The sequence below is a fragment of the Acinetobacter sp. Ver3 genome (genome assembly GCF_000632455.1).
Lineage (GTDB): Bacteria > Pseudomonadota > Gammaproteobacteria > Pseudomonadales > Moraxellaceae > Acinetobacter.
This window is the reverse complement of the sequence record NZ_JFYL01000002.1, coordinates 57,672-115,342: the sequence shown is the minus strand read 5'-3', so window position 1 is coordinate 115,342 and position 57,671 is coordinate 57,672. Positions and strand designations below refer to the sequence as shown.

The 57,671-nt window shown below is 40.2% G+C and carries 41 protein-coding genes and 2 pseudogenes (1 of these 43 only partly in view); 18 read left to right on the top strand and 25 right to left on the bottom strand.

Annotated features, from left to right (window positions below; translation table 11 throughout):
* Positions 1 to 364 precede the first annotated feature (364 nt).
* From recD to CL42_RS01240, 3 genes are all read right to left on the bottom strand, one after another.
* Positions 365 to 2,134, bottom strand: coding sequence for an exodeoxyribonuclease V subunit alpha (gene recD, locus CL42_RS01250; RefSeq protein WP_180028179.1), 1,770 nt, complete (start codon positions 2,132 to 2,134; stop codon positions 365 to 367).
* An 87-nt stretch (positions 2,135 to 2,221) separates the two neighbouring features.
* Complete coding sequence (locus CL42_RS01245) at positions 2,222 to 5,941, bottom strand: UvrD-helicase domain-containing protein (RefSeq protein WP_035264042.1); 3,720 nt, start codon at positions 5,939 to 5,941, stop codon at positions 2,222 to 2,224.
* Positions 5,938 to 9,606 carry an exodeoxyribonuclease V subunit gamma gene (locus CL42_RS01240; protein WP_035264039.1) on the bottom strand — a complete coding sequence of 1,223 codons (3,669 nt, stop codon included), beginning with the start codon at positions 9,604 to 9,606 and terminating at the stop codon, positions 5,938 to 5,940. The genes CL42_RS01245 and CL42_RS01240 overlap by 4 nt, the downstream gene beginning before the upstream one ends.
* A 187-nt stretch (positions 9,607 to 9,793) precedes the next feature.
* Between CL42_RS01240 and CL42_RS01235 the strand changes: the two genes are divergently transcribed.
* A complete protein-coding gene (locus CL42_RS01235; RefSeq protein ID WP_035264037.1) occupies positions 9,794 to 10,306 on the top strand; it encodes a hypothetical protein in 513 nt (170 codons plus the stop codon).
* A gap of 64 nt (positions 10,307 to 10,370) precedes the next feature.
* Here CL42_RS01235 and CL42_RS01230 read toward each other — a convergent pair whose 3' ends face one another.
* Positions 10,371 to 11,825, bottom strand: a complete 1,455-nt coding sequence (locus CL42_RS01230; protein ID WP_051586494.1) for a phosphate--AMP phosphotransferase — start codon at positions 11,823 to 11,825, stop codon at positions 10,371 to 10,373.
* Between the two features lie 195 nt (positions 11,826 to 12,020).
* Here CL42_RS01230 and CL42_RS01225 point away from each other — a divergent pair, with 195 nt between their 5' ends.
* The 14 genes from CL42_RS01225 to CL42_RS01160 all read left to right on the top strand — a co-directional run bounded on the left by CL42_RS01225 (position 12,021) and on the right by CL42_RS01160 (position 27,816).
* On the top strand, positions 12,021 to 12,731 hold the full coding sequence (locus CL42_RS01225) for an FFLEELY motif protein (RefSeq protein WP_035264035.1): 711 nt from the start codon (positions 12,021 to 12,023) through the stop codon (positions 12,729 to 12,731).
* Positions 12,732 to 12,955: 224 nt separating this feature from the next.
* Entirely contained in the window at positions 12,956 to 13,900 is a 945-nt protein-coding gene (gene ubiE / locus CL42_RS01220) for a bifunctional demethylmenaquinone methyltransferase/2-methoxy-6-polyprenyl-1,4-benzoquinol methylase UbiE (RefSeq protein WP_035264034.1), read from the top strand.
* Between the two features lie 19 nt (positions 13,901 to 13,919).
* Entirely contained in the window at positions 13,920 to 14,576 is a 657-nt protein-coding gene (locus CL42_RS01215; protein ID WP_035264026.1) for a ubiquinone biosynthesis accessory factor UbiJ, read from the top strand.
* Positions 14,577 to 14,595: 19 nt separating this feature from the next.
* Positions 14,596 to 16,215: an ABC1 kinase family protein gene (locus CL42_RS01210; protein WP_035264024.1), complete on the top strand. Its 1,620-nt coding sequence runs from the start codon at positions 14,596 to 14,598 to the stop codon at positions 16,213 to 16,215.
* A 58-nt stretch (positions 16,216 to 16,273) separates the two neighbouring features.
* Complete coding sequence (locus CL42_RS01205; RefSeq protein ID WP_035264022.1) at positions 16,274 to 17,359, top strand: patatin-like phospholipase family protein; 1,086 nt, start codon at positions 16,274 to 16,276, stop codon at positions 17,357 to 17,359.
* 91 nt (positions 17,360 to 17,450) lie between these two features.
* On the top strand, positions 17,451 to 18,233 hold the full coding sequence (gene hisIE / locus CL42_RS01200) for a bifunctional phosphoribosyl-AMP cyclohydrolase/phosphoribosyl-ATP diphosphatase HisIE (protein ID WP_035264019.1): 783 nt from the start codon (positions 17,451 to 17,453) through the stop codon (positions 18,231 to 18,233).
* A gap of 163 nt (positions 18,234 to 18,396) precedes the next feature.
* The gene (locus CL42_RS01195) at positions 18,397 to 19,890 is read left to right on the top strand and encodes a UvrD-helicase domain-containing protein (RefSeq protein WP_035264016.1); all 1,494 of its coding nucleotides are present in this window, start codon (positions 18,397 to 18,399) and stop codon (positions 19,888 to 19,890) included.
* A gap of 27 nt (positions 19,891 to 19,917) precedes the next feature.
* Complete coding sequence (locus tag CL42_RS01190; RefSeq protein WP_035264013.1) at positions 19,918 to 21,285, top strand: AAA family ATPase; 1,368 nt, start codon at positions 19,918 to 19,920, stop codon at positions 21,283 to 21,285.
* Between the two features lie 314 nt (positions 21,286 to 21,599).
* Positions 21,600 to 24,437 carry a monovalent cation/H+ antiporter subunit A gene (locus CL42_RS01185; RefSeq protein ID WP_035264010.1) on the top strand — a complete coding sequence of 946 codons (2,838 nt, stop codon included), beginning with the start codon at positions 21,600 to 21,602 and terminating at the stop codon, positions 24,435 to 24,437.
* Positions 24,438 to 24,440: 3 nt separating this feature from the next.
* Positions 24,441 to 24,806: a Na+/H+ antiporter subunit C gene (locus CL42_RS01180; protein ID WP_035264007.1), complete on the top strand. Its 366-nt coding sequence runs from the start codon at positions 24,441 to 24,443 to the stop codon at positions 24,804 to 24,806.
* The gene (locus CL42_RS01175; protein ID WP_035264005.1) at positions 24,806 to 26,617 is read left to right on the top strand and encodes a monovalent cation/H+ antiporter subunit D; all 1,812 of its coding nucleotides are present in this window, start codon (positions 24,806 to 24,808) and stop codon (positions 26,615 to 26,617) included. Before CL42_RS01180 ends, CL42_RS01175 begins: the two co-directional genes overlap by 1 nt.
* Positions 26,618 to 27,142 (top strand): Na+/H+ antiporter subunit E, encoded by a 525-nt coding sequence (locus CL42_RS01170; protein WP_035264002.1) that lies wholly within the window; start codon positions 26,618 to 26,620, stop codon positions 27,140 to 27,142. It abuts the gene before it with no gap.
* Positions 27,139 to 27,414 carry a monovalent cation/H+ antiporter subunit F gene (locus CL42_RS01165; RefSeq protein ID WP_035263999.1) on the top strand — a complete coding sequence of 92 codons (276 nt, stop codon included), beginning with the start codon at positions 27,139 to 27,141 and terminating at the stop codon, positions 27,412 to 27,414. The genes CL42_RS01170 and CL42_RS01165 overlap by 4 nt, the downstream gene beginning before the upstream one ends.
* A gap of 9 nt (positions 27,415 to 27,423) precedes the next feature.
* Positions 27,424 to 27,816, top strand: coding sequence for a Na+/H+ antiporter subunit G (locus CL42_RS01160; RefSeq protein ID WP_035263996.1), 393 nt, complete (start codon positions 27,424 to 27,426; stop codon positions 27,814 to 27,816).
* 32 nt (positions 27,817 to 27,848) lie between these two features.
* Here the strand turns inward: CL42_RS01160 and CL42_RS01155 are convergent, their stop codons facing one another.
* The 12 genes and pseudogenes from CL42_RS01155 to CL42_RS01105 all read right to left on the bottom strand — a co-directional run bounded on the left by CL42_RS01155 (position 27,849) and on the right by CL42_RS01105 (position 43,393).
* Positions 27,849 to 28,739, bottom strand: a complete 891-nt coding sequence (locus tag CL42_RS01155; RefSeq protein WP_035263995.1) for a metal-dependent hydrolase — start codon at positions 28,737 to 28,739, stop codon at positions 27,849 to 27,851.
* A gap of 281 nt (positions 28,740 to 29,020) precedes the next feature.
* The gene (locus tag CL42_RS01150; protein ID WP_035263992.1) at positions 29,021 to 30,442 is read right to left on the bottom strand and encodes an FAD-dependent oxidoreductase; all 1,422 of its coding nucleotides are present in this window, start codon (positions 30,440 to 30,442) and stop codon (positions 29,021 to 29,023) included.
* A 72-nt stretch (positions 30,443 to 30,514) separates the two neighbouring features.
* Positions 30,515 to 34,990: a glutamate synthase large subunit gene (gene gltB, locus CL42_RS01145; RefSeq protein WP_171076729.1), complete on the bottom strand. Its 4,476-nt coding sequence runs from the start codon at positions 34,988 to 34,990 to the stop codon at positions 30,515 to 30,517.
* A gap of 413 nt (positions 34,991 to 35,403) precedes the next feature.
* The gene (locus tag CL42_RS01140) at positions 35,404 to 36,249 is read right to left on the bottom strand and encodes a hypothetical protein (protein ID WP_035263987.1); all 846 of its coding nucleotides are present in this window, start codon (positions 36,247 to 36,249) and stop codon (positions 35,404 to 35,406) included.
* A gap of 14 nt (positions 36,250 to 36,263) precedes the next feature.
* Positions 36,264 to 37,343 (bottom strand): 3-dehydroquinate synthase, encoded by a 1,080-nt coding sequence (gene aroB / locus CL42_RS01135; RefSeq protein ID WP_035263978.1) that lies wholly within the window; start codon positions 37,341 to 37,343, stop codon positions 36,264 to 36,266.
* Between the two features lie 25 nt (positions 37,344 to 37,368).
* Complete coding sequence (gene aroK, locus CL42_RS01130; RefSeq protein ID WP_035263975.1) at positions 37,369 to 37,911, bottom strand: shikimate kinase AroK; 543 nt, start codon at positions 37,909 to 37,911, stop codon at positions 37,369 to 37,371.
* Positions 37,912 to 37,947: 36 nt separating this feature from the next.
* Positions 37,948 to 39,678, bottom strand: a pseudogene (locus CL42_RS01125) (type IV pilus secretin PilQ); the annotation flags it as partial.
* Between the two features lie 360 nt (positions 39,679 to 40,038).
* A pseudogene (locus CL42_RS17705) lies at positions 40,039 to 40,314 on the bottom strand (AMIN domain-containing protein); the annotation flags it as partial.
* 142 nt (positions 40,315 to 40,456) lie between these two features.
* The gene (locus tag CL42_RS01120; RefSeq protein WP_035263973.1) at positions 40,457 to 40,984 is read right to left on the bottom strand and encodes a pilus assembly protein PilP; all 528 of its coding nucleotides are present in this window, start codon (positions 40,982 to 40,984) and stop codon (positions 40,457 to 40,459) included.
* A complete protein-coding gene (locus CL42_RS01115) occupies positions 40,984 to 41,712 on the bottom strand; it encodes a type 4a pilus biogenesis protein PilO (protein ID WP_035263971.1) in 729 nt (242 codons plus the stop codon). The genes CL42_RS01120 and CL42_RS01115 overlap by 1 nt, the downstream gene beginning before the upstream one ends.
* Entirely contained in the window at positions 41,709 to 42,335 is a 627-nt protein-coding gene (locus CL42_RS01110) for a PilN domain-containing protein (protein WP_035263969.1), read from the bottom strand. The genes CL42_RS01115 and CL42_RS01110 overlap by 4 nt, the downstream gene beginning before the upstream one ends.
* Complete coding sequence (locus CL42_RS01105; protein WP_035263966.1) at positions 42,335 to 43,393, bottom strand: pilus assembly protein PilM; 1,059 nt, start codon at positions 43,391 to 43,393, stop codon at positions 42,335 to 42,337. The genes CL42_RS01110 and CL42_RS01105 overlap by 1 nt, the downstream gene beginning before the upstream one ends.
* Before the next feature lie 168 nt (positions 43,394 to 43,561).
* On the opposite strand from CL42_RS01105, the gene ponA reads away from it, so the two are divergent.
* A complete protein-coding gene (gene ponA / locus CL42_RS01100; protein WP_035263964.1) occupies positions 43,562 to 46,087 on the top strand; it encodes a penicillin-binding protein PBP1a in 2,526 nt (841 codons plus the stop codon).
* A gap of 32 nt (positions 46,088 to 46,119) precedes the next feature.
* Here ponA and CL42_RS01095 read toward each other — a convergent pair whose 3' ends face one another.
* The 9 genes from CL42_RS01095 to CL42_RS01055 all read right to left on the bottom strand — a co-directional run bounded on the left by CL42_RS01095 (position 46,120) and on the right by CL42_RS01055 (position 56,554).
* A complete protein-coding gene (locus CL42_RS01095) occupies positions 46,120 to 46,926 on the bottom strand; it encodes a methyltransferase (RefSeq protein ID WP_035263961.1) in 807 nt (268 codons plus the stop codon).
* A gap of 70 nt (positions 46,927 to 46,996) precedes the next feature.
* Positions 46,997 to 48,115 (bottom strand): phospho-N-acetylmuramoyl-pentapeptide-transferase, encoded by a 1,119-nt coding sequence (mraY, locus tag CL42_RS01090; RefSeq protein WP_035263959.1) that lies wholly within the window; start codon positions 48,113 to 48,115, stop codon positions 46,997 to 46,999.
* On the bottom strand, positions 48,116 to 49,519 hold the full coding sequence (locus tag CL42_RS01085) for a UDP-N-acetylmuramoyl-tripeptide--D-alanyl-D-alanine ligase (protein ID WP_035263958.1): 1,404 nt from the start codon (positions 49,517 to 49,519) through the stop codon (positions 48,116 to 48,118). It abuts the gene before it with no gap.
* A 9-nt stretch (positions 49,520 to 49,528) separates the two neighbouring features.
* Positions 49,529 to 51,025, bottom strand: a complete 1,497-nt coding sequence (locus CL42_RS01080; protein ID WP_035263957.1) for a UDP-N-acetylmuramoyl-L-alanyl-D-glutamate--2,6-diaminopimelate ligase — start codon at positions 51,023 to 51,025, stop codon at positions 49,529 to 49,531.
* A 7-nt stretch (positions 51,026 to 51,032) separates the two neighbouring features.
* The gene (gene ftsI, locus CL42_RS01075; protein WP_035263956.1) at positions 51,033 to 52,862 is read right to left on the bottom strand and encodes a penicillin-binding protein PBP3; all 1,830 of its coding nucleotides are present in this window, start codon (positions 52,860 to 52,862) and stop codon (positions 51,033 to 51,035) included.
* A gap of 9 nt (positions 52,863 to 52,871) precedes the next feature.
* Positions 52,872 to 53,216 (bottom strand): cell division protein FtsL, encoded by a 345-nt coding sequence (gene ftsL / locus CL42_RS01070; RefSeq protein WP_035263955.1) that lies wholly within the window; start codon positions 53,214 to 53,216, stop codon positions 52,872 to 52,874.
* Positions 53,216 to 54,139, bottom strand: a complete 924-nt coding sequence (gene rsmH / locus CL42_RS01065; protein ID WP_035263954.1) for a 16S rRNA (cytosine(1402)-N(4))-methyltransferase RsmH — start codon at positions 54,137 to 54,139, stop codon at positions 53,216 to 53,218. Before rsmH ends, ftsL begins: the two co-directional genes overlap by 1 nt.
* A gap of 184 nt (positions 54,140 to 54,323) precedes the next feature.
* On the bottom strand, positions 54,324 to 55,340 hold the full coding sequence (locus tag CL42_RS01060) for a sulfate ABC transporter substrate-binding protein (RefSeq protein ID WP_035263952.1): 1,017 nt from the start codon (positions 55,338 to 55,340) through the stop codon (positions 54,324 to 54,326).
* Positions 55,341 to 55,579: 239 nt separating this feature from the next.
* Positions 55,580 to 56,554: a sulfate ABC transporter substrate-binding protein gene (locus CL42_RS01055; RefSeq protein WP_155756936.1), complete on the bottom strand. Its 975-nt coding sequence runs from the start codon at positions 56,552 to 56,554 to the stop codon at positions 55,580 to 55,582.
* A 405-nt stretch (positions 56,555 to 56,959) separates the two neighbouring features.
* Here CL42_RS01055 and CL42_RS01050 point away from each other — a divergent pair, with 405 nt between their 5' ends.
* Together CL42_RS01050 and gltX are read left to right on the top strand one after the other, a co-directional pair.
* Positions 56,960 to 57,274, top strand: a complete 315-nt coding sequence (locus CL42_RS01050) for a hypothetical protein (RefSeq protein WP_035263950.1) — start codon at positions 56,960 to 56,962, stop codon at positions 57,272 to 57,274.
* A gap of 127 nt (positions 57,275 to 57,401) precedes the next feature.
* Positions 57,402 to 57,671, top strand: the 5' end (the start) of a protein-coding gene (gene gltX / locus CL42_RS01045; RefSeq protein ID WP_035263948.1) for a glutamate--tRNA ligase. It continues 1,239 nt past the right edge of the window; 270 of the gene's 1,509 nt are visible here — the first part of the coding sequence; the start codon lies at positions 57,402 to 57,404; its stop codon lies beyond the right edge, outside the window.

The following is a 57,671-nucleotide window of genomic DNA, read 5'->3' as shown; positions in this document are numbered from 1 at the left end:
TTCCTTATATGACTATTTTGCCAGATTCATTATGCAACACAAGTCGCAGTTTTCTGATCTTTATGTAAGAAATTGCGTACATTATGTAATCAATTTAATCTTATATGTATATAAAAAAGCCCTGTAGTCTCTCCCAAAACTACAAGGCTTAGCGGCTGTAAGTTTCCTCTTTTATCACTTACATCATTGTAAGTTCGCAGTCTCTCGACTATAAATTATTGTAATTATGCGATATTGCTCAACTTTCCGTGTTGAACCTTTTATGCAAGCAATCATCGCAAAAAATTGTACGAAGCTCTATGCGCCAATTTCTCGAATCCTTGTAAGATATTTCCTACAAAGGTTTTCTATTTTCAACCAATCGTTAAATATTAGATATAAATAAAGTGTTTAATTTATTCAATAAACCTGTTTTTCTTATTGTTTTAATGTTTATTGCCTCAAATAAAGCATCAGTATCCACCAATAAACTGACTGCTTTTTTTGCCCTCGTAATCGCGGTATACAATAATTCTTGGCTCAATAGACGTGACGCAAACTCATCTAATACAACTGCAGTGTGTTTAAATTCAGAACCTTGCGACTTATGAATGCTCAGCGCATAACAGGTTTGCATTGACTTTGGTAAACGTGATGCTGGAAACCATTGGTCAAGACTTGGAAAATATACTTCAAATTGATCAGCAAACTGGCGATGTCTGAGACATATCCCAATATCACCATTAGAAAGCCCGAGTTGATAATCGTTATATGTCATCATGACAGGGCGACCAATATACCAAAGGTCGTGTCGTGATATCCGCATGTGCTGAAATAGCTCCCTTTCAATTTCATCATTTAAACGATTCAATCCCAAATGTCCATGTCTCACTGCAGCTAAGATCCTATAATCATCAAATTTTTGGATAATTTCAGCCACATCCTGCTGCTGATATCCATTTCTGACATAAAGGTTGAGTGCTTTAAAGTAATCCGTAAACCCCGAGCTTAATTTAAGGTAATAGGCTTTTAAATCTTGATCTGAATATTCTTTATTCAAATACTCTAGTTGAACAAGATCCTCTTGAAGCTCAGCTAAATTAATCTGTTGGATTTCAGATGCTCTACAAATCTCCTTCTCAAATTTAGCCAATACCTCAACTTTCGAGCTTTGTAGTGAGCATTGATGTGACTGGATGAACCTTGCCAAATCACCGATTTTTGCACCTGCTTTGAATCTTCGACTGGTCACTAAATTGACGTGATGGTCATTAAGCGCTTTTACTTGTTGTAAATCCGCCAATACCATCCCCACATCAACCGAGGCCAACTGCTGTGCATCCCCTATCAAGATCAAACGACATTGGTCTGGAATTGCTTCAAAAAGCATCGTCGCGAGATTGAGATCGAGCATTGAGGCTTCATCAATCACCACCACATCATAGGGTAATGGCTTTTTCAGACTGTATTTAGGTTGAGCGCTATGCCCTAAACCCAGAAGACGGTGAATCGTTAACGTATTTTGCTGCTTTAAGTGGGCAATATCCAAACCCATATTGAGCATTGCATCGTCATTTAATGAGTTTTGCAATGCTTCTTTCATTCGCTGTGCAGCTTTCCCTGTCGGTGCAGCCATTGCGATTCTTAACTGATGATTCGACTCATTTAATACGGCAATAATACGCGCTAGAGTATACGTTTTCCCTGTACCCGGACCACCTGTAATCATACTCAGCGCTTGCCTTGATACTATTTCTAAGGCTTGCTTTTGAAATGGATCGATTAATAATTTTTCATATTTTGTGCAATCTACAGGCACTATCGTTTGCTGCTTTAAACGATAAACTTGTTGAGCTAAACGCTGCTCTAATTGCCAATAGCGATATAAATACAAATAGTTCTGATCATAAACAAAAGGCGCGACCTGTTGTTCTGCAAGCTCTGCGCTCACGAGCAACTTACTCAGATCTTGGATAACCTCCCCTTTCAAATCAATACAACTATCGCCGACAGTAGATGCCATCAGAACTTGTTCAATGGTGTTAATGGATTGTTCATTTAAATCATCTGATGAAAGATACTGATTTAGGATATATTCAGCCCAAGTTGTTACCCATTGAGGAACATCAACTTTTTCATTCTGATTAATTTCCACACAGTTATCCTCATAGTTATCTACACATTTATCATCAATATTATCCACAAGATAAATTAATGATTAATAATAAATTCATTTAAATATTCATGCTATTTTGCTGTTTTTATCCTCAGCAAAATAGCCCAATATTGCATCTAATCTTAGAATAAATTCTGAACTAGGACGCCAATAATTAAATCCATATTGGTCAGTGCCATTCATCCCACGTAAATATAAATAACTGGCACCACCAAGATCTCGATCGATGTTGTAATCATCAATATGAATACTTAAATAGCGATGTAATGCCACCAAATATAGGGCTGCTTGTAGCCAATAACTTGCATGCGTCATGCTCAGCTGAATAGCTTGAGCTGAATAGTCTTCCACATGATTTCCGAGATAATTACTCTTATAGTCGGCAATGTGATAGCGCTCTCCATCATAATAAACCAAGTCAATTGAACCATTGAGGTAACGTGCTGAATTTGCAGCATTGAATTCGGGCATATTAAGCCCAAACTCTAAAAATAATTGCTGAATACGCTGAATACCAAATATTCGGTCTGCTAAAGCCAAATAGAATGGAAATTCAGCCAAATGTGCTTCAGGTACTAATTGTTTGAGTCGAAATTCAGGTTGAATAGGTGTCTCTAAAACCTCTGCTAACCATTCAGCCATCATTTCTAACAGATGTTGCTCGGCATCATGATGTTGATGAAAATCTGATTGAAATTTAGCGAATAATTGCTCCCATAAACTCGAATAGGCATTTTTAAAACGGCGGCGAATTTCTAATGTCCAATCTCGGCGATCTTGAAAATCGATATGTTCAAAAATTTCATGTAGGAAATTTCCAGCTAATGTTCCCATCGGAAAATGAGCACGAATCCAACTCAAAGGTTGTTGATGATCCAAATCCTCAAATTGATATGGAGTCACGAGCGTCACAGCATTGACCTCATCACTCGCATGATGTTCAATCATATCTTGAGCCGCCATACGATCTTTAATTTGTTGATGACTCAAATGTTGTGCGAGATAACTAAAACTGGTTTTGGCTCTAGGATAAAAATGAACTTGAGGATATTTCTGCGCAATCATTTGAACATTATGATGTTCTTTTTTTGCGATTACTTTCTCAGGGCATTGCTCTAAACATGGCTCATCTAAACTGAAAGCATGCTGAAATTGGTTCGCACCATGACCACGCCAAAACGCCAAGCCATAAATAGATTGCCCTTTTTGATCACTCATCATTGAATAAACGCGGTGTTGTGCTCGAGTTAAGGCCACATACCATAATCGTCGATGCTCTGCCAAAGCACGTTGGTCATGTTGCTCAACCTCTAATGGTTCCAATAATTCTTCACGCTTTAACGCCACGACACGTTGTGCGACGGACTTTCCAGTTCCATGATCCTGCACTTCACGAATTGAAAAGTTAAGTTCGCTTCGATCTGACAGTTTACGATCTGCGCCAAGCAAGAATACAATCTTAAACTCCAATCCTTTAGATTGGTGAATAGTTAAAAGGTGAACGCCCGCTTGATTACTCAACTGTCTTTCAATTTCCCACTCTCTTTCCATCGGATTTGAAAGCTGCCGCATATACCAATGATAAAGGGTATGCATACCTCTTAACTCATCACTGTTTTGGCTCAACAACTCTGAAATGTGTCGTAGATTGACCACTTCGCGTTCATTGTCATAGCTGAATTGCTCAACCAAGTTTGTCCAAACTTTGAATTCTGTGAGGAAACTTTGCCATGCTGTTAAAAAGCCTTGGCCCATCCACATTTCACGAATTTCTTCAAATTTCGTGATAAATAAACTTAAGCCATCTGCTTGAATTTGAAGTTGCAAAAAACGATGTAAATTAAAACCCATCAATCGTGTAAGTAAAGCTCTCTTTAATTTAGCTTCATCAAATGGATTCATGATGGCTGTCAAAATTGCACCAACATCTCGAGCAATTCCACTTTTGAAGACACTTTTTCGTGAAGGTCGATTTACAGGAATGCCTAACATCAATAAGTGATGATGAACTTTATCTAAATCAGGATTGTTACGAGACAAAACAGCGATATCATCTGCCTGAAGCTCAATACGTTGCCCCTGCTTTTCGAAATATAGCTGACTTTGGGCAGCCTGATTGAGCAAATCCCGTATCTTCCAAGCAACCTGCTCTAACTCGTGTTCCTTATCATTTACTTGAACCCAACGAAGCGGAGCATAATTTTCTAAACCGGATTGGATCAATACTGGATGCGGTCGAGTACCTGCTGTAACAGGCGTATATTCAACTTGCTCACCAAAATCCATTTGTTGTTGAAACAAAGCATCGACGACTTCGACCAATGGTTTCACTGAGCGATGATTATGCACAAGTTGGTAAAAACGCCCTGCTTTAGTTCCAACATCTTGATATGCTTTTAGGAACGTGAGCATGTCTCCACCGCGGAAACCGTAGATCGCTTGCTTACGGTCTCCCACCATAATCATACAACCCTGCTTCACACGACTTGGATGTCTCCAAATCTGCGCCAACATATCATCTTGATCTTGGTTGGTATCCTGAAACTCATCCACTAAAATAAGTGGGTAACGCGCGTGAACGTACTTTGCAAACTCCTGACCTTGCGCTCCCTGCAGTGCTTCGGCCAAAGTTCGAATTTGCTGTGAAAATGTGGTTTCTGATTTTTGCTGTAACAACTCTGGCAAACGTTGTTTTACTTGTTGTGCTAAATAATATTGTAAATAACTCTCCAAATGCTCGAGTTGTTGGTTGAGCTTGTCAAACTGTTTAAAAAACTCAGCAAGTTCAACAATAATAGGATGTTGCTCAAATGCCGCCAAAACATCGACGGGACATTTATTGAGAACTTTTTTTCTTAATTCATTCAACTGACTAAGATGAGTGCTGAGATGCGACGCAAAAATGACTTCAATGCCTTGGGATTTAACTTGATCAAGGAATTCAGGCAACAACTGCGTGAGTGTAATTTTTAATTTATCTTGATCGCGCCACTTCTTTGCGACTACAGCATAATACTGCCCTTCAGGATCATAAAAGTCTGTTAATGAATCTAGCGTTTCAAGCTCGATCTGTATGAAGCGCTCTGCATGAGTTCTGAAAGCGTCTACATCTATGGTCGGCGCTGGCACTGCTTTGAAATAAGCAGAGGAAAAATTCAAACTCGTTTCAATTAAATCGATATAAGCATCTTGTGACTTAATTTTTTTCTTAAGCAGCAAATAATCTACAGTTGATTGAGGCTGCTGTTGAATCCATGCCCGTAATTCATCATGAATTAACTGAACCGTATATTGTTTTGCATCATTGGTGATTTGCATTCGTTCAATTTTACCGCTCTCAAATGCAAATTCACGAAGAAGCTTTTGGCTAAAGCTATCCAAGGTCCCAACAAAGAGTTCTTCAAGCTGATCTATCACCAATTTTAAACGTGCACATGCATGTGCAATCAAGCCAGAAAATTGATTTAAAATCACTTGATATAAAATATCTGATTCTAATTTTGCACGCGCCTGAACTTGATCTTGAGTTAGCTCACGACATGACTCTAAAAGTCCAAGTACCTCGATTAAACGTGCACGAATTCGACTTTTCAATTCAGCCGCTGCTTTGCGTGTAAATGTCGTCGCAATAATCTGCTTTGGTAAATATTCTTCTAATAAAATTCTGACCATGAGGCTGGAGAGCGTATACGTTTTTCCAGTCCCCGCAGAAGCCTCAATCCAATGCAATCCAGTGAAATGCATATCCACAATTGGCTGATATGAGACTATAGGCTTTTGACTCATATTTCAGCCTCCGATTGATACATATATATCGGCTGATATAAGACATAAGCAAACTGATCACACGCTTGTTTTAATAGGTGCTCAGCATCTAAATCTTGTAAAATATACTGCCAATCTCGGTGCAAATGACTTTCTTCGCTGTCATTTAAACTATAACTCAGAAAGGCATCGCTTTTATTCCACTCATTTAATAGCTTATCGAAGTTGTTTAACTGCTGATGACCCTCTTCATCAGTGACCCATTCTAATGCTTTTCCATCTACCGCAAGTTTCATCAGCAATGCTGCAGGTAAAACGAGAGGCTCTATCTGAGCTTGTTTATATGCATGAATCCATTGGGAAAGCATATCCTTAGCTTGTTTCGTCGTCACGCCAGTACACATGATGGTTTTATCGCTAAAGATTTGGATGCGCTGCATTTCAGTTGCAAGGTGATCTGGTAAGTCTCGATAACTTAACCAAAATAAGTATTCTAACCACACATGTGCTCGTCGTTGTGCGCGTGCACTGGATGTTGAAACACTCACCCAACTCGTCTCATCCCCTTGAGGAACGGTCACTTGAAGATGTATATCATCTATTGCTATGACGCGCTGAGTGATTTTGGTCGGCTCATCAATATAGTACTTTTGCCTTTTTAATAACTGCTGATGTTCTAACAGACTCATTTTCAAACTGACTTCTTGTAATTTACCGACAGGAAGCTGGTCACTGAGTAATTCAGTCTGAAGCTTCGAAACATTAGGCTGCTGTTGTAAAAAGTCACGAATAGAGTATCGCGCCAATCCATCTAATAACAACGGCTCATTCACCTCAGGTAAATCCTGATCCTTTAAATTAGATACGCCTACGGTTTTTAAATAAAGACGCGCAGGAAAACAAATATCTTTGATCCATTGTTCAGCATCCAAGACCATGATGTCCTGATTCAATTCAAGCGTGGTATTAATCCAAGCCTCTCTATGACCACGTTGATCCTGACGATTGAGGTTAGAAGCCACGGCATACCATTCATCTTCATAGCGCTGATGCTGTTGCTGAAAACCATCAGGATCAAAGGGTTGCAAAGGATGTACCGTGTAGAGTGTGCTCAAATTCTGATGAACTTGAATGCCATCAATATCAATGAGAGGATTCGAGGAAGATTGATCTGATGTTTTTATGATCCACGCGAGATGTTGGAGTAATTCCTGAACACTACTCGATGGATCTCGTACTTCACCATCGGCTACATCAAAACCATTATAGAATAGCCAGAGATTATCTTTGGCCAATAACAAAGCGTCTAAAAAAGCACCTTGATCATCGTCCAAACGTGATCGATCACCAATCATTGGCTTGAGTAAATCCATTAAATCAAAAGGTAAATGACTCTCCCGATTTGGAAACTTCCCCCCATCTAAATTCATCATGACGATTAACTTATACGGTATTGGCCGAATCAAACCAATTTGACTAAATGTAATTTGTCCAGTTGGCAATGCATAATCAAGTTGCGATTCAAGGGTGCTTTGGATTTCAGTCAGAATATAGCTCAAAGGCAAACGTATGTTTTTAAGAATGGCTTGATCATGTTCTTCATAGAAATTTGCCAGCGTTAGCATTCTTATTTGCTTTTGAATAATCTCTTTAATCATCTCTAACGAGCTTACACCAGCGCTTTCAAACTCATTAACTTCTAAAATTAAACGATTGAGCCAAAATTCAACATGCTCTGACGTCTCTTGATCATTTTCGATTTCAATCATCGTGAGCCAATCTCGACGCTCTACAAAGTGCTTATATATTTCAATGAGCGTGGCAATTAAGTGAAAATCACCCGAGTCCACTACATGAGAACTTAAGGTCTCCTGAAACATCGCATGAACTGGAACAGCCACACCCAGCGCCAAACGATCTAAGGCATACTTAAAACTGAACCGATAGTCTTGATCATACTCCGCCAATGTTTTTTGCAGATGTTGCTCATCCAAACCTCGTCGAAATCCCGCTTGTCTCAACAACGATAAGATGCGCTCAGTCCCGTTAATGTCTAAGCAATATCTCACCTGGGTCGCTGCTAAGTTCAACCAATCAGCAAAATCATCAATGGTAAATCGACTTTGTATCAGTTCAATTCGCCCTAACACTGAACGCCATGCCAATACTGTATCTAACTGCGTGATACCAGCTAGCTTTACTGGCAGATAAACACCTGTTGCAGTATTTTTTTGCGGAAACACACTCCGTATCAAAGGCTCAATTTGTTTCAGATCAGGCGCAAGAACTAAAATATCACTCGGACGGCGTGGTGCTTCTGCTGTTGACTGAGCAAGCCATCGGGTCAATTGATCTTTTAAGACTTCAAGCTGTCGTACAGCGGAATGACAAACATGAATGTGGATTGAATCGTCTGCTGGATCTAATACATAACTTTGAGCTTGAGGTTCAACCAAATGTAAAATATCTGATTGCAATTGGCTCAGTAAATGCTGCGGTGCTTCATCCACAAAAGCATCTATCCATTGCCCCTCATCACCCGAGGAAAGGTTAGACAACAGAGAAAAGTGATCACGTGCCTGCTTTCCCATTCGTGTTAATAAGGGATGTCTGGACTCACGTGCCAGCCCATTAAAGCTCAGACTAAAATTCTCAAAAAACTGCTCAACTTCATTATCAGCTGGTTTTCTTTGATGCTTTTGCTGAAACTTTTCGATATATCGCTCTTTGAGCTTTAAGTCATATTTTTTTTTCCAATTCGGATCGACACTATCCGCCCAATATTCTTGTGAGGGATTGTAATGCAAAATCAACACATCAATGTACTGACCCAAACGGCGCAAAAACTGTAATTGACTTGGTGGTAAATCCAAGAGTGTAAAAACGATCAGTTGCTGTGGTAGTTTTTTGAGGGCTATTTTCTGTTGCTGTTCATCACGAAGTACACCCCAAAAATCATGATCAATACTTTGCATTTCAACAAAGTCTTCATGAAAAATATTGAGCCATAACCAACGTTGCCAAGCCTCTAATTGTTGTGCCTGCGAAAATTTAAAACTGGAATCTTGATCGTTTAGATATTGTAATTGTTGTTCAATATTGAGTGCTTCATTACGCCCCCATACCTGAATCCAATTTTCAGGACAACGACAATCATATTCACATGCTCGGCGACAATCTGCTCGATAAATCATGTAATTGCTGAACAATTTTGACACTTGATCAGACACCCAATACAACATGCTCATTTTTTTTCGATATTGTTCATTTGACTGTTCAATACGTGCTGCGCTGTCATAGATACGTGTGATTAATGGGAATAAAGGATGTTCAACCTCAAGCTGATTATGCGCACGCTGTATAAAAGGTTTGAGTGCTTGGAAAATACGCCACTTCATAATCAGACGTGGAATATTCGCTTTACGTACTTTATCTTTGTCACTCAAAATTTGCTGGTAGGCATACCATTGAAAGCCACGAATACGTTGATGGAAAAATGTATTTGCACTGATGCCTTGGTGCTCAGATAACCGTTGGGTTAACCACTCTTGCATTGCCGCAGAAGGCACCACAAAATGTTGTTGCTGTAGGACTGCAAATGGGTTGTTCGTGGGACGCTTTTGAGTTGTGATGATGCCTTGTACCAAAACTTCAATGCGCTGACTTTGAATTACATGAATTCCCATAAGGTCCCTTTCACCATACAACGAACACGTTATGAAGTTGTGTGAACAAAATCATAAACATAAATTACTATACATCTTAATCTGACTATGTCACTTTTACTTTATGACTTTAATAAAACTTTCATCTCGCGCTATGTTCATCATGTGATGGATCGAGAACCATAGACTTTGATTAGGTGATAAATAAATGAAAATTGATAAAATTCCAGAAACAATCGACCCAAATTTAAATTTAGAACAAATTCGAGATGAATGTCTTGAACTCGTCAAAAAACGCTCTTATGTTTCAGCAGGTGTTGCTGTCATTCCTGTGCCCTTTTTAGATGTTGTGATTGACGTAGGTATGTTGTCAATTTTAATTCCAGAAATTAATGCTCGCTTTGGCTTAGCTCCTGAACAAATCAGCGTTTTTGATCCTCAAACCAAAAAAATCCATTGGAACGAACTACGCAAACGCGGTTTCGAGTTTTCTGGTCTAGTCGTGGCTCGTACTGCCGCTAAAGCTTCGCTGAACAATATGGCAGCCAAAGTGTTGACCAAGCAAGTGACTAAGTTTATTCCATTGGGCGGTTCAATTATTGCAGCTAGCTTGGGTTATATTGTCATGAAAAAAGTGGCTGAGGCTCATGTTGAAGAAAGCTATAAACTTGCCAAAAGCATTCAACAAAAACAACAAGCAAATGTTGTGAAATACGCTTAACCCATAAAACCTTATACGTATAAATAAAGCCCTGTAAGGGCTTTATTTATACCTCTCACCAGCTCTAAACATCTACTTTTAATTGTTTCAAAATTGCCTTCAAAATTTCAAGGCGTGCAGTATATTTATCATTGGTAGCAATGATATACCACGGCGCATCTTCGGTATTTGTTCGGTGGAGCATGTCTGCTGCAGCCAATAAATAATCATCCCAACGTTTGCGATTACGCCAATCTTCAGCCGTAATTTTAAAACGCTTATGCGGTGTTTCCTCTCGTGCTTTGAAACGATTGGCTTGCTCTTCTTGACTGATGGCCAACCAAAACTTAATAACGACTGTTTGCGTATCTACTAGATCTTTTTCAAAGCGATTAATCTCATCATATGCACGTTTCCACTCCACATCCGTTGCAAAACCTTCAACTCTTTCCACCAATATACGACCATACCAAGAGCGATCGAAAATCGAGATTTTTTCATCTTCAAGCAGTTTATTCCAAAAACGCCAGAGATAAGGCCGCGCCAATTCATACTTTTCGGGCGCAGAAATGTTATAAATTCCATATTCTCTTGGATCGAGCTTTTTCACAATACGCTTGATCGCACCACCTTTACCTGCGGCATCCATCCCCTCAAAAACGATCACCGTTTTTTGTCCTTCTGCGCGTAATGCTTCAGCGACCTTCTTGGTCAGTTTCTTGAGTTCAGCCTTATACTGATCTTTTTCAAGTACTGCTTCATTGGGGGACGTTAAAATTTCTGGGATATCCGCTTGATGCCATTTTTGGCGCTTTTTTTGAGGATGATTTGGCAAATCTTTCAGTCGCGCTAATACAACTTCTGCGAATTTCTGATCACGACATACTTCATCTTCACAATCGATAATGACCCAGTCTTGGGTAAATTTTTGACGCAATCGTTGCACATTTTCATATTGTTTTTTATTGCGCCAATCCAGCCCATGCAATTTATGCCAACGCTGCTCCGAAGGTTCAATTTTATCTAAACGCTTCTGTAATGATTTCCACGATAAATCAAACCAAACTTTCACGACATCAACATGATTATTTTTTAAATCCTGCTCAAAGCTTTGCATTTGCTGCAAATAATTTTCGAACATGGTTTCATCAAATGGTTTTGAAACATGTAAGGATGTGGCTAAAAGATCACTATACCAATTTCCAAACATGACGATCATTTGTCCTTCAGCAGGAATATAACGTGCATAAGGTTGCCAATATGGGATATTCGGCTGAATAAGGTGAGGAGGGTCAGCTTTGACTTTCAAATATCGTGGATCAACCCATTCTCTTAATTGCTTAACCGATTCTCCTTTACCTGCTAACTCAATGCCACTTACCAACACCACTAAGCTTTTGGCATTTTTCTTACCACGTGTATCTTTGAGAGCATATTGCGCTTCAATTAAGTCTAAATTGATCTGATCTGCATCAAATATTTTGTTCTTATCTTCGGGTTGATCAGTATTTTTATCAAATTGTTGTTTTGGTTCAGACATAGCCCACTCAAAATTATTGTATTTTCGACAGTATACGCAAGGAACAGTATCAACTTAAATCTTCAGGTACAATTTATTGCAATTGTCTTTTCATCCATGACTGACCTGAAAGGTTTTATTTTAGATTTCAACAGTCATAGTCGAGCGCAATCCAACCTATTATGCTTTTTTCAGTCCTTTTAATTGAGCTAGAACATGTCCAAACTTGCTGCATTAGATCAACTTTTAGAACAATACAAACAACTCAATTATCATCAGGATCCGGCACTTAAACAAAGGTTAAATGATGCTCAAAATTGGCTAAAACAGCGCATACTTCACACACATGCTGAGTTATTCGCTGAAGACAAAAATAAGCTGATGGCTCAATATTTTATTAACCGTCTTTATGGTGGCCCTGAATTTGATGACCTAGCATTGCAAATCGAACGTTTACTAAAATACGCACACAAAGCTGAAAAAATCATTCCAGAAAATGCCATTAAAACTGGGTTAAAATCTGTAGGACTGGCGGTCTTGGCGATGCAACTGGATGAACAAGTTGCACAGTATTTACTCCAACATTATCCAAAAGACCAACCAATTACTGATGAAATGATGCGTGAAACTTTAGTGGCTTTAGATCAAGAGCAAGCGCGCCATGAACAACTCAATCTGTTGGATGAGCTCGGTCTGAGTCTGGACAAATACATGCGTTCATTCATCATGCACACAGCGTTTAAAATGTGTAAAGGTGCAGCAAGCAAATATAATTTTGAACTGATGTATGACTTTATTGGTGAAGGCTTTGTCGCTATGAAACCAATGAAATCGGCTGCGACCTTTATTCGGAGTTTTACAGAAAAAGAGCGAATCATTGTAAATAATGTCCACTCAGGGAAAGAAAATCCCTTCCAAATCGCTTAATTAGAAATCATTAGCAAAGATTCTGATCAGCCGAAAAAGCGTAAAAGCGTCTGGTCAGAATATCGAAAATAAAAGAACATCTTCTCATTTCATGGATGAAACTTCGCTTTAATTCTGTATATTATTCATATCAATTGCATAATCTAGACTGAAAAAAACTGAAGAATCTGTCATTATGCAGTTTAATTCAGATTTAATATTATTTGTGTTCAGGAGTGACTCGAATGTCTAATGAAAATCAACAGCCTCATGCTCAGGTTGAGCCGGCAAATAATAAAGACAACGTGAGTCCTTTTTTAACAGATCCATTACCAACTGGCGCACCTCAAGGTCAGCAACAATCGCTACAAGAGCAACTGACAGATACGCCAGTACATTCTTCAGTGCCGAAATATAATTTGCCACGTGGTGCGAATACTGGAAACGTTGGACCAACGACACACTTCGGTTATAAAACCGTAAATTCTGAAGAGAAAGCGCAAAAAGTCGCTGAAGTTTTCCATTCAGTTGCCGCGAAATACGACATTATGAATGACTTAATGTCATTTGGTATTCATCGTTTGTGGAAACGTTTTGCCATTAATATGTCTGGCGTTCGCCGTGGGCAACGCGTTTTAGATATCGCTGGTGGTACTGGTGATTTAGCGAAAGTATTTAGCCGTGAAGTTGGTCCTACTGGGCATGTTGTATTATCTGATATTAATGAATCCATGCTGAATGTAGGTCGCGACCGTCTGATCGACGCGGGTTGTACCAACGTTGATTTTGTACTGGCGAATGCTGAAACCCTCGAGCCTTTCGAAGACAACAGTTTTGATTTACTCACCATCAGTTTTGGTCTACGTAATGTAACAGACAAAGATGCAGCGCTTGCAGCAATGTATCGTGTACTTAAACCAGGTGGTCGCTTACTTGTATTAGAGTTTTCAAAACCAGTCTTTGAGCCTTTCTCAAAACTCTATGATTTGTACTCATTCACTGCTTTACCAATCATGGGTAAAATTGTGGCAAATGATGCTGAAAGCTATAAATATCTTGCTGAATCAATTCGTATGCACCCAGACCAACGCACATTGAAAAGCATGATGGAAAATGCGGGCTTCCAAAACTGCGATTATCACAATTTAACAGGTGGTATTGTTGCAGTTCACCGTGGTTTTAAACTCTAACCACAGGTAGCACTTCGTCATGTGGTCAATCTTAGCACTGGGTGCAGTTGAAAAAACCATACATCATTGGATTAATTTGGATGCGATTACTCGTATCCAATTTAACCAATTACAAGGGAAAATCCTTCGTGTTGTGATTGATACACCACAGCTTTCCGTTGATGTGTTTTTTGATGAAAATAAAGTTCGTTTAGAACCAACAGTAACAGGTCATAGCACTCAACCCTCTATTTTCGAACAGCGGCCTTGGGAGCAAGCTCACACGATTACTGAAGCAGACTCCACATTGCATGTTAATAATGTGGTCGACTTGTGCAAACTATTTCTAGCAAATGACATTGGCAATATCCCCGTTCAAGGTGACTATCGCCTTCTGCAAGACATTCAAAAAATTATACAAAATGCTGAGCCAGACTTCGCTTCGCAATTGAGTGATTGGATCGGACCTAATCTTGCAAGTCAAATCGGCAAGGTTCAATTAGCACCACAACATTTAATTAAGTCACTTCAATCTCATCTTTTTTTTGCGGAAGACTTTTTAAAAGAAGATACCGGACTATTCGCACCACGTTGGCAAATGGACGATCTTCTCCATGGAACTCGCCAGCTTAATCAAGATATTGATCGACTAGAAGCAAAAATTCAGCTTTTAAAATCAAAATTTAACCCTTCGTAGATTTCAGGTAATTGCATATATGATTCCGCACATTAGACGTTTAATCGAACTTTGGCGTATAGCTGCGCACTATAGACTCGACACGTTGGTTCCTGCGGAAGATATTCCTGCAAAGGTTCGCCCCCTGCTGAATCTTATACGTTTGCATCCTGCTGCACTTTCTAGTCGAGAACGTAAAAATCCTTTAAAGCTTAAAGAAGCTTTAGAAGAAATGGGGCCACTCGCAATTAAATTAGGGCAGCTCCTCTCTACGCGTCGCGATCTAATTCCACCAGAAATATTACAACAATTGGTGTTATTACAAGATCGTGTTAAACCTTTCGATCTTGGAGTGGCTAAGCAAAGAATTCAAGATTCGCTTAAAGCAAATGTTTCCACATTATTTGCGCGCTTCGATGATAAGCCGCTAGCTGCTGCTTCAATTGCTCAAGTACATACCGCTGCTCTTCACGATGGGCGTGAAGTTGTCGTGAAAGTAACTCGCCCGAATATACGTGCTCAAATTATTCAAGATTTTGAAATTTTAGAATGGCTTGGTCACTATTTAGAAAAAAGGCTAGAAGCTGCCCGTGCTTTGCATCTATCAGAAATTATTCAAGATTATCGTCAAATCATTTTAAATGAACTCGACTTGACTCTTGAAGCCGAAAATACACGACGTATGCGCCATTATTTTACTGGCTCAAGCATGATGTATGTGCCTGAAGTGTATATGGATAGTCTGGATGTGATGGTGGCAGAGCGCATCACCGGTGTGCCTATATCAGATACTGCGACCTTTGATCGTTTAGGAATGAATCGTGCAGACTTAGCAGAAAAAGGCTTAACAATCTTCTTTACTCAAGTGTTTCGCGATAATTTTTTCCATGCAGATATGCATCCGGGTAATGTTTTCGTAGAAACGATTAATCCGCAAAACCCAAGATTTATTGCGCTCGATTGCGCCATCATGGGCGAGCTTTCCAAGCATGATCAAATGACGATAGCACGTATGTTGCTGGCAGTCATGAACAGTGATTTCATGCAATTGATTCAGATTGTGCATCAAGCAGGTTGGATTCCACCAGGCACGGATCAAGATGCTTTAGCACGTGAAATGCGTCGTACAGTAGGACCTATGGTTTCGAAACCGATGCATGAGTTAGATTTCGCAGGCATATTGATCCAAGTGATGGACATCGCTCGACGTTTTCATTTAGAAATCCCACCGCAACTGATGTTATTGCTTAAAACCTTAGTGCATGTTGAAGGCTTAGGTACAGACCTTTATCCTGAATTAGATATTTGGAAGTTAGCAAAGCCAATTCTAACGGATTGGGTTAAAGCCCAAATGAATCCTCAAAAAAATATTAAAGAATTAGGACAAAAAATTCCCGACTTATTATTAGGTGCTCAGGATTTACCAACTTTACTGATTGACAGTCTTAACGGTTTAAAAAATCAGTCTGCATGGCATGCTAAACAATTGAATGAACTTCAAACACTGCGCTTGCAAATGGAACATCAGCAAAAGCGTAGTTGGATTTTCGGAAGTGTAATCGCAATTTTGCTCTCAATCGCTGTGATTGCACCATGGTTCATCTCCATGATTTTAATTGTGTTGGCATCCTTCATTGCTATGTGGCGTATGGTGAAATAAGTTCACTATCTCATGTCAAAACTTACTACTTCAATAGGTTTTAGTCGCTGAATTGCTTATGATACAGATCCTCAAGACCACTCAACCTTGCTTGAATATTCATGTAGGTTATAAAGCAAAACAGGTCATTGAAGAACAAGGTTTACAAGCCAGTGCGGTTGATTTTGTTCCTGGAGCAGCAGGTGGTCCTAAAGGTATTGGAATTCAAGGATTGGACCAAGCTGTTTTTGGTGAGTTCTTTGCTCAAGCACCGAAAAAGCGAACTTTAATAGGCTCATCCATTGGGAGTTGGCGTTTTGCAAGTATTGCAGCGCATGGTGCACAAGCAGGCACATCCAAATTAGCAGACTTATATACCCATCTTGAATTTCGACCTAAGATGAATATTATTGAAGTTGGAGACGTCTGTCGCGGCATGCTTAAAGCCCTCCTTCAAGGTAAAACCAATCAAATTATTGATCATCCCGACTACCATTTGGCTATTTTGTCAGTAAAGTCATCGAAAAAATTTCAAAGTGATCATCCTCTTATGCTTGCCCGTGCAGTTGCTGGCATTATCGGTCTCAATACTTTTTCGAGAGCTAAAATTGGGCACTTCATGCAACGTACAATTGCCCAACCACACAACGCTTCACGACTTTCACTCATCAAAAATGAATTCGAACATCTTGATTATGCGTTGACTGAAAAAAATTTAGAAGATTGGTTAATGGCATCTGCATCCATTCCATTTTTGATGCCGGCGGTCAGAAATATCGAAGGTGCAGATGTCGCTGCTTATCGTGATGGCGGGCTAATCGATTATCATATTGATCTACCTTTACCGAGTCATGGGATTGTCCTCTACCCTCATTTTACAGATCAAATAACACCAGGTTGGTTCGATAAGTTCCTCAAAAAACGTAGATCTAATGCTGAATATCAAGCACGAACCGTATTGATTTCACCCTCTGAGTCTTATTTAAGATCACTTCCTTTAGGACGTCTTCCTGATCGCAAAGATTTCACACTGAAAGGGCTTGATCAAAAAAAACGAATCGAGCTTTGGAAACAGTCTGTAGCTGAAAGTCAACGATTAGGGGATGCATTCCTAGAAATGATCCATAAGCAAAACTTTGAAGAATACATGCAAGATCTTAAATAAATTAATTTCTACTCTCCCCTACAAAGATTTATTCGCTTAAACTAATGACCTACAATTTTGTAGTGTCTCATTTAATTCTGGTGAAATCCTTATGAACAATACGCAATGGCTCGATGAAGTAAAATTTAACGAACAAGGTTTAATCCCTGCCATTGCTCAGCATCATCAAACAGGTCGAGTGTTGATGGTGGCTTGGATGAATCGTGAGTCTTTGGCACTTACAGCAGAAAAAAGTCAAGCTGTTTACTACTCTCGTTCACGCAGCAAATTGTGGCATAAAGGCGAAGAATCAGGTCACTTCCAAACTGTGCATGAAATTCGTTTAGATTGTGATGCTGATGTGATCGTTCTTCAAATTGAGCAACATGGTGGCATTGCTTGCCATACGGGACGTGAATCATGTTTTTATCGCCGCTTAACATCAAACGGTTGGGAAATTGTAGACGCTCAATTGAAAGATCCGAACCAAATTTATGGCGAAAAGTCTGAGAATGCGCATAGTAAAGTGATGAATGCATCAACAGCTCAAGCTGAGCAAGTCGATGTATTACATTATCTTGGTCAAATGATGGCAGAACGTAAATCTGCAGATCCTGACTCTTCTTATGTGGCAAAGCTTTATCATAAAGGTCTCAATAAAATATTAGAAAAAATTGGTGAAGAAAGTTTTGAAACGGTAATTGCTGCTAAAGATTTCAAACAAGAAGCGACGCTGGATCACCAAAATGATTTAATTTATGAAGTTGCTGATGTTTGGTTCCATACCATAGTCATGCTGGGTTACTTCGATCTTGATATTCAACTCGTTTTAAATGAGCTTGCACGACGTCAGGGTCTATCAGGACTTGTTGAAAAAGCGAATCGCACGCATTAATTTACTCTTATAAAGCCATGTTCAAACATGGCTTTTTTATTTAATTCGGCTTTTTAAGTCGCCGAAGACTCCCCATCCAAAAAGAAGAAGATTGAACTCTCCCCTTTGTAAATTCTTGCTATACTCACTGATCATTTTAAAACCATTGAAGATTTATTAACCTGTGTCTGTCATTGTCAAACCCACCTTAGAACAAGAAATTGCGATTCAACAAGCGCAATCTGGTCAATCCTTCAAAGTGATTGCCTATGCAGGTACAGGTAAAACAACAACGCTTAAATTAGTCAGTGATGCGATGCAACAGCGTCGCGGTATGTATCTTGCCTTTAACAAAGCGATTGCCAGCGAGGCTCAACAAAAATTTCATCAGCGCGTGGATTGTCGTACATTCCACTCTTTAGCATTTCGAAGCGTTCCACGTGGAGTGACTGATAAACTTAGACTCCCACGCTTGAGCCCGAGCTTTATTGCCAAAGAATACCGTTTGCAACCCATCACATTACGCCGACTCATGGGGGGGCGTTACGAAAAATATGCGCTTATGCCTAGTCGTTTGGCGGGCTTAGTTGCAAATGCTGTCAGTTATTTCTGTTCAACAAGCTCGCAATATCCTGCACCCCGCCATATTCAAGCACCAAGTTGGCTACATGCTGACGATATTGCGGTATTACAGCAACACCTTTATCCTGCAGTCGAACGTCGTTGGTTAGAATCAATCGACCCTAATCATCAGGCTGGCATTGGGCATGACATCTATCTCAAATTATGGGCTTTATCAGATCCTTTTATACCCGCAGACTATGTATTATTTGATGAAGCACAGGATGCTGACCCCCTAATGCTGGGGATTTTACTCAAACAAAAAAGTACGCAAGTCATCTATGTCGGCGATGCACATCAACAAATTTATGCATGGCGTGGGGCAGTCAATGCGATGCAACAAATGCCTTTACCCGAATCGCGCCTAACCACTTCATTCCGTTTTGGTGATGATATCGCTGAAGTTGCTAATCACTTATTAGGCGCACTCAATGAGACTGTTCCGTTGATTGGCAACCCCGAACTCCAATCAAAAGTCGTCAACAAGCCTCATACCAAAATGCGAGATGCGATTTTGTGCCGTACTAACGCACGCGCGATGGAACTTTTACTCTCAGGATTAGTTCAAGGAGAAAAAGTGAGCCTGCAAGCCGATCATGCGAAATTAAATCGCTTTGTTGACGCTGCAAGCTTACTTAAACAAGGTAAAAGAGTAACAGACGTTCCAGAGTTAGCTTGGTTTAACTCTTGGCATGATGTGCATGAATATTGTGAAACAAATGATGGTAGTGACATCAAGCCTTTGGTTAAATTGGTCGATGAACATGGTACAGACCCACTCAAACGAGCACTTGCCAAAATCACACCCATTGAACAAGCGGACTATGTAATCTCAACCGCTCATAAAGCCAAAGGTTTAGAGTGGAATAGCGTGCATTTAGAAGATGATTACCAATTTAAAATTAATGGACTAGAACATAAAATTAGCGATGAAGAATTACGTTTACTTTATGTTGCATGCACACGAGCAAAAAGCAGCTTAAATATTCATCATATTTATGATTTAATACAACAACTCAAACTTAAATCCACGATTAAAACGAAAGCAACAGCATAATCCCCTACGATAAGTTGCAGGCAAAATATGAAAGTTCAATCTATTCAGTTACGTCACTGTTATCATTTTTCAGATATAAAAATTAAATTTGATCCAACTCAACGACCAATATCTATTATTTTAGGTGATCAGGCCTCCGGTAAAACTGCGATTATTAAAAATATTTATCAAGCTTTAACATGGTTTGCTGCACGTGCCAAAGATTTAAGAACCGCTGGTGTAGTTATGCTTGATTCTGATATTAAGCACAAACACATTCAAGCCAAAATAGATATTTGTGTTCAATATCCCATGGATATTGGATCTATTGAACAGGCTGCGACTGTGCAACACAATGAAGAGGGTTTGTGCGAATGGCAACTCTATAAAACATTAACCAGTAAAGGTGTAGGTCATAGTAAAGCGCTAACGACTCAATTAGAATCACTCGTTCATCTTTATCAACAAGCGATCAAACAAGATCCTGCTCAAGGCATGCCTATGGTGGCCTACTATCCTTCTGATCGCTTTATCAACGAAGTGAATTTACTAAGCAAAAATAATCCTGCTGTATTACAAACACATGCAGCCTACGAACTTGCAGCACTCCCTTATACAACCTTTGCTCGGTTCTTCGAATGGTTTCGTGAAATTAGCGACATCGAAAATGCACGATTAGCACAAGTTTTTCAAAAAATTCAAACCAATCAAAAATTATCCTCTCATCATGACCAAGAGGATTTAGTTGCAAAATTATTGAATCTTGAAGCAGAGATGCAACTACCATCACTCAAAGCACTCAAGAAAGCCATCCATACATTATTGCCATCGATCAGTGACATTTATATTGAATACACGCCCAAGATCCAATTGATGCTGGTACAAAATGGTCAAGAAATTCCTTTTTCGCAATTATCTAATTCGTATCGTCAATGGTTGTGTTTAGTGGGTGATATTGTTAGACGACTTTGTCTCCTCAATCCTCATAGTATTGACCCATGCCTTGATGGTGAAGGCATTCTATTAATTGACAATATTGATGCACAAGTGGATGAAGATTTTGTGCAAAACGTACTCAGCCGTTTGCATGAAGCATTCCCGCAAATTCAAATTATCGCATCCGCATGCTCTGAATTGATTTTAAACAATGAAGTAGATGTACAACATTTTAAATTAGAAAATCGAAAAATTGTTGAAATAGAACAAAACCAAATCAGGGAACAATATGATGAACTATTTGCTCAACTCATGGCTAATGATTTACAAGATGACCAAATCTCTGAAGTGAATCGACCTACTGATACGCTTGATGGCTTGCGTTTGTTTGAACACTTCAAAAATTTATCAGTGTCAGAAAAACAGCGCTTCATTGAGTATCTCCAAGCTGGAGATTTATCGAGTATTTCATCACCCTAATTGATTGGAAATAGATGAGTTAATCGGGTATGACTCACTCAATTTAAACAGAAATTTAAGCTTTTTTTCGCTATAATTCTGAATTGTGTAGCTAAAAAGTTTGATGTAATTTTATACATGTAATAAAATCTACTCATTCATTTTTTAATCAAAAAATGTCTATTTCTTTGCATTAGCTTTCCAAGTTGCGCAACACAACTTGTTTTTGTTTTTAAAATTCGTTCGGCTTTCAAAGTTTAAGTAGTTGGATGACTCTTTGCCATCCTCAAGCTTTTGAAAGATAAAACTCATCATAGGTTCCGGCCTACAACTCTATGGATACGAGTGTGCTACCGATTATTATATTGTTACCATTAATACTTGGCACTTTTCTTGTCCTCTGGCTGCAAAAAATCTCTCGCGGGGCGACAGCATTAGGGGCAATTGGAGTCAGCTTAACAAGTTTTATCTTGTTGCTGACTCAAGCCAAAGACGTCTTTCAAGGTCAAGTCATCTCTGAGCACTGGTCATGGTTACCACAGTTTGGTATCGACTTAAGCTTTAGACTTGATGCATTAGGCTTGATCTTCTCCCTCCTTATTACAGGGATTGGGACGCTCATTTATATTTATGCTTATTATTATTTAAATCATAAAAACTCTCTAAGTAAGTTATATTTCTTACTGATGCTGTTCATGGCCGCCATGCTCGGCATTTCACTTTCTAATAATTTACTTATTCTTCTTGTCTTTTGGGAAATGACCAGTATTTCGTCATTCCTTTTAGTGGGTTATTGGAGTAACTACGAAGCAGCACAGCGCGGCTCAAGAATGGCCTTAACCATCACGGGTATGGGTGGTTTAGCCATGCTCGGTGGTTTTATTCTATTAGGTCAAATCACTGGCACATATCAAATTGATCAAATCCTCAATATGACGACGCAGATTCAATCGAGTCATTTATTTGTGCCAGCCTTGCTACTTATTCTTTTAGGTGCATTCACCAAAAGTGCTCAATTTCCTTTCCATTTTTGGTTGCCAAATGCGATGGCTGCGCCGACACCTGTGTCAGCTTATTTGCATTCAGCGACAATGGTGAAAGCCGGGATTTTCTTACTTGCACGCTTAATGCCGATCTTTGTTGGTTCTGCCCTGTATCACAACCTTGTCACCTTTGTTGGTTTATTTACCTTATGTATGGCCGCGTTCTTTGCCATTTTTAAGGAAGATCTGAAAGGGTTACTCGCTTATTCCACCATTAGTCATTTAGGCTTGATCGTTTGCTTACTGGGAATTGGTTCACCACTCGCTGTGGCTGCAGCTATTTTTCACATCATTAACCATGCGACCTTTAAAGCTGCATTATTCATGATCGCTGGTATTATCGACCATGAAACAGGTACACGTGATTTACGAAAACTCAGTGGTGTATGGCAGTTACTTCCATTTACAGCCACTTTAACCATGATTACCGCTGCATCAATGGCTGGTGTACCACTGACCAATGGATTCTTATCTAAAGAAATGTTCTTTACTGAACTATTAGCGAATCTCTCGGGTGGTATAGGTGTCTTCGCAGCAATTATTGCAACACTCGCAGGTTTGTTTGCCGTCGCGTATTCCGTTCGTTTAGTTCATGGCGTATTTTTTGATGGTGATTTAGGCAAAGCGATTCCAAATAAAGATGCGCATGAACCACCAATTGGTATGCGTGCACCTGCAATTTTATTAGCTATATTATGTATTGCAGTGGGTCTATTACCAGCGCTCTTAGTAGGCGATATCGTTAATGCTGGTGCACGAGCAAGCACCAACCTTCCAGCTTTTGAAGGCGTACATCTAGCAATCTGGCATGGCTTTAATGTGCCTTTATTGATGAGTGCAATTGCACTGATTGGCGGTATTATTTTTTATTTTAGTCTTGCGAAGAACAGTAGAATTCGTGACATTGACCTTGATCCAATACTTGGCAAACTGCAAGGTAAAGTCCTGTTTGATCTCTTTCTAAAACATTTGCTCTTAAATTCGCGAAAATTAAAAAGAGCAACAGAAACAGGTTCTCTACAAAACTATTTATTGTGGATATTAATTTTTGCTGTTGCTTTAGTCTCTATGCCACTCATTGGTCAAGGTATTTATGCAGGTACACGTGAACTGACGCATGCACCATTGGTTGCAATCGTGCTTTGGTTATTATTGTTTTCAGCCTGCTGGATGATGCTTTGGTTTCACCATGAACGCATTAAAGCCGTTCTCATCAGTGGAGCCATCGGTCTTGTCGTGACGATGGTCTTTGTTACGATGTCAGCACCAGACCTCGCACTCACACAAATCACAGTCGATGTTGTCACAACTGTTTTACTTCTGATGAGTCTATCCCTCTTACCGCAACTTACACCTTATGAATCTTCACGCACTCGTCGTTGGAGAGATGCGGTGATTGCAATCATCGGAGGTCTAGGAATCGGTTGGATCACTTGGATGATTCTGACGCGTGATCACAATTCAATCTCATGGTTCTTTGTTCAACAATCTCTACCGCTCGGTGGTGGTTCAAATATTGTGAACGTGATTTTGGTCGATTTCCGTGGATTTGATACTTTCGGTGAAATTGCCGTTCTCGGTATTGCGGCGATTGGGACACTGTGTTTAATGGATGGAATGCGTGCTCATGGTACGACCATTACACAAGGCTTAACCTATCGCTTTAATCCATCACCGTTGATGTTCCGAATGACCGCATCTTGGGTCCTTCCGATTGCCTTAGTCGTCAGCTTATATATTTTCTTACGCGGACATAATCTTCCAGGTGGTGGATTTATCGCAGGTCTTATTACATCCATGGCGCTTGTGATTCAGTACATTGCGCTAGGTCAAGATCACACTGAACAACTCTTACGAGCAAAGTCTGGGCGTCTTTATGAAATTTGGATTGGTACTGGCCTAACCGTTGCTGGTTTGACTGGTGTCGCTGCGTGGTTCTGGGGTCGACCATTCCTGACCAGCGCTCATATTTATGTAGAGCCGATCATTCTCGGAAAAATGCATTTGCCATCTGCTGCAGCATTTGATGTTGGTGTCTATGTCACAGTCGTTGGTGCAACAATGCTCATGATTTCCGTTTTAGGCGACTCACGCAACTCAAGCATCACCGGCCCTGTACCGAAGGAGTAAAGAATGATTAGTTTAGAATTTTTACTCGCCTCCGCTATTGGATTATTGGTTGCCACTGGTATTTATCTGATTTTGCGTGCCCGTACTTTCCCTGTGGTATTAGGCTTGGCCATGATTGGCTATGCAGTGAATATGTTTTTATTCGCTATGGGGAGAATCCACCTCAATGCACCTGCTATTTTAACCAATGCCACTCAGGTTACAGATCCATTACCTCAAGCATTAGTTTTGACCGCAATTGTAATTGGTTTTGCAACCACTGCTTTTATCGTTCAACTGGCGCTAAGAAGTCGTTATGAATCTGGTACTGATCACGTCGACTCAAAAGAAGAGATTATTAATACAGACCCACGCGAGGATGAGCCTTAATGATGAATTTTTATGATTTATGGCTCACTCACTCGCCAATTTTAAGTATTTTAATTCCGACATTTACTGCATTTATTTTGGTGCTACTGGGTAACCCTGGTTCAGGGTCTTTAGCACATGACTGGCGTCAACCTTGGCGTCGTGGAATCAGTTTAACATCGGTTTTCCTTGGTTTAGTAACTGCAATTATCTACTTAATTCAGGCGAGCTCTGGTCAAATCTTTGTTTATAACTTAGGTGAGTGGTCTGCCCCTTTCGGTATTGTACTTGTACTAGATCGTTTGGCAGCTTTTATGCTCGTGCTCACCTATGCCCTTGCGACACCCATTATTTGGTTTGCAAGTAAAGAATGGGATGAACGTGGACGCTATTTCCATGCGATGAGCCATTTTTTACTCATGGGATTATGTGGAGCATTTCTAACAGGCGACTTATTTAACCTGTTTGTTTTCTTTGAAGTGCTGTTGATGGCTTCATATGTATTGCTTCTACATGGTCAAGGCAAAGCACGTTTCCAACTTGGTATTCACTATGTAACGATCAACCTATTAGCGTCTGCATTCTTTTTGATTGGCTTAGGGATGATTTATGGTAATACTGGTAGCCTGAATATGGCTGATGTGGGTCGAATTGTACGTACACTCGAAGGTGATCAGTACAATATGGCTGTTGCAGGCGGATTAATGCTGTTTGTAGTCTTTGGTATCAAGGCTGCAATCCTCCCTGTCGGACTATGGTTACCTAAAACTTATGCCGTCGCCACGACCCCTGTAGCCGCATTATTCACCATCATGACCAAAGTGGGGATCTATGCCATTTTACGTGTGAATGGAACCGTATTCACCGATGAGCTTTCACGAGAAATTCTCAGCACTTGGCTGCTTCCAATTGGTTTAATTACGACTATTTATGGTGTAATTGGTGCGATTGGTGCAGAGCGCATGCGTCGTTTTGTTGGCTTTATGATCCTATCGTCTATTGGAACGATTGCAATCGCACTTTCCCTGATGACAGCAGATGCTTGGGCAGCAGCGCTATATTACCTCGTGCATAGTACGATTATTGCCGCTGCATTCTACTTACTATGCGGTTGGATTACTTCACAACGTGGCGCATTTAAAGATCATCTAAAAATCGCACCAATCATGAAACAGCAGACGCTAGTTTCGATTTGCTTCTTCATTATTGCGCTCATGATGGCAGGTCTTCCACCTTTCAGTGGTTTTTTAGGTAAGATCTTTATTCTGCAAGCGGCTTCTGTATCTAGCTATCAATTGCTCATTATTATTGTCATTCTGATTGTGAGCTTGCTTAGTATCATTGCTTTTACGCGCTTAGGATTTGTCATTTTCTGGCGTTCTACAGCACCTGAAAACAATCCTAAAGAAGAAGCATATTTGGAATATCAAAAATTACCAAATCAGGCACCACCTCGTAATCACACCACGATTTATATTTTCCTGATTGGCCTTGTCGCTTATGTGGCATTCGCAAATCCAATTACTCAGTATATTCAATATACCGCAGTCCAACTGAATGATTCTGAGCAATATATTTCAGCTGTCCTGAAAAAAGATGAACAAGGCAAAGTGATTAGTGTGCAACAATTTGATCCAAATTATCTGCCAGAAACAAAATATGGCGGGGAATCTGCAGATCAAAATGCGCATTATATTCCACATATCGTAAGCGAGAAGGCACTCGAAGGAGAACATATCTCTGAGTACAAGCAACGTCAAATTAAAGAGCAAGAATTGAATCAGCTTCAGCCTGAAGAAGTTCAATCTAAACTTCAACCGATGGAGCAATAAATGAAACAACAAAGTTCTCTACTCGATCGAGTTTTCCCGCATCCATTTGTTTCTGTGATTGTGGGAATAAGTTGGCTAATGCTGGCACAAAGCGCTCAGTTTTTTGATATTTTAGTTGCCATTGTGATTGGTTTAGTCATCCCAAAATTGGTACAACCTTTTATCGTTCGCACACCCAATATTCATTGGGATTTAGCGTGCAAATTAATTTTGGTCGTACTTTGGGACATTATCATTAGTAATATCCGTGTCGCTAAGCAAGTGCTTGGACCAACTGACCGTCTACATCCCAAGTGGTATCGTGTTCCATTAGATACTGATCATGATCAGGTCAACAGCTTATTGGCAATGATCATTACGACTACACCTGGCACAGTGAGTGCTGGAATCGACCAAGAACGCGGTGACATTTTAGTTCATTCAATTAACTCAGATGATCCCGAAGCTGATATTTTGGAAATCAAACAACGCTATGAAGCACCACTTATGGCGATTTTCCATGTGAAACAAGGAGATTCAGCATGACGATCTTACTTTATGCATTGGGAATTAGTTTGATTGGCATTACGATTTCCATGTTGCTCTGCTTAATGCGTTTAGTCATTGGTCCTTCTATGGTAGATCGACTACTCGCACTAGATACTTTATTTCTGAATGCAACCTGCTTGGTCGTGGTACTTGGAATTTTTTGGGCAAGTACTTCATTGTTCGAAGGTGCATTGTTGGTGGCAATGCTTGGATTCGTATCCACAGCAGCATTGGCTCGTTATTTTACGACAGGCCATGTGGTGGACTAGGAGAACAATATGAATACTCAGCTCATCATGGAAATCTTAGTTTCATTCTTCCTTCTTATCGGTGCCTTCTTTACCCTTGTAGGTGGAATTGGAATCGTAAAGTTACCCGATCTGTTCATGCGTCTGCATGCACCTACAAAGTCGAGCACACTAGGCTTAGGTAGTTTTTTAATAGCAGCCATGATTTATTCAGCTTTTCATAGTCGCTTTGGGTTTGCTGAACTACTGATTACATTACTTGCCTTTATTACGGCACCTGTATCGGCAAATTTAATTGCACAAGCTGCATTACATTTACGTTTACGCTCTACATCAGGCGATGTCCCCGAAGCACTAGACCGCCCTCTCCCTTGGCAGCGCCAAAGAAGAATGCGTCAGTTTAATCAAGACTCATCTAAGTAATAAAAAACCTAGCTTTCGCTAGGTTTTTTTTGTTAGCTATACAGTACAGGTTGGGGATGCTCTTGGAAGCCTTCCACTTGATATTCTTCAGCTAATTTTGCCTTCCAATGATTCACGATATCCGTATAGTCAATTTCAGAAGGATGAAAATCTTCTTTGTAATATGATAAATATTCTGGAATTAGCTCGATCATCATTTTAGAAATTAAGTAAATACCATATAAGTTTCCACTGACCTTCGGTAAGCTTTTTCGACGATCTTGCCAAAATAATCGAGTTGCTGAATAAAATGTAAGACTCGCAAAACCTGTGGTTACGCTACGCATAATATTGCGGCGCACTTTGGTATCTTTATATACCGCTTGGTAGACATCAAATGCAACTGCTCGATGCTCGATTTCCTCAATTGCATGCCACACCCAAAGCTTAGTTGCATCTTCATCTAAGGTCGACAGCACTTCAGGATGACGAAGAATATAACCACCCAATAACGCTGTAAAATGCTCAAAAGCACAGGTAATTGCTAACTGCAATTTTGGATGGGTAGTACGAATAAATTCATCGCGTCGCGCTAACCATGCTTGAAAGTTATCAAGTTGATAATCATCACGGCGCCAAGCGTCATTAAATTCCGCATGTGCTTTTGAATGCATCGCTTCTTGACCAATAAATGCTGCAATCTGCGCTTGTAATTTTTCATCTTTCACTTTATCTCGTACATTACGAACACTATGAACAAAGAATTGTTCACCAATTGGAAAGGTAGAAGAAAGTGCCGTCAACAAGTGTGACATGACAGGAGAATTCGCGAAAAAATGGCGTCGTATGGCTTTAGGATTATAATTTAAACGTCGTATGGTAATCCCAATCGCTTTTGGACGATTTAAATAAGATTTATCTTTGGCGATTTGTGTAGTTGTCATTTTAGAGCCTATATGGATATAGCATTTCTTATTCATACTGTCAGAATAAATCAGATTTAATATTGCAAAAATAACCACACAGACAAATAAATTATATTTTTTGCCAATAAAGTCGCAAATTAAATTACAACTCCATTCTCTTTTTTAATTTAATTACATGATTCTTAAGATAGTTCTTGAATTGGATACTTTTGAATATTCAACAAGAGATTGTCAAACAAGTCATGCATATAAATGAAAAATCCTACCGAAGTAGGATTTTTTGTAAGGCATGTTTTCGTTTAAACATCAAGATAATCTAAAATACCTTCAGCAGCCTGACGTCCTTCCCAAATCGCAGTTACGACCAAGTCAGAACCACGCACCATATCTCCACCGGCAAAGATTTTCGGATTAGAAGTTTGGAACTTGTATTGTTGATGCTCAGGAGCAACGACACGACCTGAACCATCTAAATTAATACTTACATCATTAAACCATTCTGCAGGGCTTGTACGGAAACCAAAGGCCAACAGCACTGCATCAGCAGGTAAGATTTCCTCTGAACCTGGGATCGGTTCAGGACTGCGACGACCACGACTATCAGGCTCACTGAGTTGAGTCGTCACAAATTTAACACCTGTGACCTTTCCATTCTCACCCACGATTTCGATCGGCTGACGATTGAACTGAAATTCAACACCTTCTTCTCGCGCATTTTTAACTTCACGGCGTGAACCTGGCATGTTTTCTTCATCGCGGCGGTATGCACAAGTGACAGATGTTGCACCTTGGCGGATTGAAGTACGGTTACAATCCATAGCAGTATCACCGCCACCGAGTACAATAACTTTCTTACCTTCCACACTGATAAATTCTGAAGGATCTTTTTCCCAACCTTGGCAACGATTCACATTGGCAATTAAGAAATCAAGGGCATCATAAACACCTTCCAAATCTTCACCTGCGAAACCACCTTTCATGTATGTGTATGTTCCCATACCCATGAAGACAGCGTCATAATCAGCAAGCAATTGATCAATGGTGATGTCTGTGCCAATTTCTGTATTTAAACGGAATTCAATCCCCATGCCTGTAAAGATTTCACGACGACGTTTCATCACGTCCTTTTCCATCTTAAACTCAGGGATACCAAAGGTCAGCAAACCACCTATTTCTGGGCGCTTATCAAATACGACAGGTTTAACACCATTGCGCACCAAAATGTCCGCACAACCTAGACCTGCAGGGCCTGCACCAATAATCGCGACTTTTTTATCTGTCCATTTGACATGAGACATGTCAGGACGCCAGCCCAATGCAAATGCCGTATCATTAATATACTTTTCAGCATTTCCAATGGTCACCGCACCAAACCCATCATTTAGTGTACATGCACCTTCACACAAACGGTCTTGAGGACAAACTCGACCACACACCTCCGGTAGTGTATTAGTTTGGTGGCAAAGCTCTGCTGCTTGAAAAATACGACCTTCAGCAATCAGTTTTAACCAGTTTGGAATATAGTTATGTACTGGACATTTCCATTCACAGTAAGGGTTACCACAACCTAAACAGCGATGTGTTTGGTTTTTCGCAACTTCGGCTGTAAAAGGTTTATAAATTTCCACAAACTCAGCTTTGCGGACGTTGAGATCTTTTTTCTCTGGATCTTGGCGTGCGACATCCAGGAATTGAAAGTCATTATTAAGGCGTTCTGCCATGTCTCTCTCCGTGGGTAGATGCAGTCTGTTGTTAGTTCAGCTGCATCTGCCTATATATCTGCAGTAGTGGAATTATTGAGGATCAGCTTGAGTTGTTTTTAATAAAGTCTGCAAGTTTGCAGCTTTCGGTTTCACCAACCAGAATTTACGGCTGTAGAAATCAAACTCATTACGGATCTTATACGCCCAAGCACTGCCAGTTTCCTTAATATGCTCATCTAAAATGCGGCTTAAGAACTCTTTATGTTCTTCCATTGATTCGGTCGAAATACGATTAAGCTCGATCAACTCGTGGTTATAATGATCAACAAAGTCATTATCTAAATCAAGTACATAAGCAAAACCACCTGTCATACCTGCACCGAAGTTATGACCAACTTTACCCAGTACCGTCACAATACCACCTGTCATGTATTCACAGCAGTGATCGCCTGCACCCTCAATCACCGCGAACGCACCTGAGTTACGAACAGCAAAACGTTCACCAGCTGTACCTGCAGCAAATAATTTACCGCCTGTTGCACCATATAAACATGTGTTACCAATGATCGCTGTTTCTTGTGTTTGGAATGGAGAACCCTTCGGTGGGAAAATTGAGATACGACCACCCGCCATACCTTTACCCACATAGTCATTCGCATCACCCTCAAGCTTGATATGCAGACCACCCGCATTCCATACACCAAGTGATTGTCCAGCAGTACCTGTCAAATTCACTTTAACAGGGTGTGCTTCCATACTTAAATTACCATAGCGACGAGCGATCTCACCTGAAACACGTGCCCCAATAGAACGGTCACAGTTACCAATACTAAAACTGTATTCACCACCTGTACCAGCTTCAATCGCAGGCAATATTTCTGCGATCATAGACTCAGCCAAAACACCTTTATCAAATGGTGCATTTCCTTCGACTTCGCAATATTGAGCTTTGCCTTCAGCAGCTGGATGTGATTCAAGTAAAGCACTTAAATCTAGGTGAGCATGCTTATCTGTTTCGCCAGGTAGCATTTCTAGTAAATCGGTACGACCAATCAAGTCTTTCAAACTTGATACACCTAATGCAGCCAACCACTCACGTGTTTCTTCAGCAATAAAGGTGAAGAAGTTAATGAGCATTTGTGGTTCACCGATATAGTGCTCTTGACGCAAATGATCTTGCTGAGTCGCTACACCAGTCGCACAGTTATTTAAGTGGCAGATACGGAGGTATTTACAACCCAACGCAATCATTGGTGTAGAACCAAAACCGAAGCTTTCCGCACCTAAAATAGCTGCTTTCACGACATCTAGACCCGTTTTTAAACCACCATCCGTTTGAACGCGAACTTTACCACGCAAATCATTTACACGAAGGGCTTGATGCGCTTCAGAAAGACCAAGCTCCCATGGCGAACCCGCATGATGAATTGAAGACAATGGCGATGCTGCTGTACCACCGTCATAACCAGAGATGGTAATAAAGTCAGCATAGGCTTTTGCAACACCCGCAGCAATCGTACCCACACCTGGCTCGGATACCAGTTTTACAGAGACCATCGCTTGAGGGTTAACTTGTTTTAAATCAAAAATTAACTGCGATAAATCTTCGATTGAATAAATATCGTGGTGCGGTGGTGGAGAAATTAATGTCACACCCGGTACAGAGTAGCGTAAACGTGCAATTAAGCCATTCACTTTACCACCTGGCAACTGACCACCTTCACCCGGTTTTGCACCTTGTGCCACTTTAATTTGCAGTACTTCTGCAGAAGTTAAGTAAGCAGGCGTTACACCAAAACGACCTGATGCGATTTGTTTGATTTTTGAGTTCCGGATTGTGCCGTAACGCGCTGGATCTTCACCACCCTCACCTGAGTTCGAACGACCACCAATTGTATTCATTGCAATGGCAATCGCTTCATGTGCTTCTGGTGATAATGCCCCTAAAGACATCCCTGCAGAGTCAAAACGCGGAAGAATCGCTTCTACAGATTCAACTTGATCCAGTGGAATTGAATTTTCTGTTTTGAGTTTAAATAAATCACGAATGGTTGCCACTGGACGATTATTTACAAGCTCAGCATATTCTTTGAAATCTTCATATTTCCCAGAACGTACAGATTTATGTAGAGCATTAATTACATCAGGATTAAAAGCGTGATATTCCTTATCAAATACAAATTTCAGCAAACCACCTTGCTCAATTGGCTTACGTGATTTCCAAGCGGTTTCTGCTAATTTTTTCAAATCATTTTCAAGATCAACAAAAGTCGCACCTTTAATACGGCTTGGAACACCTGTGAAGCATTTATTAACAACTTCTTCAGATAAACCGACAGCTTCAAATAACTGCCCACCACGATATGAAGCAACAGTCGAAATACCCATTTTTGAAAGGACTTTCAGCAATCCTTTTTCAATCCCTTTACGGAAATTCGCTTGTGCATGAATCGGATCACCTAACAACTCACCTTTCGCAATTAAATCATTAATGACGTCATATGCAAGATATGGGTAAATTGCTGTTGCGCCAAAGCCAAGCATTACGGCAAACTGATGTGGATCACGCGCTAAAGCTGTTTCAACAATAATGTTTGCATCTGTACGTAAACCTGCATGGATGAGGTAATGGTGGATAGCACCCGTTACCATCGCTGCATTGGCTGGTAAGAACCCTTCACGGATTTTCTTATCGGAAATCACCAATAGGGTTTTGCCATCACGAATTGCTTGCGCTGCTTCTTCACAAATACGTGTAATCGCGGCTTCTAGACCTTCAGTCTCTGCATAGTTTAGATCAATATCTGCAATCTCATAGCCCTTACGACCTAAAGTGCGAATTTGATGCATTTTAGAGTTTGACAGTACAGGACTTGAAATAATTAATCGATCCGCATGCTCTGGACCTTGTTCAAATACATTTTGTTCACGACCCAAACATGTTTCTAAAGACATTACGATCGATTCACGTAATGGATCGATTGGTGGGTTAGTTACTTGAGCAAACTGTTGACGGAAGTAATCTGTTACATGGCGTACTTGACGAGACAATACTGCCATCGGCGTATCATCGCCCATCGAACCTACTGCTTCTTGACCACTTTCAGCGATTGGACGTAATAACTGATCTCGCTCTTCAAATGTCACCATAAACATTTTTTGCGCTGCTTTTAAAGCATCGCCTTTTAAGCCTTGATCACATAGATATTCTTCTAGCTCTGGGCTGCCTTGGATACGCACTGAATTTTCACGCAACCATTGACGATAAGGACGCATTTTTTTCAGATGATTACTGACGTCTTTAGTATCCAGCAATTTGCCAGTGAAAGTGTCAATGACTAAGATCTGACCTGGTCCAACACGACCTTTAGATACTACGTCTTCTGGTTCATAACCCCAGACACCAATTTCTGATGCAAGTGTGATGTAACCATTCTTAGTAATTACCCAACGTGCAGGACGTAAGCCATTACGGTCAAGCATACAAATCGCATGACGACCATCTTGAATCACAAGACCTGCTGGCCCGTCCCATGCTTCCATATGTTTAGAGTTGAACTCATAGAATGCACGTAAATCAGCATCTAAAGTTTCAACGTTTTGCCATGCTGGTGGAACGAGCATGCGTAGTGCACGGAATAAATCCATACCTCCACCAACCAAGATCTCGAGCATGTTGTCTAAACTTGAAGAGTCAGAGCCAGTACGGTTTACGATTGGGTTGAGCTCAGTTAAACCAGGCAAGAGCGGGTTTTCAAACTTTGGTGTACGTGCCATCGCCCAGTTACGGTTTGCTGTAATGGTATTAATTTCACCATTGTGCGCTAAGTAACGGAAAGGTTGTGCCAATGGCCAACGTGGCAATGTATTGGTTGAGAAACGCTGATGGAACACTACAATGTGTGATTCCAAACGTGGATCAGCTAAATCTGTATAAAAATCTGCAATCGCTTCAGGCATCATTAAGCCTTTATAAGAGATCACAGTTGAACAAAGTGTTGTAACGTAGAATGAACTATCTTGACTTAATTTTTGTTCAGCACGACGTCGAGCCAAGAATAACTTACGATTAAACTCAACTTCTTCAACACCCATTGGACAGTTAACAATTACTTGTTCAAAAGCTGGCAAAGACTGCATCGCAATTGAGCCTAATGCTTCATTATTGGTTGGCACTAAGCGCCATGCAATTACACGCAAACCTTCTGATTCAATTTCTTTAGTCAGCACTTGTTTTGCATGTGCAGCAATTGCAGGATCTAGGCTAAGAAAAACTGTACCTACTGCAAAAATTTCACTGAGTGTAATATCACTTAAACGTTTTGCTTCTTCACGGAAGAATTGCTTAGGCATAGCCAACAGTAGACCACATCCATCACCCGTCTTACCATCTGCAGCAATACCACCGCGGTGCGTCATACAACTTAAACTATGAATCGCGGTCTTGACCAAGTCATGACTCGCATCACCTTGCATATGGGCGATTAATCCGAAACCACAGTTATCTTTAAACTCATCCGGTTGGTATAGACCTTTAGCGGGAGCTACAGTATTAGGCGATGGCATGTGCATAGCGTACCCTTCTTCAACATGGCCCTCATTGGGCAAAACTTATCTATTCTTCAAATACGATTTCTTTATAAAACAAAGACATGATTCTGTATGTCTTTCGTTATTGAACGTCTTTTCTGATTTAATTTCACAAATGTACGAGACGATTTGCACTCATTTAAAGCAGATCAATTTGACTAAATCGCACACTAAATTAAGGTCTTCGCTCCAAAATAGGGACAATTTACTTAATCAGTGCACCAATAAAGCAAAATCTATGCCAATATTTATTTATTCCGTGCAAGCGTTTTATTTCAATTATTTTGTCATTATTAACCGAAAAGGCACCAAATTAGAACCACTTTATCGCACCAATGATGTGCAAATTTATTATGCTTTCGTTTAATTTTGCGCCATTTTATACCATTTTAATTAAATGGATCACTAATTTGAGCCTCTTGATTCCGTTTATCCGTATTATTCTTTGAATTATCGCTCGAAATAGGGTCAACATTCGATTGCGAACGTCTCACATCAACCACATTTCCTGACTGATCTTTTCTTGTAATAGTCACATTGGTTGTTGCCTTAGCAGGATCAGCCACAGGGGTTGGCTTAGGACGAACCAGCAATGACTCATCAATCAATGGTACCGCTGCAGGTCGTAATTTAATTTCGTATAATTTTGCAGTTGTTAGTTCTTCAGAACCCATGTCATTGACTTGACCCACAAACTGATTAAAGCCAGCAACTTTAGGCGCTACAGAAGGTGGTAACTTTAAATCCAATCCATTTAAAGTTGTCTTGGCAGCACCTTCCCCCATAAACAGCCCATAACCCAAAATGTACTGTTCAACTTGATCCTCACCACTCAAACGAAAATAAATGTATGGTTTACGATCAGTTTGCTTATTAAGAAAACTTTTAATTACATCTTCATTGGTAACGCGAAATAGTTCGATAAAATAATTATTTTTATTGTCTTGAATAAACTTTGTGCCTCTAAATTCAGGCAAATGGTTTCCTGAAGCCACTTTACGCGCAGTTAATTCCAAAGGTCGCACTTGATCAGTCAGCCCGCCCAAATAATTTGTTGCTGCCACCTTTTCAGGTTGAATCTGGACTTGAGTTTCTTCAATTTGCTTAGACTGAGTAACCAACTCTTTGCTATCAGTCAAAATCCAGAATACAAAAGATGCGACTAAAAACAGTATGCCACCGATCAACCAAATATATTGTTGCGCTGTGCGTGGGGATGAGTGGCGTACCGTCATGAGAAAACCTAAGATTATGCTTGATTACGTAAAATCGCTTGTTTCATTAATTCCACATCAAACTCTTTGGTAATTACTGCTTGCCCTAGCGACTTCAAGAGCACTAAACGTAATTGACCATTCAGGACTTTTTTGTCATGAGACATATATGCCAAAAATTCATCAAGTGGAATTTGAGGACATTTTATCGGTAATTTCGCACGTTGAATGATAATTTTTGTACGTTCAAGGTCAGCTTCTGTGATCCACCCCATTAAATAAGATAAATCTGCCGCCATCACCATTCCCGTCGCCACAGCCTCACCATGTAACCACTCACCATATCCCAGATAAGATTCAATCGCATGTCCAAAGGTATGACCTAAATTCAGTAATGCACGCTCACCCTGTTCTTTCTCGTCATTGGCCACAATTCGCGCTTTGTGTGCACAAGAGCGGTACACTGCTTCAGCAAGTAATTCTGGATGTTGTGCAACGAGACCATCCATGTTTTCCTCAAGCCATGCAAGAAAATCAACATCTCCTAATAGGGCATACTTAATGACTTCAGCCAAACCTGCTGATAACTCACGCTCAGGCAATGTTTTAAGTTGCGCCATATCCGCAAGTACGACCTGTGGCTGCTGGAATGCGCCAATCATGTTTTTGCCTAATGAGTGGTTGATTCCAGTTTTACCGCCAACGCTCGAATCGACTTGCGATAGCAGCGTAGTCGGGACTTGAATAAAATACACTCCGCGTTGGAAACAAGCTGATGCAAATCCAGCCATGTCACCAATCACCCCTCCACCCAAGGCAAGCACTGTACAATCTCGGTTAAATCCTGCCTCAAGCAAGGCATCAAAAATTAAATTCAAATGTTCAATATTTTTATAACATTCCCCATCAGGTAGAACACATGTCTCAACTTTTTTACCTAAACCTTCCACAGCTGATACATAGTGATTTAAATACAACGGTTTAACCGTTTCATTGGTGACAATCATGACCTGTTGCCCATGAATATAGGGTTCAAGTAATTGTTGCGGATCTAAATCACTACCAATGAAAATAGGATAACGGCGTTCACCGAGTTCAACGAATAAGGTTTGCATGATGTTATAAGCCAATAAAACAAATTTAATTCAATTCTTTTGCGACAATCACATTAAGAATACGTTGTGCCAAATCACGCGCAGCACCTTGATTCGTTTCAATAATATGATGTGCAACTTCACGATACAGCGGATCACGAATATTCAATAATTCACGTAATTTCTGTTCAGGATTTTCGACTTGTAATAAAGGTCGATTTTTATCACGGTAGGTTCTTTGAAGTTGTATTTCTACAGGAGTATAAAGATAAATCACAATACCTCGATCTTTTAGATAAGATCGATTAATCGACTGAGTAACTGCACCGCCACCCGTCGCAACAACTAAATTTTGTTTTGATGTTAAATCATCAATTACCAGTGATTCACGATGTCTGAATCCCTGTTCACCCTCTTTCTCAAAAATCCATGGGATGGTCGCCCCAGTTTTTCTTTCTATCTCATGATCACTATCAAGAAACTCTCGATGAAGTAAATCTGCAAGATGTCGACCAACGGTTGTTTTACCAGCTCCCATGGGCCCTACCAAATAAATATTCGGTAGGGTTTCAAACTCTTTGCTTGGCAAGGAGTCACCTATTGAATTGCTTTCATTGAAACTATATTAATTGTTTCTAGTTTGCCTGTCATTAACAATTCTTGGTGTCACAAAGATTAATAACTCACGCTTATTCTCTGTTTTACTGTCTTTTCGGAATAGACGACCAACAGCAGGAATATCACCAAAGAAAGGCACCTTGGTTTGGTTAAAAATCGTTTCTTGCTCGAAAATACCACCTAGCACCACAGTTTCACCGTTGTTCACAAGCACATTGGTATCAATTTGATTTTTATTCAAAATGATTTCCCCATTCTGTGCATAACCTGCTGGTGAATCACTGGTAATGTTCAATTTCATTTGAATTTTACCATCAGGCGTAATACTTGGTGTTACCTCTAAGCTTAACAACGCTTCTTTAAAGGAAGTCGTCGCCGTTGCAGCACCACCTGCAGTTTCAGTGGTTTGGTAAGGGATTTCCTGACCTGAAGCAACTTTCGCTTGTTGCTTATCAGCAGTGAGAACTTTTGGGGTAGAAATAACTTCACCGTAGCCATCAGCTTGTAGTGCCGACAACTCAAGGTCCAGCATAAAATCAGACATATTGATTAAACCAAATGCAATTTTACCTGCAGCCCCAGCCACACCTAAATCCACATTTAAGTTATCAGGACGTTGAATATTATAACGACCATCCTCACTTGGTGATTTTAAATCCCACAGCGTTTGATCACTACCACCAACCAAAAGATCATTATTGGTTGCAACACCTTTCGATACTACCCCCCATTTCACACCCATTTCTTTAGTGAAATCTGTTGTCGCGCGTACAATACGAGCTTCGATCATGACTTGTTTTACAGAAACATCCAATAAATCAATCATCTTGCGAATTTGATCAATTTTTTGAACTGTATCTTTAATGATCAATGTATTAGTGCGTGGATCAATTGAAACTGTACCACGTGGACTTAATAATGACCCGACACTGTCCCCCAATGGGTCAGTTGTTGAGTTTGTATTATTACCATTGGATGAACGGCTGTTACGACCTTCAGTAATCAACTTTTCAATATCTTCAACTTTGGCATAGCTCAATTGAATATATTCGGTTTGCAATGGTGCCAATTTCACACTTTGTGCAATGGCTTTCGCCTCTTCTTCTTCGGCTTTAATCAATTCTGGAACAGGTGCAATCCAAATCACGTTTCCGTTGCGACGCTTATCCAAGTTCTTGGTTTTCATTACAATATCAAGCGCTTGATCCCAAGGCACATCTTTTAAGCGTAATGTAATATTCCCTTGAACTGAATCCGAAGTCACCATATTAATGCCGGTAAAATCAGCCAACAATTGTAATACGCGGCGCACTTCAATGTCTTGGAAGTCGAGAGAAATCTTATTACCTGTATATTTCGGTGTACGATTTTGGCTGCTTAAGCCTTTTTTCTCTTCTGGGCGTTTTAGACTGATCGTTAACTTACCATCTGTTTGATAAGCCATATATTCGAAGCTACCGCTCGACTGAATGGAAATTACACCATTTGACTTATCATTATAAGCGTCTACTGTAGAGACAGGCGTCGCAAAATCATTAACGTTTAAACGGCGCACCAAATGCGATGGAATTTTGTTACCGAGGAAACGCACCACAACTTTGCTACCTTGCTGTTGTACATCCACTGGTGTATCTGCTGTTTTTAAATTCAGTACAACTTGTCCCTCACCTGCACTACCGCGCTCAAAACCAATATCTTGTAGTCCTTGTACTACTGCTTGATAAGCGACAGGTGCTGGCGGTGTATACGCAACAGGCTGCTGATAAACAGGAGCTACTGGAGGTGGTACAGGTGCTGCAACTTGCTGACTAACCACTGATGTAGGTGGAGCGGCAGGTCTTAACACAGTAGGCGTTGGTGCAGTTGGTTTCAATACCTGCTGTGCTGCAACAGGAATCACAGGTGTTGGAGTTACAGGTGTCGTTGCCACAGCTGTAGCCGCAACAGGTGTAACGTTATTCGTCAGATTAGGACGTATGACTGGCTTTAAAACACTTGGTTTAGTCGTTGGTTCTGCTGCTTTGGCTTGTGTAACCACTGGCGCCGCTGGTGTTGCCACTTTCGCAGAGTTCGGATTATTTATTTTTAAAATAAAGGTATTGCCTTCAACACGTGTCGTGTAGCTACCTTTCTGCGTTAAATTGACAGTTAACCGTGAACGCTGATCATTAGAAATGACTTCAACTGAGTTTGCTTCAGTGGTCGACACAGGTATTTTAGTATTCGCCAGTGTTTGACCTGCCTGCATAAAATCCAAAACGAGTCGAGATGGATTTTCCAATTGATATGACTGTGGCTGTGGAGGTAATCCGTTAAACATGACACGGATTTCTGTTCCTTGACCTGGCACCTGCAAAGGCACAATATTGGTCATCGTAGTTTTAGCCGCCGCTGCCTGCATAACAGCTATAGAAACAGTGGTCATAGCGAATTGACGAAGAAAACGGTTCATATACTGTCGATCCCCACCCCAAAAATTTTGCATACTCTTTTTCATTGTTATTCCTTAACTCGTCTTAACCAACAGGCCCAAGCAACACTAAGCTTCTTGGTCTTTCGATATAACCATCTCGACCATCTGAAACAATTTCAATCAGATCGATTTGAGTCGGCGTTATCTTCACGATGCGCCCTTGGTTCATCCCCATGTAATTACCACGTTGCACACGCTCAATCTCACCATCAGGGGTTTGAATCAAAGCGAGAATCTGTCCATTGTTACGTTTTAAACTTCCTTTAAAGTTTAACGTTTCCAATGCATAGCTTTCTAAAGGCTGTGGTTGACGATTAAAATTAGGATAAACACGTTTACCCGACATGATTCTTAGCTCTGTTGCCAATGAGTTTGGCAAGAATGGACTTCGAAGTTGATGCGCCGAGTAAAGAAAATTTGGAACTGGATTAAATACAGGTGCCGGTTCTATCGGTAAAGGTGGTTGGCTACGAATATTCGCCATTTCTTGATTGACCGCATCAATACGCGAATCACATCCAACCATAGTCGCTGCAATAACTAATCCGCACAAAAGCTTAAATGATTTCATTATTGTCCTCCTGCTGGCATATCAGCTGGTGGAACAACCGCTGAACCTACCGTATCTTCAGTCGATGCAACATAACGATATGTTTTGGCTTTTAATGAATAATTGATCAGTGGAATATCAGATTTTTTATCTGTACTTGGCGTCGCTGTAATCACAAAATCATGTAAGGTTACGATACGCGGTAAAGACGCAATTCCACTCACAAAACGCCCAAATGAATGATAATCACCTGTCGTTTCTATCGAAATTGGCTGCTCAATAAAGAATTCTTGAGCCACTTCATTTTCGAGACGGATATTTTTAAATTTGAGCCCTGAATTCACACCTGTTAAGTTGATGTCCTCAACTAAACTTGGAATTTCTGTTTCTTTTGGCAATTGTTGTAATTGCTCATTGAAATTCATTTCCATTTGTTGCAACTGTGCTTGGTATTGCTGCAAATTACGGAGCTTAGAATCCTTTTCTTTAAACTCTGTCAGTAAATTTGCCTCTTGTGCTTTAGCAAGATCAATGGATTCAAGTTTTGGTTTAATCACCAAAAAGTAACCAATAGCACAAACAAATAGGAAAATAAAAATCCAACAGGTAATTTTTACAGACAGTGGCCAACTACCGTAGTTATTGGAGTCCAAAGTATTAAATTGCTGAAAGAACTTTTCAACAGTCATGGACTTCTTTTTTGGTGCAGTGACATCTGAATCAAAGTCATTTAAATCATTACGACTCATGGTGCACCTCCCACATTATTCGCGTCCATCTCTGATGTCGGTTGAGCAATTGCACCCAAGTCGACAGTCACGATAAATGTACCGTATGACTCTTCAACTCGAGGGATTACCGAACTTGGTGCTTTTTCCTTCACTTCTGGCGCAGCCAAGAATGAATTCATAAATGCATTTCGGTACCACTGGGAAGCTTCTAAACCACGTAATAACTCTGCTACCGCATTCGGACTTTCTGCTTTACCTTCGATGGTAAATTTATTACCAGTACGGGTAAATTTCGTCAGATACACCGTTTCAGGAACAACACGTACCAATTCATCTACTAAACGCACAGTAACAGGTCGTTGACCTTCAAGACCTTGAATCAGTTTCATCCGCTCAATCACTGCATTTCGACGTTCTTGCAATCCTTCCAAGGATTTTAATTGAACGTCTAAACTTTGATTGGTGCTTACAATAAGTTGGTTTGCTTGTTCTTGGTCTTGCAATTTATGATTCAAGAAGAACCAAGCTGCTAAAACCGATAAAATCGCAAGTAATACCACTGCGATACAGATATAAACAAATTGCTTTTTTCGCTGTTCTCTTAGCTCTTCGCGCCAAGGGAGTAAATTAATTTTAGCCATTAATCAAAACTCCTCAATGCCAAGCCACACGCCACCAATAATGATGGTGCATCATTTTCTATTTTTTTCAGGTCGATTTGAGGAGAAAAGCCCATTTGTAAAAATGGATTAGCAATAGTGACACGATATCCCAATTTTTGTTGCATCATTTTTGCAAGACCTGGGATATTGGCATTACCACCCGCCAATAAAATATGATCAATCTCGTTAAATTGAGAAGAAGAGAAAAAGAACTGTAATGAACGCGCTGCTTGTTGAATCACTGCATCAAGGAATGGCATTAAAACTTCTGTTTCAAAGTCATCTGGTAAGGTGTTGTCTTTTTTAGCACGCCCAGCTTCATCATAAGATAAGCCATAACGATTTTGCACATCTTGAGTCAATTGCTTACCGCCAAACACTTGTTCGCGCGTGTAAATAATTTTGCCATTTTGCATAACTGATAAAGTCGTCATGGTATGACCAATATCAAGAACACCAACAAGATTTGCACCAATCGGCAATGTATCTGCAAAGACTTCAAAACTACGTTCCAGTGCATAGCTTTCAACATCGGCAACTTTTGGGGTAAGCCCGACCAAATCCAATACTTCAATACGAGAGTCCACGTTTTCAGTACGTGTCGCAACGAGTAAAACGTTCACTCTGTTTGGATTGTTTAATCGCTCAGGAAGAACTTCAAAGTCTAAACTGACTTCGTCAAGTGGGAATGGTATATATTGCTCAGCATCCATACGAATCTGAACTTCACGCTCATCATCGCTCATGTCGGCATCCATCTCGATGACCTTGTGAATCACCATAGACGTAGGCACTGCAAAAGCAGCATTCGTTGATTGCGGATTTGCAATATTAATCGCGCGCTCTAAAGCATCAGCCACGTTATCCTGATTGAGGATGTTTTTTTCAACAACACTCCCATCAACCAATGGACTTAACCCGTAACTTTCAACCCAATAGCGACCGTTTTTAACTGATAGCTCTAATAGCTTAACAGAGGTCGAACTAACATCTACCCCCACTAACCCCTTATTTGGCTTACGATATAGTCTAAGCACAATGCAATTCCTATTATTTTTTTGTCCCCAACAACAGCACAATACAAACTAACTACACTTGGTCTAATTTTTTTGCGGATATAATAACTCAACTAACATTCTGTTAAATGAGAAGCTATACTGACCTTCTATTAGTTTGCCTTTAGCACCTATTAAAACTTACTTGTTATGAAAAAGCTATCTTGTTGTGGACAGATTCACCCTTTTTTTTTGCTGATTATCATTATCTTAGTCACAATTCCAATGGGCTTTTATGGAATGTATCTCTATATTGCACCATCTTTGCCAGAGATGACTGCTTTTAAGAAGGCTCCATTATTAAAACCGCTGCAAGTTTATACAGCAGATAACCAATTAATCGCAGAATATGGTGGCAAACTTTCTGTTCCAGTTGAATATGAGCAAATCCCACAAGATTTTATTCATGCTTTTTTAGCTGCAGAAGACTCTTCTTTTTTTGAGCATAGCGGTATTAGTTTTAAAAGTTTAGGACGCGCAGTCAGTGAATCGATCACGGGTTCTGACATTCAAACTGGTGGTTCTACGATCACCATGCAGGTGGCTAAAAACTATTATTTAACACCAGAACGAACACTCAAGCGCAAACTCACCGAAATTTTCTTAGCACGTAAAATCGAACAAAAATTATCAAAAGAAGAAATTCTAACTCTCTACGTCAATAAAATTTTCCTCGGTAAAAATGCCTATGGTATTGCCGCAGCAGCAAAAATTTATTACAACAAGAATTTAGACGATCTTTCAATTGCCCAAATGGCAATGATCGCGGGCTTACCAAAAGCACCCTCTAAATATAATCCTGTGGCCAATCCTGAACGTGCGTTAGAACGTCGCAACTGGATTTTAGGTCGTATGCTACAGTTGGGTTATATCAGCCAAATTGAATATGAAGATGCAGTATCAGAGCCTATCGCCTTGGACATGCCTGATCGCGGTATTAACAATAAATTCCCTTATGTCGGTGAAATGGTTCGTTCGGAACTCGTCAAAAAATTTGGCGATCTCGCGATCGATTCTGGATATAAGGTTTACACCACTATTGATTACAATCGTCAAGCCTTTGCCGAAGAAGCAGTTCGTGTTGGTTTAGAAAATTATGACCGTCGTCATGGCTGGCGTGGCCCAGAAGCTCATGACAAACCCTTAAAAGATTTTGTGCCATTTGCAAACACCTACCCTGCTGAAGTCACTAAAGTTTTAAGTAATTCTTTTGAAGCAACTTTACAAGATGGTTCATCAGTCACTGTTCCTTGGTCTGGCATGTCTTGGGCGAGACGCTATCGCAATGCCAATAGTGTGGGTGGTGCACCTAGCAATGCCTCGCAAATTGTAAAAGTCAAAGATATTGTTCGTCTGCGTCCAAATCAAAATCGTAGTATGTGGTCCTTGGTACAGGTACCTCGTGTACAAGGTCAGTTAATTGCACTTAATCCAAATGATGGTTCCATTGTCGCGATCGTTGGTGGATATAATTTTTATCAGTCGAAATTCAACCGCGCATTACAAGGTTGGCGTCAACCAGGCTCCATTATCAAACCATTCGTCTACTCACTTGCGCTTGAACGTGGTATGACGCCGCATACCATGGTCAATGATAATCCCATTACCATTGGTAAATGGTCACCACGCAATTCTGATGGGCGTTATTTGGGGATGATTCCATTACGTCGGGCTTTATATTTGTCACGTAATACTGTCTCTGTTCGCCTTTTACAAACAGTCGGTCTGGAACGTACTCGCCAATTGTTTATGGATTTTGGTTTGCAGGATGATCAGATTCCACGTAACTACACGATTGCATTAGGAACACCTCAAGTACTCCCTGTGCAAATGGCAACAGGCTATGCCGCAATTGCCAATGGCGGTTTCCGCGTGCAACCTCACTTCATTAGCCGTATTGAGGATGCTTACGGCAAAGTGATTTATCAAGCCAATCCAGAATACGCATGTATTTCATGTATTAAATCTCAGAAGCAAGATACAACCTCTGCTGAAGCAACAACACCAGACGACGAAATTATTGAAGTTACCAATCAGTCTTTAGAGGATAAGCAACCCACTTTAACCGATGAAGAGCGTAGCCAATATCGTCAAGCACATCGAATTTTAAAATCCAGTTCAGCATTTGATATGGCGAATATTTTACGAGACGTAATTCAGCATGGTACTGGTCGCGCAGCATTAAAAATTGGTCGTGGTGATTTAGGAGGTAAAACAGGAACAACCAATGATGCAAAAGATGCTTGGTTCGCTGGCTTTAACGGCAATTTAGTCGCAGTTTCATGGGTAGGTTTCGACCAACCGACTACACTAGGTCGTCGTGAATATGGGGGGATCGCTGCTCTTCCAATTTGGAGTGACTTTATGGAGAAGTCTCTTGCCAATACACCATATGCTTGGGTAAGTTTAGATAAAAATGCAAAAGCTCCTTTAACTCGAGAACAACGTGGTCGTGTACATACATTAAACCATGAGCAAAAAGATAAAACTCCACCTTTAGCTCGTCCAATTTATCGCCCTGCTCCAGTGGTAGCACCAACGAATGATCGCGATTTTGATGATCTACCAGATAACGATCAACCGTTAACGCCGACGTCGTCGACACCACCGGATATGAATTCAACACCACAAGTTAAACGAGATTCAATCGAAAATTTGATTAATCAAGTTCAATAACCAAAATAAAGCCCTCTAAAAGAGGGCTTCTTTTAACTTTTCTTTTTTAAAATATAGATCTGAAACTCTGCACTCAGTTCAAATTTTTCAACTTGCTCTAATTGCTCACGCCGTTCAGGTTTGGCCTTATAAGCATATGGCGTCATTGCGATAAGACACTTTAGGTCCTTTTGGTTCAACACCAATGGTGCCTGAATTAAGCTTTCATCAATTAACTCAAAGTGCTCGCTCAACTGCGCTACAAATTTATGTGGCTCATGTGCCTTAACTTCTTCAAATAGTGCTTCTCGCATTTTATATAAATGTTGTGGACCTGGGGTAACAACCATTAAATACCCCGATGGCTTTAATACACGTAATATTTCCGCCTCGGGAATAGGACTAAATAAACTGGTACATAAATCGATAGTCTCGCTTAAAACAGGCAACACAGCCCCCGTACCCACAACCCAAGTGACATTTTGATTTAATTTTGCTGCTACCTGAACTGCAGTTTTAGCAATATCTACCCCTACAACTTGTATCGCTTCAGCTTCCATTGCATTGGTGTAATATCCTTCACCGCAACCAATATCTAGAAGATTTTCAATACGTAATTCTCGGATTTTAGCAACGACAGCTTGCTGTAATGGCGCATAGAATCCCGCTGATAAAAATGACCGTCTAGCTTGAACAGACTCGGGGGTATCCCCAGGATTTTTACTATGTTTATGCTGTACGACATGCAAATTCACATAACCTTGCTTTGCAATATCGTAACTATGATTACTCTTGCAGCGCCATGTTTTCCCCTCAAGCGCCAATGCCTCGCGACAAACAGGACACATCAACAGATTCATCATTTTCTCCAAAAAATTTTAGCGATGAAAAAAGCCGGCATAAGCCGACTTGATCTCATTTGATTCTTGCTTAGCGCAATTTTAAGGTCATTAGACCTAAAACTACCAGCATAATTGTGATAATCCAGAAACGGATGACCACCTGTGTTTCACGCCATCCTTTCTTTTCATAGTGATGATGTAACGGCGCCATAAGGAAAACACGTTTATTTCGCATACGAAGCGAACCGATTTGTAAAAATACAGAAACTGCTTCGACTACAAATACACCCGCCATAATTGCAAATACAATTTCCTGACGTACCATCACCGCAATAGTTCCCAGCATCGCTCCAAGCGACAAGGCACCAACATCTCCCATAAATACTTGTGCAGGATGCGCGTTATACCAAAGGAATGCTAAACCTGCACCTATCATTGCAGCACAAATAACAACGAGTTCAGATGAATATTTCACATAGGGAATATGTAAATAATTTGCAAAACGAACATCACCCGCCAAATAAGCAAACACCCCTAGGCCCGCCGCAACCAATACAATTGGCATAATTGCAAGACCATCTAAACCGTCAGTCAGGTTAACAGCATTCGACGCACCGTTAATCACTAAATAAGTGAATATGATAAAACCGATCCCTAAAGGGATTACCGATAAAGGAATTGTAAGATCTTTAAAGAAAGGGATCAGCAAATCCAACATATTCGCAGTGTGTACAGGATTAGTTTGCTGAGTCGCAATTACGTAGAGTGATATCCCTGCACCCAAAGAAGCGACAGATGTCCAAAAAAACTTCTTACGCGCTGGCAAACCTGCATTGTCTTTATAACGGATTTTAATCCAATCATCCGCCCAACCTACGGCGCCAAATATCACCATCACGCCAAGCACAATCCAAACATAAGGGTTTGAAAGATCTGCCCAAAGTAAAGTTGAAATCCCAATAGAAAGCAAAATAAGGAGACCACCCATGGTTGGTGTTCCCATTTTTTTGGCATGGTTTTCCGGAACGAAAGAACTTACCGCTTGGCCATATTTTAAAGCTTGTAACTTACGGATCATGACAGGACCAAGAACTAGGCCTATCGTGAGTGCTGTCAAGACACTGAGCAGCGCACGTAATGTTAAATAACGAACCACTTGGAACGAGCTGTGATAGCCGGAAAGTTGTTCAAATAACCATAACAGCATTTAGAGTTTCTCCATCAAATCTGCCATCAACGTTTCCATATGGGTATAACGAGAACCTTTGAATAAGAAACTCATTTTTTGCGGTTGATGTGTTTCGATTAGACTAATTAAAAATGGTAGAGCTTGCTCTTGATTGAGGAAAGCTTGTAACTTTTTCCCGTACTGAGTACTACGTGCGCCTTCCTGTGTTGCTGGTGCAAACTCACCAACAGCAACAACAAAGTTGAGTCCGCGAATCGAAACCAAATCTCGCCCGAGTAAATAATGTTGTTGAGCAGCAGTCGGACCTAACTCACCAATATCCCCAATCACCATGACACGAATACCTTCTTGCTGTGCAAGCACTTCACCCGCTGCACGCATCGAAGTGGGATTGGCATTGTATGTATCATCGATAAATAAAAAATCATTTTTTTGAATAAAATTCAAACGTCCCTTTGCACCCACAGCTTGTTCTAAACCCGTGACAATATCATCCAAGCTGATATTTAATGACAATGCAAAAGCAGCAGCAGCCAAAGCATTTTGAACATTATGCTCACCAGCAAAAGGTAAATCCACGGGTTGGACACCTACAGGCGTATGTAATTTAAATTGAGCACTCTGTGGATTCAGCTGAATATCTGAAGCATAGACATCGCCACCTTCTCCAAAACTTAAGGTTTTTGTTGTTTTTACACTTTGACGGATCTGGTCTATATAATCATCAGCTGCTGGCACGATCGAAGTTTCTGAAACATGACCATAGATTTCAGATTTAGCTTTACAAATTCCGTCACGCCCACCGAACTCACCAAGATGAGCCGTACCAATATTAATAATACCCGCAACATGAGGTTGAACGAGCTTCGAGGTATAGTCAATTTCTCCTTGATGACTTGCTCCAAGCTCCATCACTGCATATTCATGATCTGGTCGAAGCTCTAATAGCATCATAGGCACACCCAGATCATTATTGAGATTACCTCGCGTGATCAATGTCGGTGCTTTGCGAGCAAGAATACTACCAAGCATTTCTTTAGTCGTGGTTTTGCCGCTACTACCAGTCAGTGCGATAACTTTTAATTGCGCATGTTGAGCGCGACGAAATGCACCAAGCATACCTAATGCTAATCTCGTATCTGTTACCACCAACTGACAAATATCAATGTCTAAAGGCCGCTCAACAATCGCAATCTGACAGCCTCTTTCAGCCACTTGTTGAACAAACTCATGCGCATCAAAACGCTCACCTTTCAGGGCTAAAAAAGCATCCCCCGACTCCGCATGACGTGAGTCTGTCAAAATACGCTTTACTTCTCCAGTCGGTTTTTTATCATTCAACCAATACCCTTGAGTTGCAGCAACAAGATCAGACAAAGTCCATGGGACAAGTGTCGCAGTACTTGTAGTAGATGTGTGCATAATGATTCCTTAGTCTGCTGGATAAGATGCTGGCTCAGTCGCATGCTGACCTTTAATGGCTGCTTGGACTTCTACCACATCATCAAACCAATGACGAACACCATCAATCTCTTGATAATTTTCGTGGCCTTTGCCTGCAATCACAACAATGTCACCTGCTTTTGCTGTTTTCACTACAAACTTAATCGCTTCACGACGATCATGAATTTCATGAACCTCTCTGTTCGAAAATTCAATTCCAGCCTTCATGTCAGCAAAAATTTGTTCTGGGTTTTCAGTACGTGGATTATCTGAGGTAAGCAATACAACATCTGCATGATCTAAAGCAGCCTGTGTCATTAATGGTCGTTTACCGCGATCACGATCACCACCGCACCCAAACACAGCCCATAATTGCTGTGAAACATGACGTTTTAATGTTTGAAGAACCTGAATTAATGCATCAGGAGTGTGCGCATAATCCACGACAAACAAACGATCTTGATCACGCAACACTTGCATACGCCCTGGCGCGCCTTTTAGCTGAGGAACTAAAGCGACTAACTGAGATAAATCTAAACCCGCCTGTTCAACAGAGATTAAGCTCGCAACTACATTTTCAATATTAAAATGACCCAATAACGGACTATGCACTAAATAGCTTTGGGACTTGGTCACCAATTTAAAATGAACACCATCTAAACTATATTGAATCTCTTCAACACGGTAATCCGCGGGTTGAGTGGTGGAATAAGTTAAAATTTTAGGTTTTGCTGGATTTTGCTCCGCCGCTTTGAGCATGATATTTGCGTAAGCATCATCGATATTGATAATTGCAACTTTAAGGCTCTCAAACTGAAATAAGCGTGATTTTGCCTCAGCATAGGCCTCTAAAGTTTTGTGATAATCCAAATGATCGCGACTTAAATTACTGTAAGCTGCAACTTCAATTGGCGTTCCATTGAGACGCCCCTGTTCAAGACCATGGGAGCTGGCTTCAATAGCAGCAAACTTAGCCCCCTGCTGAGCATAAGCATGCAATTGATTTTGCATATGCAATGCATCTAACGTGGTATGTGTAGATGCTTCAAGGTGAGGCAAAATCCCATTTCCTGTCGTCCCCATCACAGCACATGGGTACTTACTTAACATCAGTAGCTCTGCAACAAGCCTTGAAATGGTCGTTTTACCATTGGTTCCCGTGACAGCCAATACTCGAAGTGGATTTACTGGCTGTGTCTGTTGCAAATAATCTTTCTGCCATTGTCCCATGAGCATACGCACATTCGGAACGATCAAACTTGGCGTTAAACCTAAATCTTGTTCTGAAATAATAGCCAAAGCACCAAGATCTAATGCCTTCTGTGCATACTCTGCAGTTTTTTCAGGTTGAGAAAGACTAGTCAAAGCAATAAACACTTGTCCTGCTTCAACTTTACGACTATCTAATTGGAAGCCATTAAATGCTTGTTGCATCCATTCTGCTGGATGATCTACAGCGTAGATTTGTTGAAATGTAATCGACATTCATCACCTATGGAATGGATTTTGGAGTATCTAAGGGTTTATCCAATGGTACGTTTAATAGTCTCAGCGATTCCTGCATTACTTTTGCGAAAACAGGTGCTGAGACAGTACCACCGTAATATGTGCCTTTTGGATTTTCGACCACGACGACCATCGCCAAACGTGGATCACTTACAGGTGCAACACCTGCAAATAAAGCTCGATATTCATTGGTCGAATAACCTTTACGGTCAGCACGTAATTTGTGTGCTGTACCCGTTTTACCTGCAACGCGATAACCTGGTATTTGAGCACGAGTCGCTGTACCGCCTGGTAATGTTGCTGTCTCCATCATTAACAAGACTTGATCCGCAATTTTAGGATCAATCATTTGTTCACCTTGAGGAGCTTCATCCAGCTTGTACAAACTTAAAGGAACTTTCTTCCCTTTATTTGCCAGCATGGCATAAGCATCTGCCAATTGGAGTACCGTGGCATTGAGACCATATCCATAGGACATGGTTGCAACTTCTGAAATATTCCATTTACTTGGCGGTAAGATCAGACCTGGGCTTTCACCAGGGAATTTAACAGCCGAACGCTGTCCAAAACCAAGACGCTTATAGAACGTTGGTAGAGTCGGATAAGGCAAAGATAAGGCAATTTTCGCTACACCTACGTTGGAGGATTTTTGAATAATGCCACCTAAAGTAAGCGCTCCATAATTATGCGTATCACGAATTGTATGATTACCGACACGCATCGACCCTGGGGTGGTATTAACGACTGAGTTTGCAGTGTACTTACCACTTTCAAGCGCCATCGCCACCGTTAATGGTTTCATCGTCGAACCTGGTTCAAACGAGTCAACTGCACCGCGATTTCGCATTGCATCTTTATTGGATAAACTTTTTTTATCATTCGGGTTATACGACGGCCAACTGGTCATCGCTAGAATTTCACCGGTTTTGACATCGACCGCAATTGCTGTAGCAGAACGTGCATTATTTGCCACACCTACCGCGGTAAGCTCTCGATACATAATGTATTGCAGTCGAGAGTCAATACTCAGTGTAATATTTTCCCCAGCTTCAACTTCTTTAATAACTTCTGGAACTTGAACACGGTTACCATGCTTATCACGTACAATTTTCTGTTCGCCATTGACCCCTGCAAGCCGCTTATTCAGCTGCATCTCCAAACCTTCAATCCCTGTTCCCTCGGTATTGGTTAAACCAATGATTTGAGAGTTGGGTTGTGGTTGTGGGTAATAACGTTTATATGATTTTTCAGAATATACGCCAGCAAAATTGCGTTGTGCTAACAGAGCCGCTTGAGCAGGTGGTACTTCTTTTTTCAATACTAAATAACGTGAACGAGCTCGATCTTGAACACGCTTTTTGAGGTCAGCTCGATCCAGCCCAACTGCATCTGCTAGCTCATCTAAATTCAGGTTTTCCTGTGGTAACTGATTTTTTAATTTTCGACTGGTTGGATTCTTTTTTAACTCTTCAGTAATTTCATCAAAAGTTGCTTTAGTTTCAAAATAATGTTGAGGATCAATCACCACCTTCATAATTGGTGTACTAATTGCCAAGGGAACGCCATTACGGTCGCTAATAACCCCTCGCATCGCACTTAATTTTTCAGTACGTAAAATTTTTGCGTTAGCTTTATTTTGCAAAAAGTCTTTATTCACAATTTGAACATAAAAGGCACGTGCAACCAATACCACAAAAAATGTCAGGACTAAGCCCCACATTAAATAGAAACGCCACATATCTACAGCAACGGTTCTTTTCTGTGTAATTGGCTGCTGTTTTTTACGTGTTTGTTTTGTTTTGCTTTTATCAACCATTCAGCGTGCCTATTGATTTTTCGCGGTTTCAGCAGGAAGTGAAATCACCACAGTCTGTGATGTTGGTGGTGAATACATACGTAATTGTGTCACTGCACGTGTCCCAATCTGTGCAGTCGCTCCAAATGTCTGTTGCTCAATAAGTAGACGACCCCATTCAGCATTAATGTCTTCAAGCTCACGCATATGCGTATTAAATTCACGAAAATCTTGACGATAAGAATAGACCTGATAGACCACCATAAATGCGCTCACCATGACCATAGCGGTTAAAATGCTATAGATCAGTATTTTTTTTCGCACCAAGGGCGTTGCTACAGGTTCCTGTTGTTCTACGTCTTTTTCCTTTTTCATTATTCGCCTTTAAAATTTATTCGCTCTGCAACTCGCAACCAAGCACTTCTAGAACGCGGATTTTGTTTCACTTCTTCTTCACTCGCACGTACGCGATCAATTTTTTTCAAACGACGAGTTTCTTTAGGTTTCTGAGGTAAGCCCCAACCATCATCCTCAGCTAAAGTCGACTCTTTTTGAATAAATTGTTTAATAATTCGATCTTCTAAGGAATGGAAACTGATGACCGCTAATCGACCTCCATTATGAAGCATATCCAGTGCTTCAGGTAAAAAAGCATGCACATCTTCTAATTCTTTATTGATTTCAATTCGAATTGCTTGGAATGTACGTGTCGCAGCATGCTTATTCTTTTCCCATTTCGGATGGGCAACTTTTACAATTTCAGCCAATTGACTTGTAGTCTCAATATAACCTGCTGCTTTAATCGCTTTCGCAATGCGGCGGCTATATCGTTCTTCACCATATTGAAAAATAATATTCGCTAAATGCTCTTCATCAACTTCAACCAACCATTGCGCTGCAGTTAGGCCTTGAGAGTTGTCCATTCGCATATCCAATGGACCGTCTTTCATAAAGCTGAAACCACGTTCGGCCTGATCAAGTTGTGGCGATGACACACCCAAATCTGCCATAACACCATCGACAGTTTCAACACCGCGTTGATTTAAGGCTGTTTTAATATCTGCAAAACTTGCATGAATAATGGTAAATCTTGGATCTTCTTGTTCTAACTGAGCAGCCACAGCCAAAGCCTGCGGATCTTTATCAAATGCATAGACACGAGAATGTTCATCTAATTTAGACAAGAGAAGCCGAGTATGACCTCCTCGACCAAAGGTGCCATCTACATAAATCCCTGTATTACGCCCACCCAATAGAGCATCTACAGTTTCATGAAGTAATACAGAAATATGCGACATAATAACGTTTCAGAACATCTAAAAATTTAACTGCACATTATTACCTTGTTTTAATAAAGCTCCAAACGACTTTTTGTAGGTAAATTTTACTTTCTATAGGCAAAACCGTTTCATTCACTGGAATGTTCAAATAAAAAAGCCTCACTTAGAGGCTTTTTTATTGAATTTCAATTACTTCGGTATATTAACGACGGCTGTTATAAATCTGATCAAAAATCGCACCATTCACAAAATGTGCTTGTTGTGCTTTTGCCCAATCACCGAAAACCTCATCAATGGTGAATGTTTTTAACTTAGGAAATTGTTTTGAGTATTTTGCTAACACTTCAGCATTACGCGGACGATAGAAATGCTTAGCAGCCATCTCCTGACCTAATGGTGAATATAAATAGTTGATATAGCCAGTCGCCAACCATTTATTGCCATTTTTATCTACAGTACGATCAACGATGGCAACAGAAGGCTCTGTTAAAATCGAAATAGATGGATAAACAATATCAAACTGATCTTTGCCCAAGGCTTTTTGAGTGACCAGTGCTTCATTTTCCCAAGTGAGCAACACATCGCCAATTTTACGCTCAGCAAATGTCGTCATAGAAGCGCGCGCCGCAGAGTCCATCACTTTGACGTTATGGTACATCTTACCGACAAAGTCTTTTGCTTTCGCTTCATTACCACCTGGTTGTTTGAGTGCATAACCCCAAGCTGATAAATATACCCAGCGTGGTAGACCACCTGTTTTAGGGTTTGGTGTGATGATTTCTACACCCGGCTTAACAAGATCTTGCCAATCCTGAATTTTTTTAGGGTTACCTTTACGCACCATAAAAACAATAGTTGATGTATAAGGTGCAGAGTTATAAGGGAACTCTTTTTGCCATCCTTTATTGATTTGACCCGATTTCACGATCTCTTCAATATCATTTGCCAAAGCCAAAGTGACAACGTCGCCTTTCAAGCCATCAACCACAGAGCGTGCTTGTTTACCTGAGCCACCATGAGATTGTTTAAAGTTGACTTTCACTCCAGTTCTTGACTGCCAATATTGACCAAATGACTGATTAAACTCATCATAAAATTCACGAGTCGCATCATAAGATACATTCAGGAAATCACGTTGTGCTGCTTGAGAAGATACGCTGAACGATAAACCTGTTGCGAGTAAGCCCGCTGTAAGCAAGGCTTTAAATTGAGTTTTCATAGTCAAAAAATCTAGATATACATAATTAATCTAAATATATGAAATAAAATCATATTCATCAATTTAATTTAGACATGTGATTTACGTTATATTGCTACCATTTTTCTTTCAAGATTATGAATTAATTCATAAATCATCTTAAATACAGTCTATATTCAAATATATAGTATTTTATGGATTTCTTATAATTAAAAATGGATAGCATATCGCGATCCATTCACATAAGTTCTAAAAATAGATTATTTTTCTGCTGAAATTTGGTCGTAAATCGCGCCATTTACAAAGTGCGTTTGCTGCGCTTTCGCCCAACCACCAAATACTTTATCGATGGTAAATAATTGTACCTTTGGAAATTTAGTACTGTATTTAGCTGCGATTTTTTCATTACGTGGTCGAAAATTATGTTTAGCAGCTAATTCCTGCCCCAAAGGTGAATACAGATAGTTAAGATATCCTTTTGCAAGATTACGATTCCCATTTCTATCTACGGTTTTATCTACGATGGCAACAGAAGGCTCAGCTAGAATTGAAATGGATGGATAAATAATTTCAAATTTATCTTGCCCCAAACCTTGCGTCGCTAAGAGCGCTTCATTTTCCCAAGACAGTAAAACATCACCAATTCCACGTTCAGCAAAAGTCGTGAGTGATCCACGGGCTCCTGAATCTAACACTTTGACATTTTTGTATAATCGTTTGACTAACTCACGAGCTTTGGCATCATTTCCGGCAGGCTGTTTAAGTGCATAGCCCCATGCAGATAAATAAATCCAACGTGGCGCACCACCTGTTTTTGGGTTCGGGGTAATGATCTCAACACCTGGTTTGACTAAATCATTCCAGTCTTTGATATTTTTTGGATTGCCCTTTTTTACTAAAAAAACAATGGTAGATGTATAGGGTGCTGAATTATTGGGAAATTCTTTTTGCCAATTTTTATTGATATAACCTGCTTTTACAATTTCTTCAATATCATTTGCAAGTGCCAAGGTCACAACATCTGCTTGTAATCCTGTTGCTACAGCACGTGCTTGTTTCCCAGATCCACCATGAGATTGCTTAAATTGCACGTCTTGACCAGTACGTTTTTTCCAAAACTCACCGAAACTTTGGTTATATTCTTGATAAAATTCGCGAGTGGGATCATAAGAAACATTTAAAAATGATGTATTCGCCTGTGCAATCATACTGAACAACAATGCCCCAATACTCATTGGGGCCAATAATTTATTGAAAAAGTGCTTATTCATTAAAATCTCTTTTTTATTACATTTATGAATTGCACTATATTTTTTATTTACTTCAGTCACAATGTATTCAATAGACGAATTAAATCATTGTAAATATCTAAATTTTATATACATTTTCTTCATATGAATTGCATTTTTATCACTTATACTCTCTTTAAAATTTACCGCATAACATCATATCTTCACCAAATCTCCATATTTTATTGATAAAAAGAGGCAAAATTTATTTCAGCTACAGGTTGAGTAACTTAAGGATTGTTGAATAACAAATTGTAAGAAAGTGTGATGCATTTGTGCTTTTGTGAATTTTATGTTTAAAATGTAAACCTAATTACTCTTACAATAAATTCAAAATAGGGGAAAATTGAAATGAATTTGTGCTATTTACAAGCATTAAGCTTAACTTTATGTGTTTTTGGTATGAGCCAGACACATGCAGCAGCGTTACAAAACCCTGCTAAATCACTACAAAACTCTGGTGTTGCTGAAAAGTCTTTAACACCTATCGAACGCGCATTGACTCAACAAAAACGTGAACGTGCTGAGAACAAACCTTCTTCAGAGATGGATCAGATTAAAGTGATCACCTCTATTAAGAATGCTCCAACGCAAAACTTCCTAGCATCGCAACACCAACAGTTTTCGCGTTTTTTACAAAGTTTATTTCCTCAGCACACATCTTAAGCACCATTTTTCTCAATCTCCCCAATTGAGTCAAATTTAGCCCAGTCCGATTTAATGAATTAATCATTAAGCCACTGGGCTTTTTGCTATAATAAAACCAATTTTTATTTGATAACTTTTTCTGGCTATGACAGTTCGTACTCGTATTGCACCATCTCCTACAGGTTTCCCCCATGTAGGTACTGCTTATATCGCATTATTTAACCTATGCTTTGCTCAACAGCATGGCGGTGAATTTATCTTACGTATTGAAGATACAGACCAACTCCGTTCAACACCTGAATCAGAAAAAATGATTCTCGATTCATTGCGCTGGTTAGGTTTAAATTGGTCAGAAGGTCCAGATGTGGGTGGCCCTCATGCGCCATATCGTCAATCTGAACGTATGGATATTTAT

Coding starts and splice junctions, on each gene's coding strand:
- CL42_RS01245 (WP_035264042.1), bottom strand. CDS start 5,941: ATGAGTCAAAAGCCTATAGTCTCATATCAGCCAATTGTGGATATGCAT.
- CL42_RS01240 (WP_035264039.1), bottom strand. CDS start 9,606: ATGGGAATTCATGTAATTCAAAGTCAGCGCATTGAAGTTTTGGTACAA.
- CL42_RS01235 (WP_035264037.1), top strand. CDS start 9,794: ATGAAAATTGATAAAATTCCAGAAACAATCGACCCAAATTTAAATTTA.
- CL42_RS01230 (WP_051586494.1), bottom strand. CDS start 11,825: ATGTCTGAACCAAAACAACAATTTGATAAAAATACTGATCAACCCGAA.
- CL42_RS01225 (WP_035264035.1), top strand. CDS start 12,021: ATGTCCAAACTTGCTGCATTAGATCAACTTTTAGAACAATACAAACAA.
- ubiE (WP_035264034.1), top strand. CDS start 12,956: ATGTCTAATGAAAATCAACAGCCTCATGCTCAGGTTGAGCCGGCAAAT.
- CL42_RS01215 (WP_035264026.1), top strand. CDS start 13,920: ATGTGGTCAATCTTAGCACTGGGTGCAGTTGAAAAAACCATACATCAT.
- CL42_RS01210 (WP_035264024.1), top strand. CDS start 14,596: ATGATTCCGCACATTAGACGTTTAATCGAACTTTGGCGTATAGCTGCG.
- CL42_RS01205 (WP_035264022.1), top strand. CDS start 16,274: ATGATACAGATCCTCAAGACCACTCAACCTTGCTTGAATATTCATGTA.
- hisIE (WP_035264019.1), top strand. CDS start 17,451: ATGAACAATACGCAATGGCTCGATGAAGTAAAATTTAACGAACAAGGT.
- CL42_RS01190 (WP_035264013.1), top strand. CDS start 19,918: ATGAAAGTTCAATCTATTCAGTTACGTCACTGTTATCATTTTTCAGAT.
- CL42_RS01185 (WP_035264010.1), top strand. CDS start 21,600: ATGGATACGAGTGTGCTACCGATTATTATATTGTTACCATTAATACTT.
- CL42_RS01180 (WP_035264007.1), top strand. CDS start 24,441: ATGATTAGTTTAGAATTTTTACTCGCCTCCGCTATTGGATTATTGGTT.
- CL42_RS01175 (WP_035264005.1), top strand. CDS start 24,806: ATGATGAATTTTTATGATTTATGGCTCACTCACTCGCCAATTTTAAGT.
- CL42_RS01170 (WP_035264002.1), top strand. CDS start 26,618: ATGAAACAACAAAGTTCTCTACTCGATCGAGTTTTCCCGCATCCATTT.
- CL42_RS01165 (WP_035263999.1), top strand. CDS start 27,139: ATGACGATCTTACTTTATGCATTGGGAATTAGTTTGATTGGCATTACG.
- CL42_RS01160 (WP_035263996.1), top strand. CDS start 27,424: ATGAATACTCAGCTCATCATGGAAATCTTAGTTTCATTCTTCCTTCTT.
- CL42_RS01155 (WP_035263995.1), bottom strand. CDS start 28,739: ATGACAACTACACAAATCGCCAAAGATAAATCTTATTTAAATCGTCCA.
- CL42_RS01150 (WP_035263992.1), bottom strand. CDS start 30,442: ATGGCAGAACGCCTTAATAATGACTTTCAATTCCTGGATGTCGCACGC.
- gltB (WP_171076729.1), bottom strand. CDS start 34,990: ATGCCATCGCCTAATACTGTAGCTCCCGCTAAAGGTCTATACCAACCG.
- CL42_RS01140 (WP_035263987.1), bottom strand. CDS start 36,249: ATGACGGTACGCCACTCATCCCCACGCACAGCGCAACAATATATTTGG.
- aroB (WP_035263978.1), bottom strand. CDS start 37,343: ATGCAAACCTTATTCGTTGAACTCGGTGAACGCCGTTATCCTATTTTC.
- CL42_RS01120 (WP_035263973.1), bottom strand. CDS start 40,984: ATGAAATCATTTAAGCTTTTGTGCGGATTAGTTATTGCAGCGACTATG.
- CL42_RS01115 (WP_035263971.1), bottom strand. CDS start 41,712: ATGAGTCGTAATGATTTAAATGACTTTGATTCAGATGTCACTGCACCA.
- CL42_RS01110 (WP_035263969.1), bottom strand. CDS start 42,335: ATGGCTAAAATTAATTTACTCCCTTGGCGCGAAGAGCTAAGAGAACAG.
- ponA (WP_035263964.1), top strand. CDS start 43,562: ATGAAAAAGCTATCTTGTTGTGGACAGATTCACCCTTTTTTTTTGCTG.
- CL42_RS01095 (WP_035263961.1), bottom strand. CDS start 46,926: ATGAATCTGTTGATGTGTCCTGTTTGTCGCGAGGCATTGGCGCTTGAG.
- mraY (WP_035263959.1), bottom strand. CDS start 48,115: ATGCTGTTATGGTTATTTGAACAACTTTCCGGCTATCACAGCTCGTTC.
- CL42_RS01085 (WP_035263958.1), bottom strand. CDS start 49,519: ATGCACACATCTACTACAAGTACTGCGACACTTGTCCCATGGACTTTG.
- CL42_RS01080 (WP_035263957.1), bottom strand. CDS start 51,025: ATGTCGATTACATTTCAACAAATCTACGCTGTAGATCATCCAGCAGAA.
- ftsI (WP_035263956.1), bottom strand. CDS start 52,862: ATGGTTGATAAAAGCAAAACAAAACAAACACGTAAAAAACAGCAGCCA.
- ftsL (WP_035263955.1), bottom strand. CDS start 53,216: ATGAAAAAGGAAAAAGACGTAGAACAACAGGAACCTGTAGCAACGCCC.
- rsmH (WP_035263954.1), bottom strand. CDS start 54,139: ATGTCGCATATTTCTGTATTACTTCATGAAACTGTAGATGCTCTATTG.
- CL42_RS01060 (WP_035263952.1), bottom strand. CDS start 55,340: ATGAAAACTCAATTTAAAGCCTTGCTTACAGCGGGCTTACTCGCAACA.
- CL42_RS01055 (WP_155756936.1), bottom strand. CDS start 56,554: ATGAGTATTGGGGCATTGTTGTTCAGTATGATTGCACAGGCGAATACA.
- CL42_RS01050 (WP_035263950.1), top strand. CDS start 56,960: ATGAATTTGTGCTATTTACAAGCATTAAGCTTAACTTTATGTGTTTTT.